Here is a 52,404-nt window from a genome sequence, read left to right on the forward strand (position 1 = left end):
CGCTTCGATGATGAACACCCGTTCTTCTCCAGTTTCGGTGCGCTGAACCGCGAACTGAAGATTGATCAGGCCCTGAACCTGCAGTCGCAGAGCCAGGTCTCGAGCCCAGGAGCGAATGGTGGCGAGAGCCTCATCACCCAGCGAGATGGACGGCAGACAGCAAGCGGAGTCTCCGGAATGGATTCCCGCTGGTTCGATGTGCTCCATCAAGCCGCCGATCACCACCACTCCATCGCGATCGCAGAGTGCATCCACATCCACCTCGATGGCGTTCTGCAGGTACTGGTCAATCAGCACAGGGTGATCGGGTTCCACTTGCACGGCTTCACGCATGTAGCGATGGAGTTCCGATTCGTCGTACACCACTTCCATGGCACGACCGCCGAGCACATAGGACGGCCGCACGACAACGGGATAGCCGACGGATTCGGCCACAGCGAGGGCTTCCTCTTCGCTGCGGGCCAGGCCGTTGCGGGGCTGACGAATCTCCAGTTCGCGCAGGATCGCTTCGAACTGTTCCCGATCTTCCGCACGATCGATCGATTCCGGTGATGTTCCCCAGATGCGCGTTCCTGTGGCCTGCCCCTCCGCAGATTGCAGCCAACGCAGCAGCGGCATGGCCAGCTTGAGCGGCGTCTGGCCACCGAACTGAACGATCACACCATCGGGACGTTCAGCCTCAATCACATTCAGCACATCCTCAAACGTGAGGGGCTCGAAATACAGCCGGTCGCTGCTGTCGTAATCCGTGGACACGGTCTCCGGATTGCTGTTGACCATCACGGTGGCGAAACCGAGGTCTTGTGCCGAGAAGGAGGCATGACAGCAGCAATAGTCGAATTCAATGCCCTGTCCGATTCGATTCGGACCACCGCCGAGAATCATCAACTTGCGCCTTGATTCCTGCGACACCTCGGTGGCCGTCGGCAGAGACACCAAGGCACCGGATGCATCAAGGCGTGCCACCGGACGCTCGTAGGTGGAGTAGTGGTAAGGCGTCGTCGATGCGAATTCAGCCGCACAGGTGTCGACGGTTTTGAAGACGGGCCGGACGTCCAGCGATTGGCGTGCCGCGCGTACCGCAAGTTCATCAGCCTTTGTGAACCAGGCGATCTGACGATCGGAGTAGCCCAGCTGTTTGAGACGCAGGAAGTCATCGCCACTGAGGTCCGACAGTGCACGCCCCTTGAGCAGCTCAGCCTCTGCCTCAATCAGCAGCCGCAGCTTCGCCAAGAACCAGGGATCAATCCGGCTGAGCGCGTGGATCTGCTCATCCGTGCGTCCAGCGACCATCGCCGCACGCACGGTGATGATGCGATCCGGCGAAGGCGTCCGCAACGAACGCTCCAGTTCGGCATCCGAGAAGACAGGCTCATCACGGTCACCACCCCATCCGTACAGGCCCGTTTCCAGGGAACGAAGCGCTTTCTGAAACGACTCCTCAAAACATCGGCCGATGGCCATCGCTTCACCGACCGACTTCATCGCCGTTGTGAGCACCGCAGGAGATCCGCGGAATTTCTCAAAAGCGAAACGGGGAATCTTGGTGACGACGTAGTCGATCGTGGGCTCGAAACATGCCGGAGTTTTGCCGGTGATGTCGTTAAGGATTTCGTCGAGGGTGTACCCCACCGCCAGACGGGCGGCGATTTTGGCAATGGGGAAACCGGTCGCCTTGCTGGCCAGGGCCGACGAGCGACTCACTCGGGGGTTCATCTCAATGACCACCACCTCACCATCAGCAGGGTTGATGGCGAACTGAATGTTGCTGCCGCCGGTGGCCACACCGATCTCGCGAATGATGGCGATCGACTGATCTCTCAGGCGCTGGTACTCACGGTCGGTGAGGGTCTGGGCCGGCGCCACCGTGATCGAATCGCCGGTGTGAACCCCCATGGGATCCAGGTTTTCAATGCTGCAGACAATCACCACGTTGTCTGCCAGATCACGCATCACCTCCAGCTCGAATTCCTTCCACCCCAGCAGGGACTTTTCAATCAGGATCTGGGAGACAGGGCTGGCATCGAGACCGCTTTTGCAGATGGCGGCGTACTCCTCAGGGTTGTAAGCGATGCCACCGCCGCTACCACCCAGCGTGAACGCCGGTCGAATGATGCGCGGAAAGGCACCGATCGCAGCGCCCACCGCTTCGGCTTCCTCCATAGACGAAGCGATTCCTGAGGGACAGACCCTCACACCAATACGCTCCATGGCCTGCTTGAACAGCAGGCGATCCTCGGCTTTGCGGATGGCCTGAAGATCCGCTCCGATCAGCTCGACTCCGAAACGCTCAAGGGTGCCGTTCTCGGCCAGAGCGACCGCCAGATTCAGTGCCGTCTGACCACCCATCGTCGGCAGGAGAGCATCGGGGCGCTCCGTCTCGATCACCCGAGCCACCACTTCGGGAGTGAGAGGCTCCACATAGGTGCGATCCGCCATGTCCGGGTCGGTAATGATCGACGCCGGATTGGAATTCACCAGGACCACTTCGTAGCCCTCGGCGCGCAGCGCTTTGCAAGCCTGCGTCCCCGAGTAATCGAACTCGCAGGCCTGTCCGATCACGATCGGCCCCGAACCCAGCAGAAGGATGCGACGAAGATCGTTCCGCCGGGGCATGAGCTTCTTTGCGGCCAAACATTTTCAGTCTCCCACGCAGCCTCCGCAACAGAAAGAACCGCTTGCACAGCGCGTGCCGGTCAGTCGCTAGCGTTGAGGGTCAGGAGCTTGATGACAACCATGAGCGAACTCCAGCGCCTGAAAGGGTTGCTGCCACCCGAAATGCAGAGCTGGGTGTTCGTCGAGGCGGCCGCAGCTGTGGATCCTTCGCTGATCACACTGGAGGAGATCGGGCGGGATGAGGTGGAGATCCAGGTGGATCTCGACTCTTGGGACAGCCTTGCACTGGACCATCGCAACCTTCTCTTCTGGCACGAGGTGGGTCGGATTCAGAACGACACCATTCCTCGGGATGGCTGGGAGATGGCCGCTCTGGCGATCGGCCTCGGCGGAGCAATCGGTGAACTCTGGGTTCAAGACGGCCTGTTGCTGATGATGGCTTTGGGGCTCTCAGGCTTCGCTGGCTACCGCCTTTACTTAAAAAACAATTCGGAGAAGCGTCTGCGTGATGCCATCGCAGCCGACGAACGCGCCATCGACCTGGCTTGCCGGTTCGGATACAGCGTCCCCAATGCCTACAAGAGCCTCGGAGGCGCTCTGAAAGACCTAGTTGAGAAAACGCGCAAGAAGAAAAAGCGTGGTTTCTACGAGGATCGTCTCGAGGCGTTGCGCAAGAGTGCTGGGAAGGCCCGGGCTGAAATGGCTCAGCAGCAGGGTTCCCGACAGTCCGTCACCAGCGAAAACGTTTATGGATAGTGAGCAGCTTGCGGAGCTCGCAGCCGATGCCTGCGATGACCGCAAGGCCGTCGACATTCAGCTCATCCGCGTTGATGAAGTGTCAAGCCTGGCCGACTGGATGGTGATTGCCGGCGGGCAGAGTGATGTGCAGGTGAAGGCCATTGCCCGATCTGTCGAAGACCGCATCGAGCAGGCATTGCATCGCCTCCCCCTGCGCAAAGAGGGCCTCAACGAAGGTCGTTGGGCGTTGCTCGACTACGGCGAACTGATCGTTCACGTGCTGATGCCCGAGGAACGTCGGTTCTATGACCTTGAAGCGTTCTGGAGTCACGGCGAACGGCGTCCCTACCTAGCCTCGAGCACAACTGACGCTTGAGCGTGAACCCCGGCATGGAAGCGAGCATCGCCTGCCCGGTTCCTCCTGATCAGCGTCCTCAGGAGGAATACGCCCAACTCTGCAGTTCCTGGTTTTTCGCGTGGCCCTGCACGGCTCAGGTGTCCCTCGACCGCGCTCTGCTGATCAGTTGGCTTCTGATTTCACCCATCACCGTTCTGGTGGCCAGTGGCAGCTGGACCTTGCGCCATGACCCGGTTCGCCTGCTGATTGCCGGCGGCGTTGCCGCCCTTGTGTTGCCCATGTTGCTGCTGACACGCCAGTGGCTGGGTTGGACTTATGTGCACAAGCGCCTGCTCTCCGAGAAGGTGGAATACGAAGAATCGGGGTGGTACGACGGTCAGGTCTGGGAAAAACCCCTGGCGTGGCGTGAGCGAGACCTCTTGCTTGCTCAGCATGAGGTTCGTCCGATTCTTGGCCGACTCGGACGTGCCATGGCACTGGTGACGGGGCTGATGCTGGGCGGGGCGAGCATCTGTCAGGCTCTCTGAATCTGAACAGCAGGCGGGCATGTCGATCCCATCCGGATACCGCGGTACGGGCCGGGCGGTGAGTTCACCACCTCTCGAGGTGCATCTCAGACGTGGTTCGTCGATCGAATCAACCCATCGCGTGCACGCCGTGGTATGCGACAGCCGCGGCCGCGTGCTGATGCGAGCCGGACAGCCCGACTTTGAGACCTTCATTCGCTCCGCACTGAAACCCTTTCAGGCACTGCCGCTGATCAGCAGTGGAGCCTCGGAAGCCTTCAATTGCGGAGAGCGCGGCATCGCTATCAGCTGCGCCTCCCATGCGGGTACCCCCAGCCACGCACGCGAAGCCTTTCGAATGCTCTGGAATGCGGAGCTTGAAACCGAAATGCTGCAGTGTCCGGTGCCAGCCGGTCGCACTAGTCCGCTGGAACACAACTGCTCTGGGAAGCATGCCGGCTTTCTGGTGACCGCCCGCAAGATGGGCTGGCCTCTCGACAGTTACCTGCAGGGGGATCACCCCGTGCAGCAGGAAGTGACTCGCCGTGTGGCAGAACTTCTGGGGCTTCCTCAGGAGGAACTGGTCGCAGAGCGGGATGACTGCGGCGCTCCAACCCTGCGCCTTGAGCTGGCGCAGATGGCACTGCTCTTTGCACACTTGGGATCCTCAACCCATGCCGAGCTCGAACAGATCAGTCGAGCGATGCTGACCCACCCCGAACTGGTGGCAGGTGAGGGTCGCTTCGACACGGAGTTGATGCGTCGTTCGCATCGACAAGTGATCAGCAAGGGAGGCGCAGAAGGCATCCAGTGTCTGAGCCGCACAGGTGAAGGCCTGGGGGTCGCCATCAAAGTGGAAGACGGTGCGCGTCGCGCCAAGCAAGCCGTGGCCTTGCACCTGCTTCGCCAGCTCGACTGGATGACCCCCGGCGGCTTGGAAGAGCTGGAAGAAGACTTGCTGGTTCTCAATCCGGGCGTTCATCTCTCCGTGGAGGGCGAGCTGCGCTCCTGAGGCAGAGCCGGTGGTCGAGTCGCCCACGGAGTTGTATGATTTAAGGGTCGACGCGGGGTAGAGCAGTCTGGTAGCTCGTCGGGCTCATAACCCGAAGGTCGGGAGTTCAAATCTCCCCCCCGCCACCAAATCAAAAAGCCTCACTTCGGTGGGGCTTTTTTGTTGCCAAATTGCCTGATCGCGATCAAGAACACAACAGGGAGTTCACTGTTGGCACAGCCACGCTGACGACAGCGTCCCGTCCGATTGATCAGTGCATTCGGCGTTGTGTCTGTGGGGACAACAAGCGATCTCTCGTCCTCTGATCAGCCTCAAAAACCCACAATCTGCGATCAAGGGATGTTGAAGACTTCGTGTCGAGCGATGGCAACAGAGGCTATGGATTGATTGCACGACTGGGAGCATATTCACGGCCAACTGCAACATCGTGGGCACGCTGATCCGGTCACATCGGAAACTATCGGGAGGTTGTTGCTGCTGCTGTGCCCCTGCATCCCTTCGAAGCGATCGTGATCGGCTCGGGAGCAACCGGTGGGGTTGCCGCGATGACCTTGGCCGAAGCCGGCGTGAGGGTGCTGGTAGTTGAAGCCGGACCCGACCTGTCTGCAAGGGAGGCCCTGGGAGGTGAACCTGCCAACAGCCTTCGCCGAGCGGAGGGGTTGCTCAGTGGACGCCATCGACTGCAAGCTCAGCATCCGGGCTACTGGAAACAGAACCCCGCGCTCTACGCCGATGAACGGGCTTTCCCCTACCAGACACCGGAGGATCAGCCCTTTCTCTGGACACAGGGCCGGCAGGTGGGGGGACGCAGCCTCACCTGGGGTGGCATCACGCTGCGGCTGTCGGACTACGAATTCAAGGCTGCTGATCACGATGGGTATGGCCAGAACTGGCCGATCAGTCACAACGATCTAGATCCTCACTACACCGCCCTCGAACAGCTTCTCAAGGTGCGTGGAGCGCGCGATGGCCTCAGCCATCTCCCCGATGGACAGCTGGAGCCGGCGCTGCCCTTGATGCCCGAAGAGTCACAGTTCCGCGACGCCCTGCACCGGGAACGTGATCTGACCTTGATCCACTCCCGCGGCTTTGAAGCCCACCAGCCATCAACCACTGCACCCTGGCCGCGATCGAGCAGCAATGGCTCCAGCCTGCAGCGCGCCCTGGACACCGGAAATGTCGAAGTCCTGAGCAATTGCGTTGCCGAGACGCTCGAACTGCATCCAGACCAGCAGCGGGCGCGATCGGTCGTGGTGGTGAACCGAACGACAGGTGAGCGACAACGCCTCGACTGCGAACTGGTGGTGGTCTGCGCCTCCACCATCGCCAGCCTTCGGCTGTTGCTGCAGTCGGAACAACAGAACAACACGCAGGGATTCATCGACCCCTCAGGCCAACTGGGGAAAGGCCTGATGGACCACGTGTCCTGCTGCCGCTTCTTCTCCATCGCCAGTAAGACAGGACGCCAGGCGATGCAGCAATGCGACCCCTCCAGCACCCTTTCAGGTGCGGGCAGTTTTTTCCTGCCCTTCGGGAACGCCCCCGGGCGACGCACCGACGGATCCTTCCTGCGGGGCTATGGACTGTGGGGCGCGATCAACCGCTTTGATCCCCCCTGGTGGCTCAAACGCCATCCGGATCGTCGGCTGGGGTTCCTGATTGGCCACGGGGAAGTGCTGGCGGATGCGCGCAACCATGTGCGTCTCTCAGAGCAGTGCGATCCTTTCGGAATCCCCATGCCCCACATCAGCTGCCGCTGGGGCAAGAACGAGAAGGCCATGGTGCGCGACATGCAGCGCACGATTCAGGACTGCATCGCTGTGGCAGAAGGAACAGCTGCGTCCCTCGCCGACCTTGTGCATCTTCCCCTGGTCGAACCGATCGTGCGAGGTGCCGCGGCCGTTCAGGATGATGCGCCTCCACCTGGCTACTACATCCACGAAGTGGGAGGAGCGGCAATGGGACATGACGAAGACACCAGTGTGGTGGACCGCTGGAATCGCCTCTGGCGCTGTCCGAATGTTCTGGTGGTGGATGGAGCCTGCTGGCCCAGCTCCGGATGGCAAAGCCCAACGCTGACAATGATGGCGATCACACGCCGGGCCTGCCTGCAGGCCGTCAGGCCTGGGAACGGCTGAACAGGTCGTCGAGATAACGCTCGGTCACAGCGCGCTCTGAGCAGCCGTTTTGGAAGAGGAACTGCGCCAGCGCTGAGCTCATCACCTGGTATTGATCCCAGTTGGGGTTAGAACCGACGAAGTCCTTCAAGCCCCGATAGAGCACCTCAGGAATTTCGGCCTCAAGACTGACAAAGGGCGCATCAACCTCCGTGGAAGGGACCGCTTGGGAGTCCATGCATCGTTCCAGGTGATTGCGATCCATCCAGTCCGTCGTGCCTCGTGTTCACCAACAGGGAGCCACAAAACCATGGCGCTCGTCAAAGGGCGGGTCCAGATGCGACCAAATGCACATCTCATTTGAGACTCACGTCAGCACAAGGAGCCTGAGAGATGACAGGCGCTGGTGGCGTTCAACTTGAAAGCGACCGTCCCACTGTCAAGTCGCCGATGTCACAAGATCGGGAACCCACAAACGCATACAGGAGAGCAGGGATTCAGGCGATCAACCGTGGAAAACCCCAGAAAAACTGTGGAAAAGACCACTTGTTCTCCACAAAACACATCATTGATCAGCCACGCTTATCTTGCAAAGTCTCATTCGACTCATGCAAGACAGAGACGACTGAGCACGTCAACATCACCCAATTGCTTCAGGTTTGAGGCTGAGATGTGTTGTCTTGTGACTTTGCCGCGCGCAGGGTGGTCGGACCGAGGGGGTGCTCAGCGTGCGGGTATGGGTAATGACCGTGGCTGTGATCGTGGGCATGGCTGTGGTCAGACCCATGGCTGTGGTCATGCGCATGGTGATGGCCGCCACCGAGCGGAATCGGCACTCCATCCGGTGAACAGGCTCCGGTGCATTCACGCTCGCAGAGATCACAGGCCTCGGTGAGGCCCTCCACGTGGTGATGGTGACTGGACTGATCCAGTCCGACTTCCTGCTCAAACCCCAGCACCTGAGCTCGGTACTTGCAAAGGGAGCAATTCATTGCAGCTTCCCCGCCCAGCACCTCTTGCACCCGCTCAACAAAAGTGTCGAGGACGTGATCGTGATCCCCCAGGTATGACGCATGAAGGAATTCCACTTCGGGATGATCCTCAGCGACGCGCTCGGTGTGCTGACGAATGCGGCTCACGAGTACCCCAGAAAAGAGGAAATAAGGGAACACCACAATCCGCTTGAACCCCAGCTTCACCACATGGCGCAGCCCAGGTTCCACCAGGGGGAAGGTGACACCGGAATAGACCGTTTCACCCCAGCCGAATCCGAACCCCTCCACCAACATCCGCATCACTTTGGACACGTTGGAGTTGGCATCAGGATCTGAAGAGCCGCGACCGACCACCACCAGCAAGGTGTCGGACATCGGCACCTCCGGGGCCTGAGCCAGGACCTCACGGATGCGTGCTCCTGCCGCAGCGATCATCAACCGGTCAACACCCAGTTCCCGGCCGTAGTCAATTTGCAGTCCCGTTTCAGCGCTGTAGGTGTTGAGCACCGAAGGAATGTCGTTCTTTGCATGCCCAGCCGCAAAAAGCATGGCGGGAATTGCCAGCACTTTCTGCACGCCCTGGGCTCGCAGATTCTCGAGTCCATCACGCAGGATGGGCTGGGCGAATTCAAGGAATCCGTATTCCACCGGAAACCCTTTCAGCCGCTTTTTGAGGCCGATCGCCAGGCCCTCGAACTCCTCGACCGCCAGACGATTGCGACTGCCGTGACCACAGATCAGGACACCGTGCTTCGGTGCATCAGGAACATCGATCTGCAGCGTCACACCAGAAATGCCTCTTCATTGAAGTTATTCGGTGCTGGAGAGGGAAAGCGGAGATGAATACCCAGGCCCGCGATGCCAAGTCCCTCGGATCTCTGTGCCCAGGGCCAGAACTACTGCCAGAACTGATGCGTCAACCGCTGGGTGGAACGCCACTGCAGGTTCGATCCGGTGGCACCTCAAGCCGTTGCGCCGCTGACCAGCATTGGACGCTGGATCTACGTCGCCATCAGCAGTTCCGCTACCTCAGCGCAACGCAGGAAGTGGAATTCGGCACGGGCCTGTCCATGGCCGACCTGCTCAGGCAGCTGCAGGCTTTCAATCGGGCCATCCCGATCGGCCTGTCCGGCCTCCCAGGCAGCGGCTTTGTGCTGACCGGCGGCATGGGTCCCCTCAGCCGAACGCAAGGGTTGGCCATCGATCACATCACACAGATCGAAGGGGTTTGGGGGTCGGGTGCGCCGTTCACACTCGATGTTGAACAAGCGAGGCACGATCCCACCCTCGCCGCAGAGTGTCGCGGCCTGCTGGGCGCAGCGCCCTTTCTCGCAGTGGTCACCAAACTGCGGCTGCGCACCCATCCCATCGTCAAGCTGCGGCTACGGAGGGGTTGGATCAACCCATCGGAGTTACCAGCCGTCATTGCCTTGGCAGAACAGTGGCCTGAGAGCTGCAGCCTGCAATGGACCTGGGGCGAGAGGTTGGAGATCTACGCCGTGGACTGCAGTCCCCTGTCAGCCCCCAGCGCAGGCCTGCACGCACTGGATCCCTTTCTGAACGCTGGCTCAGGGGGCCAGGTGGAGCAGGTGCACGACCAGTTGGATCTGCCTGCCTTCGGCCAATTCGGGATGGAGACACCACGCACTGCGTCTGCCCCCTCCAACAACCTTCTCCATAGCGAGGTGCTAGGTCGTCTTGGGCCCGCTTTTGCGGACCAAGCCGCGTCTGTGATTGAACAACTGCAGCGGCAGATGCGCCAACGCCCACACCCGGCTTGCCGAATCAGTGCACAGCAACTCGGTGGAGCAACTGCACGGATCGATCCGAGCTTCACAGCCTTCGTGCATCGGGATGCCCAGTGGAAGCCATGGATCACAGCAGCCTGGACGCCAGGCGACCTTGAGGGTCGCTTGCGCAGCCTTGCCTGGATGGAAGGCGTCAGTGACGATCTACGCACGTGCTGCCCTGGGGTGCACCTCGCGCAGCTGCATGACCACCTTCCAAATCATCAACAGGAGCTCCGCGACGCCTTCGGCAGCTGGTTGCCGGAGCTGCAGCATTTGAAAGCGAACGTGGACCCAGACGCAAAGCTGCCGCCGCTCTGACGTACGGTCCCAGCAATTCATCCACCGCTGATGGCCACAGGATCCGTGCCACGACAGTTGAACATTGGTTTCGGCAATCCCTTCAAGGACCTGCTGTCAGGTCTGGTGGTGGCCTTCGCAATGATTCCCGAGGCGATCGCCTTCTCCGGCATCGCCGGAGTCGACCCGCAGGTGGGTCTGTTTGGCGCCTTTCTGCTGTCGATCACCATCGCTTTTGTTGGCGGTCGATCGGCAATGATCACTTCCGCCACGGGCTCCACAGCTCTTCTGATGACAGGCCTGGTGGCCACCGGCGAAGCCCGCGGTCCGGGTCTTGGACTGACTTATCTCCTGGTGGCTGGCGTGGTCACCGGCATCCTGCAAATCCTTTGGGGGTGGATGCGACTGGCGTATCAGATGCGCTTCGTGCCGCTGGGTGTATTGAGCGGTTTCGTCAACGCGCTGGCCCTGCTCATCTTCCAAGCGCAATTGCCGGAATTAGGCATCAATCTGCATTTCGGAGAAACGCAAGCAGCTGGACATGGCCATGCAGTGATCCTCAGTGGTGTGCAACTGCCGATCATCTGGGGGCTGGTTCTGCTGGGTCTGGTGATCATTTATGGCCTGCCCCGTCTGACGCGGTTGGTGCCGTCTCAGCTGGTAGCCATCGTGGTGCTAACAGCAATTTCCATGGTCTTCAACTTGGCGGAAAACTTCGGTATTCCGACAGTGAGCGGCCTCGGTGATCTGCCGACAGGACTGCCAGTACCGAGCTGGCCCTTCGGTTCACCTGAAGACATGAAGGTGCCCTTCAGCCTGGAAACCCTGGGCATTGTGCTTCCCACAGCCCTGGCCATTTCACTGGTGGGGCTGATGGAAACCTTCCTCACCCAGGACATCCTGGATGACCGCACCGACAGCAACTCCAACAAGAACGTGGAGGCACGGGGTCAAGGGATCGCCAACATCGTGTCGTCACTATTCGGTGGCATGGCTGGCTGTGCCTTGGTGGGTCAGTCGGTGATGAACATCGACAACGGTGGACGCACGCGCCTGTCGACCCTGTTTTCCGGCATCAGCCTGCTGACCATGATCCTGGTCGCCAGACCCTGGCTTCAGCAGATTCCAATGGCCGCCCTGGTGGCCGTGATGATCAGTATCGCTGTGAGCACGGCAGATGTGGCCGGTCTGAAGCGGATCCGCTCAATCCCCAAAAGCGACACGGCCGTGATGCTGATGACCTTCGCGGTCACCATGCTGACCACACCCCACAATCTGGCCCTAGGCGTGATCGCCGGTGTGGCCCTTGCCGGCATCCTGTTCAGCCGCAAGGTGGCCAAGGTGATCCGTGTGGAAGCGGTGGATGTCACGCCCAACCTGCGCCGTTACGTGGTGACTGGGCAGCTGTTCTTCGTCAGCAAGATCTATTTCATGCAGGGATTTGACGTGCATGACCACCCCAGTCAGATCACGATTGACATGTCTGCTGCTCACATCTGGGATCAGAGCGGCGTCGGTGCCCTCAATCAACTGATCCGCAAACTGCAGAAGGGTGGATCGCAGGTGGAGGTTGTTGGTCTCAACAAAGAGAGCCTGGATCTCTTTGAAAGGATCGGTAGCCAGCCCGCAGGAGAGCACGGCTGAGCCTCTCCAGCGGGTTTAAAGGCTGTTACCGAGCAGACCGATGCAAGCGGAGAAGTCGTCGCGCATTCCATTGAGGCGCTGGCGGATCTGCTGATCGCTGGTCTGCTCTTGCAGATACAACTCGGTGACATCGTTGCCGATGCTCATCACCAGGCACAGGGTTTCCAGATCGTCAGCCTCCACGGCTCTCTGCTTGGCCCCTTCAAGGATCACAGTGAGCAGCGCCATCTTGTTGTTGTAAGCCTGGCGATCACTCACCTGCCAAGCCGAAACAGGCGCACAGAAACCGGCCATCGCCATCACCAATGCAGGGATAGAACCCAGCAGGCAACGGAACATTTCAGCGCGACTGATTAACGTTGGGTAAAAACTAGAGAGTTTCGAGAACGTCGGCAGAAAGTGACATCAACCCGTCAAAAGCTCTGACAGGATTGCTTCTCGATGTTCACTGTGATGACAGCGCGACGACAGGTGATTTCTCTGCTGAGCGCCCTACTCGCCCTCGGTGGTTGCGCAACGCTCGGGGAAGGCGGCGCTTCAAGGCTCGATCAGATCCGCAACCGAGGCGAACTGCGCTGCGGCGTCAGCGGCAAGATTCCTGGATTCAGCTTTCTGCAGCGCGATGGCCGCTACGCCGGGCTCGATGTGGATCTATGCAAGGCCTTCGCAGCCGCGTTTGTCGGTGATGGCGGCAAGGTTCAATATCGCCCCCTGACGGCACCGGAGCGGTTCACGGCCCTGCGGACGGGCGAAATCGATCTGTTGTCACGCAACACAACCTTCAACCTCAGCCGTGATGCGGCCGGTGGCAATGGCGTGAGCTTTGCTCCGGTGGTGTTTCATGACGGCCAAGGCCTGCTGGTTCGTCGCGAAAGCGGCATCCGCAGCCTTGAGGATCTTGGTGGACAGACCATCTGTGTGGGATCTGGCACCACCACAGAGCAGAACCTCAACGATGCCTTTCAAGCGCGGGGATTGCCTTACACCCCGATCAAATATCAAGACCTGAATCAGGTGGTGGCGGGCTACCTGCAAAGTCGATGCAGCGCCTTCACCTCAGACCGATCCCAGCTGGCTTCGGCCCGCTCCGGCTTCGAACGTCCCGACGATCACGTGATCCTTCCCGACGTGCTGAGCAAAGAACCCCTGGCACCCCTTTCCTCCGGGGGGGATCAACGCCTTGCCGATGCCATGCGCTGGGTGGTGTTTGGCCTGATCACGGCTGAAGAGATGGGAATCACTCAGGCCAATGTGAACGCGACACTGGAGAAAGCCACCGACAATCCTGATCTCACCCGGATCAGGCGTTTCCTCGGTGTGGAGGGTGATCTGGGCAGCAAGCTCGGCCTCCCTGACGACTTCATGGTGCAGGTGATCCGCACCACAGGGAATTACGGGGAGATCTACAACCGCCATCTCGGGCCCGACAGTGTGGTGCCGATTCCCCGCGGTCTCAACAATCTGTCCAGCCAGGGCGGCGTCTTGACAGCCCCTCCCTTCCAATGAAGCTGCGTCGCTCCACCTGGTTCCAGCTGCTGCTGACGGTCGCGGTGCTCACCGTGGTGGGAATCCTGGTGAACAACCTGTCGGTGAATCTGATCCGCACAGGGCTCGGCCTCAGTTTTCGCTGGCTCTGGCGCCCAGCAGGGTTCGCTCTGGGCGAACATCCGCTGCCTTATGACCCCGGCGACAGCACCGCCTGGGCTCTGGTGATGGGGTGGCTGAACAGCCTGCGTGTGATCGGCTGCAGCATGGTGGTGGCCACTGCCCTGGGGGTCAGCGCAGGCGCGGCGCGGCGCAGTCTCAATCCACTGTTGTGCAGGCTCGCGGCGCTCTACGTCGGTGTGATCCGCCAGATCCCACTGTTGCTGCAGCTGCTGTTCTGGTATTTCGTGGCCTTCCTTGGCCTTCCCTCAGAACCTCTGGCGCCTCTGGGGGCTCTGATCCGTCTCTCCAATCAGGGCATCGGCATCCTCGGACTCAATCTGAGCGTGGAATTTGCAGCCGTGCTCGTTGGTTTGAGCGTGTTCACGGGGGCGTCGATCGCCGAAATCGTGCGTGGTGGCCTGGACGCGGTCCCGACTGGTCAATGGGAAGCCTTCCGCAGCCTTGGATTGAGCGAAACCATGGGCATGCGAAAGGTGGTGCTGCCACAGGCGTTGCCGGCCATTCTTCCGGCCCTGAGCAGTCAGTATCTGAATCTCGCCAAGAACAGCACCCTGGCCATCGCCGTGGGATACGCCGATCTCTATGCCGTCAGCGACACGGCCATCACCCAGACGGGCAGAGCGATCGAAGGCTTTCTGATCCTGCTGGTCAGTTTTCTGGTGCTCAATCTGCTGATCAATGCAGGCATGCAGATCCTCAACCGAATCGTGCTGGTTCCCGGCCGACGGACGTAACATCCGCCCACCCACCAGCTCTCCATGAACTCTCGACGCATCGCAGCTGTGCTGCTGCTCGTCGCCGCAGTGGCCGCACTCCTTCTGCCCTTTGCTTCAGCCACGCTGCTGACGATCGGCATCGGCGGCATCGCTTTTGCAGCAGGCATGGGACAGCTGCTGAGACTTGGCGCCGAGAACGGTGTTCAGGCCAAGCTGTTCCGCGTCCTATCTGCGCTGCTGTACATCGGTGGTTCGATCTTCATCTTGATCGACCCGATCGACAGCGAAATCAGCCTCACGCTGTTTGCAGGTGTGCTGCTGCTGGTGGAAGGCGTGATGGAACTGGCCTCCGGCGCGACGGCATCCGGTCCTGCATCCGGGCTGATCGTGGTGGATGGAATCCTGACGGCATTGTTCGGAGTGCTGCTGGTGGTGGAATGGCCTTCCGACAGTCTGTGGGCACTGGGCACCCTGTTTGGGGCAGCCCTGTTCCTGTCTGCGCTAAACCTGTTCCGGGCTCCGGCTGAACAAGCCGGCAGCTGATGGCGCCAAGCCGCAACGTCAGAAGCAGAAGCCTGTGGCAACCCCGGCGTCATCCGCTTGAAACAGCGATGAGCCTGGTGGTCCTTGTCCTGATCGCCTGGGTGGTCTGGTCGACAGGAGCCTGGCTGTTCACCGCTGCCGACTGGTCAGTCGTCAGCGAGAACCTGCCCCTTTTTGCCGTTGGCAGCTATCCGGCCGAAGAGCGCTGGCGCCCCATGGTCTGGCTTCTACTGCTCGTTGTGATCACTTTGGCCACACTGCTGCAGCCGGTTGCGGGTTCCCGTTTGCGCTTCAGCGGCAGGGCCTTGTCGTTGGGATGGCTGGCCATGCTGCCGATCGGCTGGCTGCTCCTCTCAGGTGGACTAGGCCTTCCGCCGGTGAGCACCCGGGACTGGGGAGGACTGACACTCACCCTGGTGCTCACCGGAGCCAGCGGACTGATGGCTCTTCCTCTGGGCATTCTTCTGGCCTTAGGCCGCCGCAGTCGTCTGGCACTGCCGCGCATGCTCAGTCGCCTCTACATCGATGGCCTGCGGGCGGTGCCATTGATCGCCGTGCTGTTCTTCGGTCAGCTGCTGCTGCCGCTCTTCTTGCCAGTGGAGATCGAAATCAACCGGGTGCTGCGCGCGGTGACCGCTTTCGCCCTGTTCGCAGCCGCCTACGTCGCGGAGGACGTGCGGGGTGGCTTGCAGGCCATTCCTCACACCCAGACGGAAGCCGCACAGGCCTTGGGCCTCAGTCCTTGGCAAACCCAACGCTTGGTGGTGCTGCCCCAGGCTCTGCGCATCGCTGTGCCAGCCCTGACCAATCAGGCCATCGGTCTGCTGCAAAACACCAGTTTGATGGCAATTTTGGGCCTCGTTGAGTTGCTGGGCATCAGCCGCAGCCTGTTGGCCAACCCCGAGTACATCGGGCGATATCTGGAGACTTACGTCTGGCTGGGAGGTCTCTATTGGGTGATCTGCACCGTGATGGCTTTGCTGGCCAGACAACTTGAAGTCAAGACCGCCACACCGTCCACATCCGCCGAGCGTTTATGACCGTTGCCGTCCGCGCCGATTCGATCAGCAAAAGCTTCCAGCAGGGGCAACGCGCCCTGGATGCCGTGACCCTCGAGGTGCAACACGGCGAAGTGCTGGTGGTGATGGGTCCATCGGGGTCCGGCAAAAGCACCTTGATCCGCACCTTCAACGGCCTGGAGGCGATCGATGGCGGACAGCTCGAAGTGGTGGGGCTCAGCCTGGATGCAGACCAAGATGAACGCCAGATCCGGCGCATCCGCCGGCGTGTGGGCATGGTGTTTCAGCAGTTCAATCTCTTCCCGCATCTGACGATCCTCGACAACATCACCCTGGCGCCTAGACGGGTGAACCAAGTGCCCCGGATCGATGCCGAAGAGCGTGCTCACGGCCTTCTAGCCCAGATGGGAATCGCCGATCAGGCGACTAAATTCCCCGCCCAACTCAGCGGTGGCCAACAACAACGGGTGGCGATCGCCAGAGCCCTGGCGATGGACCCAGAGCTGATGCTGTTCGATGAGCCCACCAGCGCCCTCGACCCGGAACGGGTCAAGGAAGTGCTCGATGCGATGCGTCAGCTGGCATCCGACGGCATGACGATGGTGGTCGTGACCCATGAACTGGGATTCGCCCGTGAGGTGGCCGACCGGGTGTTGTTTATGGATGCCGGCCGTGTGGTCGAGCTCAGCGATGCCAACAGCTTCTTCACGCAAGCCAAGGAAGAACGCAGCCGGCGCTTCCTCAACCAGATGGACCATTGAACAACCTGCGTCTTCAATCCTCAACAATCGACCGCGACGATGTCGTGACGGGCTCTACTACTGCCCCTAAGGCTCGAAACACGCAAACAGTCCCTGAAGAAGTCATGGACTGGACCGCCGTCCAATGAGATCGACCCAATGGTGTCCACCTGGTGGAGAGACCGTGTGTCGTTTCTGATCAAGGAAGGTCGTCAAAGAGATGCTGCAGCACTTTTGCTGGAGTTCTGCTTTCCTAGAAGTCGAGCGATTGAGCTCTCAGCCCATCCACACCCGGACTAGGCCATGGACCAAAGACAACAGGTCCAGCAGCTCTGCGAAGACCACGCTGAAGCGCTACAGCAACTCGCTCGCGACGTGGCCAAGCGACAGCAATGGGACCTGAATCTGCCCGTCGCCGTGATCGATGCCCGCACCGAGCGGCGATCGTTCCACGTCACTGGGGTCGGCAGCGTCGGCAATGTGGTGCGGGTCTCCACGACCATTGATCACCCTTTGATGCAGCAGCTTTTCGCGTTGGTGCAATCGAGCAGCGATGACGCTGCCGTGGACACCATGCGCAACAATCCGGACATAGGCGAGGAGTTCGCGACCATCTTTGAGATGTATCGCGACGAACGCCGCGGTGGTGCCCCACTCTGGAGCGCTACGGACGCAGCCTCATTCGTGGTGAAGTCCAAGGAGGCTTATGACGACCGCGAGCTGGCCATCGTTGCTCTACTCCCCGGTGATCCCCATGCTGTGGTGACCTTCGGCGTTCCGCTGAGCTACTACGGCGCCGAAAACGCCTGATTGATCCGCAGACGGTCTAAGGCCTGTTCCGCGGCAATCAATTCCCGTTCGGTCTGCAGCCAGCATTCATTGCCGAGCGGCAGGGTGGCCACCTGATCCGCCAATTCGAACTGAAGCAACTGGCAACGCTCCGAAAGGGCATCACTGAGTTGAAGCAAATGCTGCTGAATCAGGCAGCAGGGAGCGGCGACACCCAAACCAGCTCCTCCAACAAGGACGATTACAACTTTGGCACATTCCCTAGGTTTTTCTAAACTGATCGTCCCGGAAGGTCTGCAGTGCTGAACCTCCTCTGGGAGATGGGTCCCTGCCTGATCGTGGGCGCCTTGATCGGTCGCTGGCGACCGCAGTGGATTGCGCCTCTGGCGACACCACTCGTGCGTTTCGGGGTGCCGGTGAGCCTGATGGGCCTATTGCTGCATGGCGGCCTGAACGGCTCGCTGCTGGGCATGGCGATGCTGGCCGTCACCGTGATTGCGGTCATGCTCACCCTGCTGCGCTTGGCGACACCCTTCGCGGCGGCCCTCTCCCATCCCGATCTGCAGCTAGGCAGCTGCATCGGAAACACGGCGTACTTCGGCGTCCCCGCTGCCCTGGCACTGCTACCGGCTGAGGCCTTGCCGGTCAGCATCGGCTACGACTTCGGCGCCACCCTTTTGGCCTGGGGGCTTGGCCCTCTCTGGCTCACCCGCAAGCAAGCATCCAATGAACAAGACCGCAGGTGGCAAAGGCTGATCGGTCACCTGAGTGCCAGCCCAGCCACCCGCGGCCTGCTCGGCGCGTTGATCGTGATGGCCACCCCTTGGCACCAGGCGATCAGCGAGGCACTGTGGCTGCCCTCAAGGGCTGTGATCGTGCTGGCCTTGGCCGTGGTGGGCATGCGCCTGGGAAGCATTGCCTCACGAAATGCTCCGCGCCTCGACGTGAGCCTCACCACGCCGCTGATCTGCAAACTGCTGCTATTTCCGGCGCTGATGCTGATGGTCAGCCTGGCGCTTCCACTGCCAGGCGTTGCGCGCCAGGCGCTTGTGCTTCAGGCCGCCGCTCCAACGGCAATTTCGGTGTTGCTCATGGCGGAGTCCGAGCAGCTGAACGCGGCAGCATCGGCGCAACTGATCTTGCGCAGCACCCTGCTGGCGTTAATCAGCGTGCCGCTCTGGAGCCTGCTGCTTCGTCCGCTTGGCGGAACACCCGGAATGTGAGATTCAAACGCGGTTCACGCACCCGCTTACGAACCGGCAACCCATGCATCCACTGCTGCTGGCAGCGGCAATCCATCAGCAGCAGATCGCCATCGGCCAGAGGAAGATCGTGGCGACGGCCACTGATGCGATGTCGAAACTGCAGATCACGGGTTGCGCCGAGCGATAAGGACGCAATCGGAAAGGCGTCATCAATTTCAGGCTCATCATCCGCATGCCAGCCCATGCGGTCTTCACCGTCGCGATAGAGATTGAACAGACAACCGTTGAAGGGAGCGGAACAGCGCTGACTCACTTGCTCCAGCAGGGGCTGAAACCATGCTGGCCAGCCTTCACCACGATGAACCGCTCCGCTGTAGCGATAGGCCACATCGTGATCAGCCAGAAAAGCTGTTAGCCGGGGCACCCGATGCCAACGCCCGTACACCCGCACCTGCGGCTGATCCCACTGGATCTGCTGCACGCAACGATCCATCCATTCACGGCTGGTGGAGGGGCTCAGCCAGGTGCGCGCATGCGTCCAGTTGATGGATTCAGGAGCGTCGTCATCGAGCATGCCAGCCACCCCATCACGGCGAGCACTCTCGCGCCCAGCAAGCAGAAGCGTGAGTGAAGACGAATAACAGACCTGGATCAGCCTCAAAACCAGCTCATAGATTGCTCCTATGGGAGCTCGGATCACACAGCAGGTTTTTCTGGAACGCGCCAAGCAGCGCTTCGGAGATCAATTCGATTACTCAGGCATGCAGTGGCGCAGCTACAAGAGCCCCGTGAAAATTCGCTGCCGCAAACATCCTGTTCAGGAAATCACCATCACTCCTGAAAAACATCTGCAAACCACAGGCGGCTGCCGTCATTGCCTGCGTGAACGCCGCATTGAGGCCCTGGAACGGGAATTGAATCGTTCAGCGGCCAAACCAGCTGCAGAAATCACCACTCCAGCTGCGAAAGCGAAACCAACACCACAACCCGAGGTGGACGTGTCGGAATCAGTTGTTGTCTGATCCGGAGTGGTTCATCCGTTCAACTTGGCGTACCAGCCCACGGCAAGCTGCCAACTCGACCAGAGAAAGATGGCGAGGAACACCCAATTGAGCCAGGCAGGTCGATTCTTGTTTTCGAACATCGCCTCTTGATCAGCAAAGTCATTCTCTGACAACCCGCCGGGCTTTCGACACAACCGTCACGCACGATGACGGAGCCTGTTCAAGGCGTCGTGATCGGCATGGTGCGCTTGAGATCGTGCATGCCTTCGAGCTGTTGATGCACGGATTTCAACTGACGCTGGATATGGTCGCTTTGAGGAAGCGTGTTGAGGGACACCAATGCCGATTCGACGTGCTTTTTGGCGTCGATCAACAAACGGCATTCAAGACTTCCGGGTTCGTAACTCATCGCGATGGATCTTCTTCTCCAATTAAGGAACAGCGCAACGCACTTGGTTGTGCCCGTCACAACCATTGTGAGGATCCGTCAGGGCGTCAGCATGCCGCCCGAGGCTTCAATCAGGTCCCAAGGGCGCTCCAAACCTCCCTTCACACGCCAGATTCCACGGGAGGCATTCTTTGCCTGCGCTTCCAGATCGACATAAGGAAGGTCATCACAACGACCGAGATAGCCGTCGTAAGCGAAGACGGCTCCCTGCCTGAGCAGTGGCTGAGCGACATCGTTGTCCTCAATGAGCAAACGGGCCACCAGACGTCCGTACACATCCCTGGCGCGCAATTCCAGGATGACCTCGCTGTTCACAGGAAGTTCACGCTGCAACTGCTCTGACGCCAAGCGAGCCCACGGCTGCTGCTGGGCCAAAGGCGCCTGGACACAGGCCAAGCGCACCGCACGCGCCTGATCACCCAGATCGACGAGCACCTCCTGGCCATTGTTGACCGCCAGAACCGTGACGGATTGACGCGGGTGCGGCTCTGCTTTTGCTTCGGGAGTGAGGCTTGCACCGAGGATCGCCGCACTAAGCAGCAGCCGGGGAATCAGGCGAGCCGCGAAAGCGTCAAAACGGAACCGTGGCATTGGCGGTGGCAGTGACCGTGGAAGTGACATCAGGCTTGAACCACCTGCACATCCACCAGTTCCACGCTGTCCATGGCCTGATCTGTGAGATAGCGAAGCGTCCGGTTGCGGATCAACTGAACTTCAACGGCATTCCAGGTGCCTCCGATCACGCATCCCACCAGAGGGATGGTTTTGGTGAGCAGCGCTCTCTGGGTGACCCGCCGACCAAACACCCGAGTCATCACCGCATTGATCAGCTGAAGTCCACCCTGATCGATCAACTGTCGAACCACCTGACGCGTGGCATTTTGAGCCATCCGTAACCCGACTTCCACACCCAGCTGACTGAGCACACTGGTGCCGAACACGGGCACCAGCAACTCGAGCCGAGCCGAGTCCCGATCGAGGAAGCCGGGAAGGATCAACTCCGCCGCGCAGGCGGCAGCAAACACTTGCGTTCGGGTGGTCACAGACAGATCAGCAAGTGCACCGGCAACACTCAGCACAGGGTTGGCCGCCAGACCCATCACCGCACCGGCAGCAATCACCTGAAGACGTGCATCGCTGAACGCCTGCTCCGCCAGTTCATGGCTGCTGGCGGCTGGAAAACGCGCACGCAACTGATCGACTTCACAGCGAACCCGCATCGCGTCAAAACTGACCACCCAATTGAGAGCATCAGCCGCGGAGCCAACCATGACTCAAGATCCAGACCGAACCGACACGTCAACGTTGGCGCATGGCCGAGCAGCTCACAAGGCTTCCAGGGCAAGTTGATAACGGTGCTGCGTCAAGAACCAGACACATCAGGTTGCTGTCGCTCGATTCGAGACGATGGGCTGAATCCTCGGCAGCTTCAGACAGGTCAATGCCGACAGCAAGACCAACAGTGAAGACGTCCAGAGACAGGCCTGCATTCCGGCGGCCGCCGACCGTCCCAGCATGAACGCCGCTCCCGACAGCAGGGTTCCAACGAGACGCCCAGCCGCATTGGCCATGTAATAGAAACCCACATTGAGGCTCACGCTCTCGGTATCGGTGTAGGCGAGCACCAGGTAGGAGTGAATGGACGAATTCATGGCGAACACCACCCCAAAAGCGGCGAGGCCTGCGGTGATTGCAATCGACACCTCCACCTGACGCCAGAGCGCCACCGCAATCAAAGCCGGAATCGCCGTGAGCAACGCACTCCAGAACTGCAAGGCTGAAGCACCAGGGGAGCTGGTCTGCCCCCAGAGCCGTCGCAGTGCCGGCGCCGATCCCTGGACGATGCCGTAGCCAATCACCCAGAGACCGAGGAAGCCGCCGATCTCTCCGAAACCCCACCCCAGAGACGCTTCCAAAAACACCGGTAACGCCACCACAAACCAGACATCCCGGGCACCGAACAGGAAGAAGCGGGCCAGCGACAGCACGTTGATGCCCTGGGACTTGGAGAACAGCGAAGAGAAGGCGGCCTTGGACTTCATCTTTCCGATCTCCCCGGGCAGCACCAGCGTGAGCAGGAAGGCGAGGGCCAGGCCTGCAGCCATCGAACCCACAGCTGCATTGAAGCCAAAGGCGGTGAGCAGCACCCCACCGAGAAAGAAACCCACACCCTTGAGGGCGTTCTTGGATCCCGTCAGGATCGCCACCCACTTGAACAGCTGCTGCTGCCCCTGCTGCTGATCAGCCGGGGTTTCCGGCACGACGGTCTTGATGGCGCTCTTGGCGCTCATCTTGTTGAGGTCTTTAGCGATGCCGCTGATCGCCTGGGCGGCCATCACGTAGATCACGCTCAATAGTTTCGGCCAGCTGGCAGCGACGGGCACCAGCATCAGCAACGCCAGGATCTGCAGCAGCGTGCCCACCCAGAGAGTGAGCCGTAGCCCATAGCGGGCACCAATCCAGCCCCCATAGAGGTTGGTGATCACCCCGAACAATTCATAGAAGAGAAACAGGAAGGCAATCTCGAGGGTGGAGTAGCCGAGCTGGTGGAAGTGGAACACCACCAGCATGCGCAGAGCGCCATCAGTGAGCGTGAACGCCCAGTAATTGGCGGTGACGATGCCGTACTGCTGCAGAGGGGAGAGTTTCATACCTCAAGCCCCACCACATGGGCCACCAGATCGGCCATGCGGCTGCTGTAGCCCCATTCATTGTCGTACCAGGCGTAGACCTTCAGCTGCGTGCCATCCACCACCATCGTCGAGAGGGCATCGACGATCGCGCTGCGGTTGTCGTTGGTGTAGTCACACGACACCAGTGGGCGCTCCTCATAACCCAGGATTCCCTTGAGCGGACCGTCTGCCGCGGTCTTGAATGCCGCATTCACCTGCTCTGCCGTGACGCTCTGCTTGAGCTCGAACACCGCATCGGTGAGCGATCCATTCAGCAGGGGAACACGCACAGCGTGACCGTTGAGCTTGCCCTTCAGCTCGGGAAAGATCATCGCGATCGCCTTGGCCGAACCGGTGGTGGTGGGGATCAGTGAGGTGAGCCCGGAGCGCGCCCGACGCAGATCGCTTTTGAAAGAATCGATCGGCACCTGGGTGTTGGTGATGTCGTGAATGGTGGTGATCAGACCGTGTTCGATGCCGAAGCTCTCGTGCACCACCTTCACCACCGGTGCCAGGCAGTTGGTGGTGCAGGAGGCGGCCGTCACCAACTTGTGCCGCGCCGGTTCATAGAAGTGGTGATTGATCCCATAAACGATGTTGAGCGCCTCTTCACCGGCGACCACACCCTTCACCGGACAGGCCACCACCACACGCTTCAAACCCACCTGCTCGAAATAGGGGTTGAGGGTCTCCGGCGTTTTGATCGCGCCGCTGGCCTCGAGCACCATCTCCACACCGCGTTCAGCCCAGGGCACGGCGGTGGGGTCTTGTTCGCTGGACCAGGTGAGTGGGGATCCCTCCACGCTGAAGCCAGTAGCGCTGCTGGTGATGCCTCGGTCCCAGCGCCCATGCACGGAATCGAACTCCAGCAGGTGGGCCGCTGCTGACGCATCGCCGGCGGGATCATTGACGTGCACCAGCTCGATGCCAGGCCGGCCCCAGAGGGCACGGAACACCAGGCGACCAATCCGTCCAAAGCCATTGATGCCGATGCGCATGGTGACCAATAGGGCCGATCGCCCCATAGATCAACCAATCTTGATTGATCAACCAGACTTGATGCAAGCCTCTTGCAAGCAGCGACACGGCGCTGCAGAATTTTTTCCAATTGCAGTGAATCGCCGATGAACCTGGGTCATCTCCTCTGGACGGTCTTCGGCGGCGCAGCCATCACCCTGGCGCTGTCTTACCTGCTGCGGCGAGTACTTCCCCGACTGACGCAGAAAACCAACAGCGATTTCGACGACTTCGTGCTCGCAGCCCTGGCGGATGCCGTGATTCCGATCGGGCTGGTCACTGTGCTGGTGCTCACGGAAATTGATCTCAACTTTCCCGCCAACATCAAGACGGCCTACGACATCGCCCTGCGCGGCCTGGTCACGATCGTGCTGGTGCGCTTCACCAATCGGGTGGGTGCTCGCTTCCTCACAAGTGCCGCGCGACGCACCGGCGGCGAAGACCTTCAGCAGCTGCTCAAAAGCCTGCTGCCTCTCCTAAGGGCTGTGGTGTGGACCGTGGGCATCCTGGTGCTTCTTCAGAGCCTGGGCGTGCAAATGACGGTGGTCTGGGGTCTGCTCAGCGCCGGCGGCATCGGTATCGGCTTGGCCCTCAAAGAACCGGCGCAGGAGCTGTTCGCTTACCTGATGATCCTGCTCGACAAACCGTTCACCGTCGGCCAGTTCATCAGCACGGGATCCACGTCGGCCACGGTGGAGAAAATCGGCGTGCGCTCCACCCATCTGCGCAGCACCCGCGGCGAACTTGTGGTGGTCAGCAACAGCTCGCTGACGGGAAAAACCATTCAAAACTTCGCCGAAATGAAACAAAGGCGCATGCTCTATTCCATCGGCGTCACCTACGACACCACCGTGGAACAGATGAAAGCCATTCCCTCCATGATCCAGGCGATCATCGACCAGCAGGAGCACAGCAGCTTCGGCCGTTGTCACTTCACTGAATTCGCCGACTCAAGCCTGAATTTCGAGCTGGCCTATTACATCGACACCCGTGATTACACCGTCGCCCTGAACGATCAGCAGGCGATCAACCTGGCCATCATGGAAGCCTTTGCACAGGAAGGCATCGAGTTTGCCTTCCCGAGCCAGACCGTCTATCTGGAAAGCGATTCAGGAGCGAGCCAGGCCAGATGAGCACTGCTAAAGCCTGGCACTCCTAGGCTGAAACCTGACCGGACGCAGTCCATGACACCCCCGGTGGAAACAGCCTTGCAGGACAAAACAGCCTTGCAGGACAAAACAGTCTTGAAGGGGAACCAAGGCTCGGCAGTGGACACAGCTGACCCCCTGGACACCCACAAGGCCCAGGCCATGCTCAAAGGGCTGTCCGACCCGATCCGACTGAGGGTGATAGAGCAGCTGGGTGCCGGCGAGCGCTGCGTCTGCGATCTCACCACGGATCTGCAGCTCTCCCAGTCACGACTCTCCTTTCACCTCAAGGTGCTCCGCGAGGCAGGCCTAATTAGCGATCGCCAGAGCGGTCGCTGGGTCTACTACCGGCTGCGGCCCGAAGCCCTGGGAGCACTGCAACAGTGGCTGCAAGGGCTCTCCATCAGCTGCGAAGCACGCAGCAGCTGCTGCGACGGCTGAACGATGACAGGCGAAGCCGAGGACGAACGCCTGCTGTTTCCCGCCACACAGCGCAATCGCATTCCCATTGGAGACGCGCTGGAGCGCCATCTGCCCAGCCAGGGTTTGGTGCTCGAACTCGCCAGCGGCTCGGGGGAGCACGGCGTGACTTTTCAACAACGCTTTCCCGGGCTGACCTGGCAATGCAGTGACCCCGATCCGGACCACTGCCGCAGCATCAACAGCTGGATCCGTCATGAGGGACTCAGCGGAACCATGCCCACTGCACTGGCACTCGACGTGCGTGAACGTCACTGGCGCCAGCACCTGAGCGCTGCACCGCAGGCCATCGTCAGCATCAACCTGCTGCACATCGCTCCCTGGGAGTGCACGCTTGCACTGCTGGACAACGCCGCGGAGCTGCTGCAAGCGGGCAGCACACTCAGCGTGTATGGGCCGTTCCGCGTCGATGGCGTCCACGTCAGCGAGAGCAACCGCCAGTTCGATCTGACCTTGCGACAGCGCGACCCCAGCTGGGGTGTGCGCGACCAGACGACCGTGATCGATCGGGCCGCGGCCGTGGGCCTGACGCTGCGCGAAATCGCGATGCTGCCGGCCAACAACCGCATGATCACCTGGAGCCGCTGAGCGTTCAGACAAGCTCCAAGACTGCGCAGACGCCAGCCTTTGAGGGCCTTGGCTTTGCGGGGACGCATGAGCACGCTGGTCATCAGCTGTCAGCCAAGCAAGCCCAAAGACAGACAAAGCACTCCAAAGGAACTCGAGAGATACTCCACAGTGACTTTGCAGACACTACAGGCTAGATTCTGGCCAACAGCGCACACGCTGAATGGCTCCTGCCCGGGAAAACCAGGTGAAGCTGACGGTTTCGGTTCCCCCGAGCCTGCACGTCTTGCTGCGCAGCTGGGCTCAGTGCGAGGGGCGCGAACTCACCAGCGTCGTCCTGCAATGCGTTGAGCTGTCCGTCCGGCAGCTGAAGAGCAACGGATCAATCCCCGCCAGCGCCGTGACCAGTTACGAACGAGCCTGCGAAGAACGCCTGGCCGCCGCCAACGCCGCGCCATGACCCTCAACACCACCAAGCTGGATCCAGCCCAAATCGAACAGGCCTTGCTGGCGCCGTGCATGGATGCCGTGATCGCCGTCACCGAGCGCTATCAATTTCTGGAACACCACCGCGGCGCCAGAGTCTTCACCGCCTACAGGGAAATCGACCACGTGCTGCACCTGGGCTTCCACGACGACCTCACGCACCAGGCCCGAAAGGAACTGCAGGAGCGGGGTTTCCAGCTTATGGAAGCCCGCGAAGGCACCAAACGAGAGCATCGGCTGCTGTTGCTCACGCTCAAAGAAATCGGCTTTTCCCATCACTACGGAGAAGGCTTTTACCAGGCGTCACGCAGCCTGGTGCGTCACCTGCGCAACCTGGGCTGGCCCCTGGGAACGCTGACCAGCACCCTCAACAACTCCCGCAGCAACCCGGAAGGATCCACCAACTGAGCTGAGCTCAGAATTCGATGCCGGCCTCAGGGCCGATCTCGCCATCAGGCCAATCATCACCAATGTCCTCCACCACGGGTTGGTCCTTGGGAATCGGACCGGAACTGGGTTGCGATCCATCGATGCAGCCATCCGGCGTGGTGAAGCCACTGGAGAAGGCCTCGCAATTCACGAGGTCCTGTTCTGCCCGGGCGGGCAGCAGCCCGGCTAACAGGACAACAGCCAGCACAAACCTGAAGGGATGATGCATCGTTCACCAGCAAACCCCCCGAGTCTGGCGGCCGTCACCAGGGTGTGAGCTGCGTGCGTGTTTCCAAACCAGCCCAGCGTTGCAAGGCATCCCAGCCACGCACACGCTGGTCGATCCAGACATGGCCGCAACCGTTGAGATGGATGCCATCGGGTTCCATCCACTGCAGCCAATCGGGATCCGCCTGCATCGCAGCATGCAGCGCCAGGAAGGGCACATCCACTTCGAGGCAGGCTTCCTCGATCTGGGCTTCGTGCACCGCCACATCCCCATTGCCATACCAAAGGCAGTCCGCAAAGGGCATGGCCTGTTCATCCACAGGCGTCAGTCCCAGCACAAACACCGAAGCCCGCGGCTGGATCGCCCGCAGCAGCTGCTCAAATCCGAAGCGAAACGCCTCGGCATCCAGAGGTTGGCGGCCATCGGGGCGACCAACCCGCGCGGTGTCGTTGAGACCGACCGCCAGCAGGATCGCTTCCGGTTGTTTGCGCCGCAGCTCACCACGACAGGCCCATTCACGCTCCCAGCGCGCTGACACCGCTTCAAGACCATCACCGCGCACACCGAGGCCATAGATCAGCGGAGCATCAGGGAGCTCCATCCAGTGCCGACGCAACCGTTCACACCAACCGCCGCCTTCGCGATCCCCCCAGCCGACAACGCCGCTATCGCCGATCACCACCAGTTGCCGGGGAGCCCGCATCGATATGCCGTTGCTTCAGAAAGACCGAATCAGCTTTGCAGCCAGTGCTGCCGGGAGCCATCACTGAGCACTTCGCCGCAAAGCGTGATTAAGGCGTAGCTAGCCAGCAGCAGCAACACCGCAGCCCAGTGGAAGGAGCTGAGCGACTCAAGCAGCTGCCAACCCAGCCCACTGCCACCGATCAGACCCACCACGACCGTCTCACGCAGGATCACGTCACTGCGATAGGCGCCATAAGCGAGGTGGGACGGGCTGCGCGGGCTGAGCAAGCCATACAGCCAACTCACCCGTTGCGATGCACCACTACTGCGCAGGGCGGTGCGGGAGCCATCGTCCTGCTGATCCAACCCCTCCTGCAGCAATCGCCCCATTACACCAGCATTGTGGAGTCCTAGGGCCAAAGCACCGATGGCCAGGGTCGGGCGGTTGCTCAGCAACAGCAGCAGCACGGTGAGCGGCGGTGGAATCAAGCGCAAAAGGGTCCAGAGCGCCCCAAGGCAAGACCGCCATAGCCGACAGGAGGACAGCAGCAGCACCAGTGGCGGCAGACCGATGGCGATGCCGGCCGCCAACACCGTGAGCATCAGCGTTTCCCAGATCATCGGCAGCCAGGGAAGCTCCTGCGCCGCCAGCAGCAGCGCGCGGCCATCCGGCCAGATCAGCGGCATCCAGCTGAGAGGGCCGGCATCCGGGAACAGACGCGCCAGCCAGAGACCACCGACCACCACAGCCATCACCACCACAGCAACAAAGCCAAGCACCTGCCGTTGTGCCAGCCGCGCCTGACCGCTGTGCTGGCGCCACTGCCGCAATCCCTGCTCGAGGGCGATGCTCACCAGAGCCAGCAGCCAGAGGCCCGTCCAGAGCTCCTGAAAACGCAGCGATTTGAGACTGAGTTCAAGATCGGTTCCGAGGCCACCAAGCCCGAACACTCCCAGCAGGGTGGCACTGCGCAGAGCGCACTCCAACCGATAGCCGCCGTAGCTCATCAACACCCCCCCCATGGCCGGCGCAAAGGCGGTGAAGCAGGCCGACAGTGGCGACGCACCGGCCTGAAGCAGGGCCTCCAGCCGGGAAGGGTCGAGGCTCTGCAACTGATCGCGCCAGACACGCGCCACCAGGGCGGCATAGGGAATGGTGATCGCGGCAACAGCGACCCAGGGATGCAGTCCAAACACCTGCAGCAGCAGCAAGCCCCAGATCAGTTCATGCACCGAACGCGGCAAGGCCAGCAGCCGGCGCAGAAGCATCGCTGGCAAGCCGGGCCAGCGGAACGTGAGCCAGAGACGCTCTGAACTCAGGCAACCCAGTACGACGCCGATCAGCAGGCTGCAGCCCCAGCCCGTGAGCGCCGTGGCCACGGTCACCTCAAGTGCCCTGAGCAGAGACCCGATCAGAACAGGATCCAAGGAGGGGCGGACAGCACCGAGCAGGAATGCGGCCCAGATCTCGCTGCCACCGCCATGGACGGCCTGAAGCACCACGATCAGAACCGGCACCAGAGCCAGGGCTGGCAGCAGGGCCAGGGCCGGGGCCGTCGGCCGAAGCGCCCTGATCATGAGGCGTACAAGCCGTTGAGATCATCGGCCGACACACTCGCGGCCTGTGCATCGATCACCAGGGCGCCATCGCGCAGTCCGAGCACACGATCAAAACGGTCGATCAGCTCAGGGCGATGCAACGACACCACGACGGCCTCCGCGCCGCTGCACAGCGCCCCATCCTGATCACAGGCAAGCAACCGGTCCAGCACCTCGGCGGCAATGGCCGGATCCAGGCTGGCCAACGGCTCATCGGCGAGCATTAAAGCCGGCTGCTGGCGGAACAGGCGTGCCAGCGCCACCCGTTGGCGTTGACCACCCGACAGCTGCCGCACAGGACGATCCAGGGCTGCATCCGCCAGCAGCGCCTCTTCCAGTCCGGCCTGCCTCAAGCAGTGACGGCTGGGTTCGCTGCCGATCCGAAACAGCAAATTGGCAAGAGCCCAGCCCAGGCGATGACGGGCCAAGGCACCGGCATTGACGTTCTGACCAATGCTGAGCTCATCAATCAGCCGCAGGTCCTGCCAAAGCGTGCCGATCTCAGCCCGTTGGCGCCGGGTCAGGCGCGTCAGCGGCACTCCCTTGAAGCGCACCTGACCGGACTCGGGCCTCAGGCTGCCGTTGATCACCGCCAGCAGGGAACTCTTGCCAGCGCCACTGCGACCAAGCAGGGCGACCCGGTCACCGGCCTGGAGCTGGAGCGACAAGGCTTTGAGCCGATCCCCATGGGGTCCGGCCAGCTGAACCTGCTCCAGCTCCAAAAGCGACGTCACCGGATCTTGCCCAGTTCGCGGCCCACCCGTTCGATCGGTTCGTACTGGCTGGCCTCAGCTGGGATGAAACGCTTGGCAGCGAAGAGCTCCAGGATCATGGCCTGACGGGGCGTGGTGGGTTGAATCGCCAGGATCGCCTTGCGCAAGCGGCCGGTGAAGCCTGCCCCGAAGCGCTGATCCAGGTTGGGACGCACCACCCAGTGGTAATCGACGTATTCAGGGGTGCGCCAGATCACCGTCACCTTCTCAGTGTTAACCCGCCCGTCCTTCACCGCCGAGGTCCACACCTGCTCATTGAGAGCGCCAGCTTCGTAGGCACCGCTTTGCACCACAGCGATCGTGGCGTCGTGGCTGCCGCTGAATCCAGGCCGGCCACCACTGAATTGGCTGGGGGTCACCCCCGCTTTGGCCAGGAAATGCTGCGGCATCAGCCGACCTGAGGTGGAACTCTCCGAACCAAAGGAGAAACGCTTGCCGCGCAGGCTGGTCAGACCATTGATGGAGGTGATGGGCTGCAGACCGGAATTGGTGTTCGCGATGAAGACACTGCGGAAACGGGCGTCGATGTCGCGCTGGGCCAGCACCTGGGCACCGGGTGTCTGCAGACGCGCCTGCACACCGGTGAGACCTCCGAACCAGGCCAGGTCCAAACCACCACTGCGGAAGGCACTCACGGCCGCCGGGTAATTGCTGACGGGCACGTAACGCACCTTGACGTCGAGGCGTTCACTCAGCTCGTCAGACAGCTGACCATAGAGACGATTGAGTCGCTCAGGATTCTGATCAGGAATGGCTCCCACCTTGAGGGTGGGCTGAGCAACCACGGGAAGAACCGTTGCCCCTTGGCAAAGAAGGACGGCCAGCAGGGCAACGGCCCGACGTTCGCGTGTCGGCATTCAGAAGCAAATCATTTGGATCGAAACCGGAAGGCCCGCTCAGCCGGCGGGCAACAGGCGAGAGAGGCGAGCGAGTCCATCTGTGATCGTCTCATGCGAGACAGCACAGGACAGCCGAACGCAGCGGTCATCGCCGAAGGCGCCACCGGGAACAATGGCCAGCCCCTCGTGCTCCAGTGCGGTCTGGCAGAACGTCATCGAATCGGCGCAGCCTTCGGGCAGCTGCGGGAACGCATAAAACGCCCCAGTGGGCGGGATCAGCGTGATCCCAGGCAGAGCCTGCAGGCCCTCGGTGAGCAGACGCCGGCGTGCGCTGTAACTCGCCGCCATCTCCCGCACGCAGGCCCGCGAGCCCTCGATCGCCGCGAGGGCGCCGCGCTGGGCGAAGCTGCACACATTGCTGGTGCTCTGACTCTGCAGGGCTGACGCTGCCTTGATCACCGCGGCGTGGCCGCTGAGGTAGCCGAGCCGCCAGCCGGTCATGGCCCAACCCTTGGCAAAGCCATTGACCAGGAAGCAGCGTTCCTTCAGGTCAGGCGCTACCGCAGCAAAACTGTGGTGGGTCACCCCATCCTCCAGCAGATATTCATAGATCTCATCGGTCATCACCATCAGACGCGGATGACGACGCACCAGCTCCGCCAGACCGTTCAGTTCCTCAAGGCTGAGCACCCTGCCGGTGGGGTTGCCTGGTGAATTGATCACCAGCAGCCGGCTGGCCGGCGTGATTGCCGCTTCCAGGGCCGCCAGATCCAAGGCGAAACCGCTTGCAGCCGAGGAGGGCACCGGCACGGGTCGGGCCTGCGCCAGTCTGGCCATCTCGGGATAACTCAGCCAATAGGGCGCAGGGATGAGCACCTCATCGCCAGGGTTGAGCAAAACCTGGAACAGGTTGTAGATGGCCTGCTTGCCACCGTTGGTCACCATCACCTCAGCGGCCGTGGTGGGAATGCCGTTCTCAGCGCTGAGCTTGCGGGCAATGGCCTCACGCAGTTCGGGGTCTCCGCCGGCGGGGCCATAGCGGGTCAGACCGTCGCGGAGGGCCTGAATGGAGGCCTCAATAATGAAGTCAGGCGTGCCGAAATCAGGCTCGCCGGCACTGAGGCTGCAGATGTCCCGGCCTTCCAGTTTCAGAGCCTTGGCCCGGGCACTGATGGCCAGCGTGAGCGAAGGCTGCAGGGCTTCGGCACGACTGGACAGGGATGGCGAGCGTGACATCGGCGCGGCAACCCTCCGGTGGGTGCGCAGGTACGAGCGTTCACATCCTGCCTGATGTGGTGTCCCAGACAACCAAGTACGCGGTCAGACCTGGGGCTTCGAGACAATGCGGATCCAACGCATGAGGTGTGATGTCCGCTGAGGCGACGTCGCTGAGCTGGATCCTGGCGTCCCGACAGCCACGCCAACTGGCGGGGTTTTATGCCGAGCTGCTGAACACCAGCGTCCGCACGGGACTGGCCGACCATCACTGGATCGTGCCGCTCGGAACCAGCGGCACTCTGCAGATCTACACACCGTCCCGCAATCGCCCCTGGCCGAGCTCAGGCTCCGTGCTGGCGCCATGCCTGCAGCGACAGGTGGAGGCCGATCCACTGGAAGCCTTGACCGCCTGGCAGGAGAAGGTGATGGCCCTGGGAGGGCGGAGCACAGAACCACCGAGGCTGGAGCCCTTCGGTGCCGAGTGCTGGATGGAGGATCCAGAAGGTCAGCGATTTCTGCTGCTGGTGCTTCCCGCTAGACCCACCACAGAAGCGAAAGCATGACGTCACCGATCTCCCGTGCGCTGCAGACCCTGGAGCAGAGCTGCGCCGCGTGCAGCAACTGCGGGCTGGCGGAGGAGCGCCAGCGGGCGGTGGTGGGTCGCGGCAATCCCGAGGCACGCCTGATGCTGATCGGTGAAGCACCGGGAGCTGAAGAGGACGCCAGTGGCCTGCCCTTTGTAGGGCGGTCAGGCCAGCTGCTCAGCGGCCTCATCGCCGAAGCAGGACTGGATGAAGACGACGACCTCTACATCTGCAATGTGATCAAGTGCCGTCCACCGGGAAACCGCAAACCGACGGCGCAGGAAATGGACCAGTGCCGACCTTGGCTGGAGCAGCAGCTGACCCTGATCAACCCGCCGCTGGTGCTTCTCGCCGGTGCCACGGCACTGCAGTCGCTGCTGGGGATCCGTAGCGGCATCAGCAAACGCCGCGGGCAATGGCATGACCAGGACCAGCGCGCCTTCATGCCGGTGTTTCATCCCTCTTATCTGCTGCGTTTCCGCTCCCGCGAACCGGGCAGTCCTCAGGACCTCACCCTGCAGGACCTGAAGGAGGCCCGGCGGCGTTTATACAGCGAACGTCAGTCACTGCGGTGACGGCTATGCCAAGGTTTGGCTGAGATTCCACGCGATCCATGACCGGCACCCTGGCCAGCACGACCGAGACCGGCAGTGACGTTGCCAGCAACTCCCGCTACGACACGGTGATTCACCGGCGTCAGACGCGCACGGTGATGGTGGGTGATGTGGCGATTGGCAGCGAGCACCCGGTGGTGGTGCAATCGATGATCAATGAGGACACCCTCGACATCGAAGGGTCGGTTGCCGGCATTCGCAGGCTTGTGGATGCCGGCTGCGAAATCGTGCGGGTGACCACGCCATCAATGGCCCATGCCAAGGCCATGGGCAAGATCCGATCCAGCTTGCGCGAGCAGGGATGCACCGTGCCGCTGGTGGCGGACGTGCATCACAACGGCATCAAGATCGCCCTTGAGGTGGTCAAGCATGTCGACAAGGTGCGGATCAATCCCGGCCTGTTCGTCTTTGAAACCGCTGATCCCAATCGCCAGGACTTCAGCAAGGAGGAGTTCGACGCCATCGGCGAACGCATCAAGGAGACATTCGCCCCGCTGGTGGAAGCCCTGAAGCGGGAGAACAAGGCCCTGCGCATCGGCGTGAATCACGGTTCGCTGGCCGAACGGATGCTGTTCACCTACGGCGACACGCCTGAAGGGATGGTTGAGTCGGCGATGGAATTCGTGCGCATCTGCGATGAACTCGACTTCCACAACATCGTGATCTCGATGAAAGCCTCCCGGGCGCCCGTGATGCTGGCGGCCTATCGCCTTATGGCCGACACTCTCGACAAAGAGGGGTTCAACTATCCATTGCACCTCGGCGTGACGGAAGCTGGCGACGGTGACTACGGCCGGATCAAGAGCACCGCTGGCATCGCCACCCTGCTCGCCGAAGGACTTGGGGACACCATCCGCGTATCGCTGACAGAAGCCCCGGAAAAGGAAATTCCTGTTTGCTATTCGATCCTTCAGGCCATCGGACTGCGCAAGACGATGGTCGAATACGTGGCCTGTCCGAGCTGCGGTCGCACTTTGTTTAATCTTGAGGAGGTGCTGAATCAGGTGCGCGACGCCACCTCACATCTCTCCGGTTTGGACATCGCCGTGATGGGTTGCATCGTGAACGGCCCCGGCGAAATGGCAGACGCTGACTACGGTTATGTGGGCAAGGGCCCGGGGACGATCGCCCTCTACAGAGGTCGGGAAGAGATTCGCAAGGTCCCTGAAGCCGAAGGGGTCGACGCCCTGGTTCAGCTGATCAAGGACGACGGACGCTGGGTGGATCCTGCCTGATCTCGTTAATCTGAGATCTCGGTCCTGAAGGCCATCCATGCCCACCGTCACCCCCCGCTCTGGACATTCCCGTCACCGGGGGCTGCTGATGATCCTTGGGGCAGGAGGACTGACAGCGGCCGTGGCCGTAGCCGCCCCTGGTCTGGGGTTGCCCAGCACCTCGAATTCATCGATCACCAACAGCCCCAAGGAGGTGATTGACCAGGTCTGGCAGATCGTCTACCGCGATTTCCTGGATTCCACCGGCAAGTACTCCGCCGACAGCTGGACCCGTCTGCGCAAGGACCTGCTCTCCAAGAGCTATGCCGGTCCGGATGAGTCGTATGAGGCGATCCGAGGCATGCTCGCCAGCCTCGATGATCCCTACACCCGTTTCCTTGACCCGAAAGAGTTCAAGGAGATGCAGATCGACACCTCCGGAGAACTGACCGGTGTCGGCATCCAGATCTCCCTCGACAAAGACACCAAGGAGATCTTGGTGGTGTCGCCGATCGAAGGCACACCGGCGTCCAGGGCTGGCGTTCTGCCCAAGGATGTGATCGTCTCGATCGATGGGAAGTCCACCAAGGGGATGACCACCGAAGATGCGGTGAAGCTGATCCGAGGCCAGGAAGGCACCCAAGTCATCCTCGGTTTGCGGAGGAAAGGTGAGGTGGTGACCGTGCCCCTGGAGCGGGCGCGCATTGAGATTCAAGCTGTCGACAGTCGACTCAACACCACCAAAAATGGCAAAAAGGTCGGATACATCCGACTGAAGCAGTTCAATGCCAATGCCTCCCGAGAAATGCGGGCGGCGATCCGCGAGCTCGAAGCCGAAGGTGCTGAGGGCTATGTGCTCGACCTGCGCAGCAACCCAGGCGGACTGCTGGAAGCCAGCATCGACATTGCGCGTCAATGGCTCGACGAAGGCACGATCGTCAGCACCAAAACACGGGATGGCATCCAGGACGTGCGCCGGGCCACCGGCAGTGCACTGACCGATCGCCCCGTGGTGGTGCTGGTGAATGAAGGCTCGGCCAGTGCCAGCGAAATTCTTTCCGGGGCCTTGCAGGACAATGATCGCGCCGTGCTGGTGGGTCAGAAGACCTTCGGCAAGGGACTGGTGCAATCGGTGCGTGGGCTCTCCGACGGCTCCGGCCTGACGGTGACGATTGCCCAGTACCTGACTCCCAAGGGCACCGACATCCACAAGAACGGCATCCTCCCGGATGTTCCCGTGGAACTGAGCGAAAAGGAAATCCGCACGCTCACCATGGAGCAGCTCGGCACCAGCAAAGACAGCCAGTACCGAGCTGCGGAGACAACCTTGCTGAAAGCCCTGCGCTCCCCCGAACGTGGCCAGGCGTATCAGCCCGGCTCGGCCAACCTGCAATCAGCACTTCAGCGATAGGGGTACAACCCAAATCCTTCCCGTTCGCTGCGCGTACGGGGAGAACGCACCGATGGCCCCACAGGCTGCGATGCCACAGGCGGATGACTGAGGTGACTGTCCTGAATCCTGCGCACCATGGCCCTGCAACCTCCCGCGGAACGGATTGTCTGATCCACCCGCGCCAGAGGTATGCGCTGCCCCCACTGAGGCGACCATCCCCACATCTGGCCCTGTCGTTGCAGCAGATCGAGGGCTTGACTGCGGTTGATTTGCCCCTCGCGCATCAAACAGGTGGCGGTTGCCAGCGACGCGAGCTGCAGTGAGGCTGTCCGTTCGCCACTAGGTGCCATCGGAGCCTGAGGCATCGGCCTCGACACGGGCACCAACGGAAAACCATTGCCCGTCGGCATTCCGCCCATGGGCCCCATGGGCATCGGTCCAGCGGGCATACCACCACCAGCGCCAAACTGACCAAGGGCAGCCATGGCGAGCTGCATCAGCAAACGTTCCATATAGACAAGAGGCGAGATGTGAGCAATTTCAGCGCTGAACCACCAGCCAGATCCCAACGATTCAACGGACAGTGCTTGCACACAACTGAGTCAGCCAATCGCAAGGGAATGGAGGACAGATGAAACCTGCTTCCTTCCTAAAGGGTGCATGCGCCCTAAAACATCACCCAAATGGGGGAGAAGCCTTCAAGATGTGACTCGGACGCATTCCTAGCCACACACCAAAGGGCCTCTAAAAGATCGCGCAGAGACGATTGAACGTGATCGGATCATCCACACGCAAGCGCAATCACAATTCCATGAACAAAAGAGATCTCACAGAAAAGCAACACTGATCGACACCACGCCCAGGCAGCAACAAACAAGCAATTGATTAAATCAAGACAAACGGACGCATCACTGCTAGCAATGCAGAAAGTGATCGCCATGCACCATGCCTGACGAGCAATTTCAAGCCTTTCTCAAAACAGCACAATCCGACCCAAGCCTCCAAAGGGCACTGCGAGAAGCAACCAGCAGCGACGAGGTGATCACACTGGCCCAGGAAGCTGGCTTCACGATTCAAGCTGATTTCACGACAACGCCATCACCTTTGTCCGACGAAGAGCTTGAAGGCATTGATGGTGGCAACTGCGTGACAGCATCATGGTTCAAGATATAGAAACACGAAAGACCGCTGCAAACAACCAAAAATTCAAATCAAAGGAATCAAAAAGCCCAGGAAACAATCCTAATAGGGCCAATAAAACAGACGAGACTAAAAAGTACGAACAACATCAATCATTACCACCCCCATCATTCAATTGAAAAAATGTGGCAGTTCGTATGAGATCCCTATTTCGAACATGGCGACAAGGTCGCACGCAAACCATTGCCTTCGAGGATTATCAATGGAGTGATGGACTCCTCAGCACCAAGGTTGGAATCAAACGCGTCGAGACCCAATATCTGGTCCGCTTTGAACGACTTTCCTTTCAGGAAACAGACAACGGATTTCGTTATTACAGAACATCAGACTGGTTCATCAACGTCCCCTTCTGCCAGACCGACACCCAGCTCTGGCTCACCAATGCGGCCATGCTGCTGCTGGTGGGCACGCTCCTGGGCAACCTGATGATCGCCATTTTGAAAGCTGCGTTCCAACACTTCCGCTGATCAAGAAGCCCCGTTTCTTGCTCAAGCGCAATAACGATCGAACAAGCGGAACACCTCCTTGGGTGGAAGCTTGGCGGTGTAGCGAGCTTCCAGTTCCGCCAACTGCTGCTGGCGGGGATAGCCGCGCATGGAGCGCACCTCATCAGGATGCGAGCGGGACAGAGCCGCATACATGGCGCGATGGTGGCGTCGATCTGTGATCGAACCGCCGGCGCATCGCTGCATGCGGTGGGTGGCCTCATGGGCAAGGGTGTCCCACACCTGTGCCGGCGTTCGGTGGGAACGACACACCACGACGCTGTCACTGCGGGGGTGATAGAGACCCTGCAAACCGCGGCGTGAACAGTCCTGCTGGACCACGCGAACACCAGCCTGCGTCAACCGGTCGCGCAAGGCATCGATGGCATCCCAGGAACGCGCTGATGCCGGGCCGGCACTCAACAAGCCCAGAACGCAGGGAGCCAGCAGCCAACCAGATCGCAGCACAGACCGTTTCAAGAGCAGCATCATCGAGGACCACGTCCAACCTCGGATGCAGACATAAAAAAACCATCACTCAACTGGGTGATGGTTGCTATCAGATGTGACCAAAAAAATGTCTTTAGAGCTCAACTAGCCAAAGGTTTGGGTCAAGCTACGGGCTGCATCAAGCCGCCACCCGGGGTGGAATCGTCATCGTCGTTGTTCTGAGAATCACCATCCCAGAGGGCGTAGATGCCGATGGCTGCAGCACCGATGAGGCTGGAGAACAAGCCGAGGGAACCGCTGCTGATCGGATCGATGAATTCGCCCACAAGCCTCACGAAGCTGAGAACACGGTAACGAAAAATTGCGCAATGTGTCGCTGGCTTCTCATTTTCAGCATTTGCGCATGATCGCGGTCGTCCGCTCAAACGCTGAGAACGGCCTCGTTGCGGTCCTTCTGCTGCTGTTCGCGCTGCTCGGCCGTCAGGCCATCGGCGTCGGGAATCTGAGAAGCCATCTGCTCCAGCCAGTTCTTGAGCTCGTCCAGCTGCTTCTCCATCGGCAGCACTCCCAGGCCGCGCGCCATCACCTTGGCGATGGCGCCGGTGCCGGCCTGATACACAAGGCGGCCATGCAAATGCTGGGGCAAGCCCTGGCGCAGCAAGCGGAATGCAGGCTCCTCCATCGGCGTTTCCAGCGCGATGTTTGGCTTCTCCGGACGAATTCGGGAGAACCCGCAACGCTTGGCCAGCAGCTTCAGATCCATCAACTGCAGCAGTGACTGCACGGGGCCCGGCAGGGCACCGTAACGATCGGCCCAGATCGCCGCCAGTTCCACCAGCGACTCACTGCTGACGCATTCAGCGGCCGCGCGATAAGCCGCCATCTTCTCGTCGGCATCGGTGATCCAGTCCGCCGGAATGAATGCCGTGACCTGCAGATCCACCTGGGTGTCATCCACAGCGGGGATGTCCTGCCCCTGAATCTCAGCAAGGGATTCCTGGAGCATCTCCATATAAAGGTCAAAACCGATGGCCTCCATCTGACCGCTCTGCTCCACACCGAGCAGGTTGCCGACGCCCCGGATTTCCATGTCGCGCATCGCCAGCTGATAACCACTGCCCAACTGGGCGAATTCCTGAATCGCGCGCAGCCGCTGGCGTGCCGCTTCGCTCAACGAAGCATTGCCTGGATAGAACAACCACGCATGAGCCTGAATGCCGCTGCGTCCCACCCGACCACGCAACTGATAAAGCTGCGCGAGGCCAAAGCGATGCGCATCTTCGATCAGGATGGTGTTGACGCGGGGGATGTCGAGACCGCTTTCCACGATTGTGGTGCAGAGCATCACATCCGCTTCCCCGCCGTTGAACGCCACCATGGCGCTCTCCAGTTCGCCCTCGGCCATCTGGCCATGGGCCACCAGCAGACGCAGACCGGGAAGCATCTGGCGCAACTGACCGGCAACATCTTCAATGCCCTCCACGCGAGGCACCACGTAAAACACCTGGCCGCCGCGGTCGAGCTCCTGACGGATGGCACTGCGAACGGCCTCCTCATCGAGTGCCGCGAGGTGGGTTTTGATCGGCCGACGCAAGGGCGGCGGCGTGGTGATCAGGCTCATCTCCCTCACCCCAGACAGGCTCATGTAGAGCGTGCGGGGGATCGGCGTGGCCGAGAGGGTCAGAACATCCACGTCCTTGCGCAGTGCCTTGATCTTCTCCTTCTGATTCACGCCAAAGCGCTGTTCTTCATCCACCACCAGCAGTCCGAGCTTGTCGAAGACGGTGTTCTTGCTCAGCAGCTGGTGAGTCCCCACCACCGCATCGATCGTGCCGTTTTTCAGACCCTCAAGAATTGCCTTGCGCTCACTGGCGGTGCGGAACCGGTTCAACAGCGCCACCTTGATCGGATAGGGAGCAAAACGCTCGGACAGCGTGCGCCAGTGCTGCTGCGCCAGCACCGTGGTGGGAGCCAGCATGGCCACCTGCTTGCCAGCGGTGATCGCCTTGAAAATCGCCCGGATCGCCACTTCGGTTTTGCCGAAGCCCACATCGCCGCACACCAAGCGATCCATCGGTTGCGACTTCTCCATGTCGCGCTTCACATCGGCCGTCGCCTTCAACTGATCCGGCGTGGGTTCGTAAGGGAATGAGTCCTCCAGTTCGTTTTGCCAGGGACCATCCACCGGGAAAGCAAAGCCTGGCGCCTGATGACGCTCGGCATAGAGCTTCACCAGATCCAGCGCCACCTTGCGCACGGCCTTGCTGGCACGCTCCTTGGCCTTCACCCAGGCCGAGCCACCCATCTTGCTGAGCTGCGGCGGGGCATCACTGTTGGCGCGGTAACGGCCGAGGCTGCCCAACTGATCCGCGGCAACCCGCAGGATGCCGTCGGCGTACTGAACCACCAGGTAGTCGCGCACCTCACCGCTGATGGCGAGCTTTTCAAGCTTTTGGAAGCGACCGATGCCGTGGTTGCGATGCACCACGAAATCACCGGGCTGCATCTTGTTGGGGTCAACGGTGCGGCTAGCGGCCTTGCGCCGGCGACGCACGTATCCCGTGCTGGTGAGGGTCTGCTGCCCGAAGAACTCACGATCCGTGATCAGCACCACACGCCAGGCGGGCAGCTGCAGACCTTCCAGATCAGCCGTGCCGCGGATCTTCAAGGCCACGGGCGTGGCTTGCTCAATCAGCCGCTCAATCGCCGGGGCATCGGCGGCATTAGGCACAAAACGGCTGATGCAGTCGTGCTCTTCCAACAACGCCACGGCACGACTGGGCTGGGCGGATAACAGCCACACCGCCTGCTTGTCCTGGCGATACCCCTTGATCAGTTCGCCGAGCTTGCCGAACTGGTTGGGATAGGCCGGCACGGGGCGGCTGTTGAGATCGAAGGCATTGGGGTGAGCGTCACTCTCCTGAAGTTCAGCCAGATCAAAACCGGTGAAGGCTTCGGCGAGAGCCATGGCCTCATCGACATCGCGATGCAGCAGCGGAATCGGCAACGCCAGTTCCTCATGGTGTTCGCGGGCATGATCCAGCCATTGCTCGCCGTGGGAGCGGCCATGGCGGCGCTCATCAATGGCAACGCAGCACTCGGCCGGCAGGTAATCGAGCAAAGAGGCGGGCTGCTGCCAGGCCAAGCCCATCAAACGACGCATGCCCTCCGGGGTTCCCCCCTCCAGAAGCTCCGTGATTGCCTCCTCACTGAGCAGCTGCTCCAGGCCATCCGGCATGGCGTCACGCAGACTCTCCGCAATCAACGGACTGAAGCCCGTTGGGGTTAGTCGCAGGCTGTCGATCGGATCCAGTGAGCGTTGGCTGGCCGGATCGAATTCCCGCAGCTTGTCGAGCTCATCCCCGAAGAACTCCAGCCGCACCGGAAGCTCACTGCTGACTGGAAACACATCCACGATGTCGCCGCGACGACTCCAGCTGCCTTCCTGATCAATGGTCGAGACGCGCTCGTAGCCAAGCTGGGTGAGGCTGGTGGCGAGCTCTTCGAGGTCCACGGTGTCGCCCTTGCGCAGGGTGCGACAGCGATCCGCCAGAGCCTGCGGCGGCGGCAGATGCGGCTGCAAACAACGCTCGGTGGCAACGATCGCCAGATCACTGCTCTGGCCTTCAATCTGCAGCTCGCTGAGCACCTGTAGCTGCCCCCAGGTGATCTCACTGGTGGGGTCGAAAGGTTCATAGGGCGACCCTTCGCTGGTGGGGTACAGCTGGGCGCTGCGCCAACCCATCAATTCCAGTAGCGCCGTCCAGCGACCGGCCTCCTCCAGGGTCGGCACCACCACCAACAGCGGTCGGTCCTGGTGACGCGCCAGCGCACTGGCCACCAGGGCACGAGCACCACGGCCTCCCCCGCGCAACAGCAAGCGATCCGAACGGTCCTGCCGCTCACACAATTCACCGCTCAGTGCGGAGGTCTGCAGCAGACGCACCAAAGAACTGAGAGGCATGGCGTGACCACTGGCGGCAACGCATGATTGTCGCAATCAACTGATCTGCCCTGCGGGCCTCTCGCCTCTCCCCCATGCCACGGTTTCGCTGTCGAGAGTGCTGCTGCGGGCCAGCAGTGGTGCTGCATCCCCCCAAAGGCGCCCTACCGGTCTGTTCCAGCTGCGGCGCGGTGATGGAGCGGCAACCCCTGGTAAAGCCCGTGCCGTTTCTGGTGTTGCTGGCGGTGGGGTCCGCCTTGATCACCATGTCGCTACCGGGACTGTTGCGTCCACCTGCCACACCGAAGCCGCCGACATCTGAAACCCTGGCATGACGATGAGTAGACCGACTTCTCGGGCCAGTCGTATTGAGCGACGGTTCGAATCACTGATCTGGAAATTCCGGCTGGTCACCTTGATCCCGGTGGTGATGAGCCTGATCGGAAGCATCAGCTGTTTCGTACTGGGCACCTACGCCGAATTGAGCGTTCTCTACAAGGTGGCTCAAGGCGAATTCAACAACGACAACAGCAACTTCCTGATTGGAAAAGTGGTGGGAGGAATCGACTACTACCTGATCGGAATCGCGCTGCTGATTTTTGGCTATGGCATCTACGAGCTGGTGATCTCCGACATCGATCCGCGCCAGGCACATCAATCACCAGACCGCCGCAATCTGCTGAACATCGATTCCCTCGACACGCTCAAGCAGAAGCTCACCAAGGTGATCATCGTGGCCCTGATCGTGACCGCCTTCAAGGTGATGGTGAGCTTCGAAGTGGGCACCATCACAGAGTTGCTGCAGTACTGCGCCGGCGTGCTGATGCTGGCGTTCAGCGCCTACCTGATCGGACGCACCGGAACACACTGATGCCCCGATAGCTTGCAGCAACCAGGCCCAGCAGGACCGATGACCGCCGCAACGTTGCCGAGCACAGGAGCCGTGACGGGGTTGAAGGAAACCCTCGACTTCTTCAACGATCCGGGGTTCGCCCAACGCCGCTTTGACGCCCACGGCGATGTGTTCGAAACCAAGCTGCTGGCTCAGCGCATCGTGTTCATCCGCGGCGAACGGGCGATCACCGATCTGCTCAAGCAAAGCGACGCCCTGGAGGGATGGTGGCCCGAAAGCGTGCGTCAGCTGCTGGGCAGCCGCTCTCTGGCCAACCGCAGCGGCGAAGGCCATAAGGCACGACGGCGCGTGGTGGGGCAGCTGTTTTCCAGTGCAGCCCTCAGCCGTTACACCCCATCCATCCAAACGCTGGTGGAACAGTTGCGGGAGGACCTGCTCACCGCCACAGCTCCAGTTCCCTTGGCAGCACGGATGCGCCGCTTTGCGTTTGGAGTGATCGCCACGACCGTGCTGGGTCTTGAGGCTGACCGCCGTGACGCCCTGTTCGCGGATTTTGAAATCTGGACACGGGCCCTGTTCTCGATTCCCATGGCGATCCCCGGCACACCCTTTGCCAAGGCGATGGCGGCACGTCAGAGACTGCTCGAACAACTGACCGAGGTTCTGCAATCCAACCAGCAGCGATGCGGTGGACTGGATCTGCTCAGTGGGGGCCTGGATGAAGCCGGCATCCCCCTCGACGACGAGGATCTGGCTGAACAACTGCTGCTGCTGCTGTTTGCCGGCTACGAGACGACGGCGTCATCATTGAGCTGTCTGTTCCGGGCCCTGCTGCTCAATCCTGACGTGGAGGCCTGGCTGCTGGAGGAACTGCAAACCTCGCCATGGCCCTACGAGACCAGTCACCGCTCGCCTCGGCTGGATGCCACGGTGTTGGAAGTGATGCGACAGACCCCACCGGTGGGTGGTTTCTTTCGGCGCAACCGGCAAGCCGTGCTGCTGGGTGGCATACGGGTTCCGGAAGACCGCGTGATCCAGGTGGTGCTGGGCGGCTCCAGCAACGCCGATGACGATGATCTTGCCCAGTTCCGTCCGCAACGCCACCTGGATGGCTCATTCGATCAGACCCTGTTGCCATTCGGAGGTGGAGAGCGTGTCTGTCTGGGAAAGGCGCTCGCGGAACTTGAAATCCGACTGATGGCGGTGGGCTTGCTGCAGTCACTCCAGCTCAACCTGGAACCGGATCAGGATCTCTCCCTACAGCTGATCCCAAGCCCCACACCCCGCGATGGATTGCTGGTGCGCGCAACAGCGCGTTGAGCCCACAGGCTGGAATTAATCGCTGGGAAGTGCGCAAAATTCCGTCGCGACCCAATCCGCTTGACCCTGGTCGAGGTTGCCGCGACTTTCCCAGTCCACGACATAACGTCCGTCGCAAACGATGGTCAGTTTTTCGGATTCATCGCCGTTGCGGTAATCGATTTTGAACACATCGCCGTAGTCCGTGGTCATCACGTGATAGCCGCACCATTCACCGTGGGGGGGCAACTCACCGCAACTCACGGAGCCTGCTCTGGCGGATGGCCAAAACAGCAAAGGGCTGACCAGAGCTGCTGCCAGGGCGATGGATCGAAAACCAGCCGTCATCGCGATTCTCAACAATCGATACGGCGCAATCTATCGGTGATTAACGACGTGCAGAGTTTCTGACTGTGCCGAATCGTCAGAGTGGTCGTCTTGCAAAAGACAGAGGCGTTCATGATGAACATCTCAGCTGATCATCCAGGCAACAAACAGATAGACGGCTGCAATCACCACAAGCTCCGCCCATGTCCCGAACAATTAAATCGACAGTCCAGCCACGTAAGGGACAGCGAACACAAGAAACCCCACCATGATCCAGAAGAGCAAGGGTTTTACCCACTGCGGATAATCGACCAGAACCTCCTGAAGAACGTCCCGCAAAAATCTCTTCATTGACAGCCAAGCATTTTCCGAAGAGCCGATTGATCAACCGAAAAAGAAGACCAGATGCAGCTTGCGACGAAGGCAGTCAAACCATAGATTAGTCAGAGCAAAAACTTAAGGAGACATCCCTTGAAAACCTTGATTTTGATGGGCAGCTTGTTGATCTCAACGACTGCCGTTCAAGCCGAAGAGAAGGACAAAGGATTTTATTACTACGGAAGCATCTACGGAGCTGGCAGCACCCTATGCGCCCTGGTCAATGACGGCAAAATCGAGAAGGACTATGCCTCCAAATTCCTCTCTGATGTGGTGAAAATGTTCTCCGATGATCAGGAGCTCGATGATGTTTTTCCCTACATCGAAAATGCGTATGAGGGGATCACCAAGGAGACGCAATGTGAAGGTATTTATGACTAACTATGCCAATCCTCATTGGGCTTGGCACGCAACAAAGTCAAAACCATTGACAACAGCGGGTAGAGCTTGATGCGCTCCAGCTAGCGTAAAATTCGCTGGATTAAACCAGGGTCATGCGCTCATTACTGCTGCTGCTTTCTGTGTCCGTCGCCTCTTCCGGTCTGCTGGCACCCGCGGCACGGGCTTGGCGCAATGATTTCGGCATGGGTGCCGCATCCGTGGCCTGCGCCATGCTCGACAGCGGCTACAGCCGACGCCAGGTAGAGCAAGTGCTGAATCGACTGGAGCGGGACATCATCCGCAGTGGCATCAGCTCACGCGAACAACGCCAAATGGCTAACGGGTTCAATGACCAGGCGCGTCGCAATGACTGCAGCCTGCGATATCGCGACTGACACCTGACCGCCTTCATCCACCAGGCCGCATCAGTCACTCGGTCGGATGAACAGTTTTTCAACAATCGCGATCGCGATCACGAGTGCAAGGGCGGTCATCGAACCACCAGGTGTGATCACAACGGTAATGATCAACAGGAAGGCGCCGACATTCCAGAGACGCCTCTGCTTTTGCGTGAGTGTCCACGTAGGGCGGCGACGCATCGACAGAGTGAGCTCTGGGTGCGCAACGTCCTAACAGACCCACAGGGCGCAATCGTTGCTAAAACCGCAGGCTTGAACTCTCGACAAAAAGGCAGTGAGCATCAAGCTTTACGGCGGTCAACAAACGCGTGCCTCCATGCCGCGCTGGTACATGGAGGAGAAGGGGATTGCCTATGAGCTGGTGGACGTGTCGATCGGCAGCGGCCAGAACCTGCAACCGGACTTTCTGGCAATCAACCCCTTTGGCAAGCTCCCCGCCATGCGCGATGAGAGCGTGCTCGACGCCAGCGGACAACCAGTCACCATCTGCGAATCCGGCGCGATTCTGCTGCATCTGGCGGAGCACCACGGCGGGGAAATCGCCGCACCTGGCGATCGGTCCTTGATCAGTCAGTGGACCCACTTCGCCAATTCCACCCTGGCCTTCGCCATTTTTGTTCCCGATCAGAAAGCAAAGGTGCTGCCGCGGCTGCTCAAGCAACTCGACAAGCAGCTGAGCGAGGGGTTCCTCGTGGGCAACAACTGGGGCGCAGCCGACTGCGCCGTGACGGCTTATCTCGCTTACATCAAGCTGTTCTTCCCCAGCGAAGACCTGAGCGCCTACCCAAGAATCGAAACCTTGATCACAGCCACCCAGCAACGACCGGCTTACCGCAAGGTGATGGGCATGGGCTGAAGGCACAAAAAAGGAGGCTTGTTCAAGGCCTCCTCGTGCGCCGTGATGACACAAGCCAATCTTGACAACCCTTTCAGAGAAAATCACGCACGATTGGGATCACCGGACAAAACGGGAAGCATCCAACAAGTCACAGACTGAGACTAAGCGCGTTACAGTTTGTAAAGCGCCCGGGGACGGGATGCTTTGGGGACCTGGATCAAAGAGGCTGCGACTGGACGTCGTCTCTTTGAGATGGCGACCTCATCGAAGAGCGGTGGTGGGACACCGCTCTTTTTTGATGCGCAGAACCTCCGCTCACTGCCGGGGATCCGTGGAGTAGGTCTTGATGATCAAGCTGATGGCCTGCTCAATCGTCTGCGCCTGGGACAAATCCGTCGCTTCAATGGCCCTGAGAACCTTCTCCCGTGCTTCCACGGAGGTTTCGAGCAGCTTGATCTCCTCGCGAATCACGAGAACGTGATCAACGAGCGTTGGACGACCCTGAAAGGATTGACTCATTCCGCGATGGAATCCGCAGGCTTGCCCGCAGATTGGCCAACCCCATCGACGCGTGCAATCACCCTTGTCTGAATCCGTATCGGTTTCGCTGAATCCAGAGGCATTGGGTAGTGCCTGAGATCAGCGGCGCACACCACATGCAGTGTTGACCCGGCCCATCTCGCACGGCAAACTGTGCATTCCCCCATCACCCGGCCACCGCAGGACCTGTCTGTCGCGGTGGTTTTTTTATTGTCAATTCCCAGAGAGCCATTGGTGCTGGAACGGCTCCATTGACACGGTCATCCCATCGGGTCGATCAAGCCGTAGAGCAAGGCGAGCACCGCCAGCTGGGTGCGATCCCGGGCTCCGAGCTTGCCCATGGCATTCACCACATGGGTCTTCACCGTTTCCACCGAGAGCCCAAGGCTGGCGGCGATGGTCTTGTTGGTGAGGCCGCGAGCCACAGCAGAGGTGACCTCCAACTCACGCTCACTGAGCTGTTCGATCAACGGCGGCAGATCCGGACGCGGTGCCTCTGAACCAAGTTTGCGGATCTGCTCCGGCAGATACACACCACCCTCAGCAAGAGTTGCCAAGGCCTGCACGAAATCCCCCTGTCCAGTCCCCAGGCTTGATTTGAAGATCACCGCATCCGCAAAAGCCCCCAGCGCTTCCTGAACCACGGCCTGGGTTTCACGCACCAGAAGGATCATCAGCTTGCAACTGGGCCATTCCCGCTTCACCCGCCGGAGCAGTTCGATGCCGTAACCGCTCTCGAGATCAGAGCTGCAGATCAACAGCGATGGCCGATGCCGTTGCACCAGCTCGAAACCTTCATCTTCCGTGGTGGCAGCACCCACGATCGAGCGACGAATCGGCTCGGTCATGCACAGGCAACTCAGAGCGAAGCGATCGCCCATGCAGGCCACCACCTGCTCCCTCTCAAAGAACTCACTGACGGCATCAAGGGCTTGATGCATCGTGCGCGACTCAAGCCGCAGCTCCATGACAGGGCATCTGCTTTAGACCTGTTTTAGCGATGGCCGGACGGTTCAGCTGCAGCTGTGTCCTGACAAACCACCGCCCGAATGCTCTCGGGATAACGCTCCCGGGCCAGACGCCAAGCTTCAGCCGCATCCGCCACATGAATGGTACGCGTGATCAGGCCACCCGATTTCTTGAGAATGAGGTCGTAGGCGGGAGGCATGCCGACATGAAGTGCATGTCCACCCATTGAGACAGCCCATTGATGCATCCGCATCCCTCATTCGAGGGAGAGCTCTTGTTAGTCAGGGATGTATTCGAGAGGGTTATCGCCATTGCCGTTGCTACACGGCGTTTGCGCACGCCCGCCAGGAAGAAGCGTGTCGTCGATCAAACCGCTCGCATAGATCTCGCAGAGCTCAGCTGGATTGCGGCTGTCGACCCACTGCTCGAAGCCCGCATCCTGGGCCAGTAACTGAGCAATGAGAACAAGAGAATGCATGGCGTCGATGCCGACCTTTCTGTTGTAGTCATATCGATCTTGATCATCGAAGCCACCAGCAATCCCCTCGATCTCGCGGTTGGGACTTAAACGCGACAAGATTTCCTCAACCATTCAGCACGCCATGCAACTGATCAAGCAACTGAGCGGCCCCGGTGCAGCAGGCGTGGGCGTGCTGGGGCTGGCCATCTCCGGCACGGTGTGGAACTTCTACGGCGTGCAATTCGGCTTGAGCGGCACCGTGGCCTCACTGCTGGCACTCTCGGTGGGTCTGTTTCTGCTGAGACCGCTGCCACTGGTGCCAGAGGCAGCTACCGATGCCATCACCCAATCTGACGAGGCCACGACATCGGAGATCGCGGCTGTTGCCGACGCCACCAACGCGATATCCGAGCCAACCAGCGTGCTCACCACCGCCGAAGCAATCGCTCTTGAGCTGGCCACAGAAGCCGAAAATCAGCCTGCAGCGCTGATGGTGAACTACGCACCCGAGCACCTGCTGGCAGGCAAAAATCTGCCCAGCCGCAAGCGCCAGCCCGGACCCTCACTGCAGCGCTATCGCACCATGACCAGCGAGCTGTTCAAAAGTTGACGAATTTCTAGAGAGATTCCTTTCAGGGATAAAAAGCAACGTGTGATTTGAGGCGATTGATGCAACAAACGTGTGACAAATTCGTTGACGCCGATCCTTGATACAATCGAAATCCTTGGGGGGTAAAGTTGCCGTCTTCCAGCGAGTGGAAGTAGGCGACTGGTGATTGCGCTACTGAATCCCAGCCGAAAGCGCCCGGATCGTCCAAAGCCTGTAGACAAAAAATCGCGGCCCAGAAATCCAGCTCGCCACAGAGCGCACGCCCGATGGCGTGAGCAAAGATCACTTGGGCACGAAGGTCGTCAGCAACACGCTTCGAGACGCCATCAATGCTTTCAAGACAAAGCAGATCTCGCGCCTGGTGAGAGGTGAGATCAAGTGCCTCATTCGCAATCACGGCCTGCAACTCGGGACTCCGCTGATTCCTGACTTCAACCACCTGGTGGTGCCCAAAGATCAGCGATCGCGACGCGAGAAAACGATCACAGAGGAGCAGTTCGAGGAGCTGGTCAAAGCGCTGATCGTATTCATGGGCTTTGAAGACAAGGAGAACCGCAAGTCCGTCAGGACGTTGCGACTGGCTCACCACATCCCACAGACGACAACGGCACGAGGCATGGACCAGAAGCTCGAACGACACCTACGGAGCATGCATCAACACCGAGAGTTTTCTTAGGGGAAAGACTGGCCTCGTAGCTCAAATAGGACAACGAAAGACCTTGAGCAACTGTCCCTCATCCGTTTCGACCTCCCCTGACTGAAAACATCCCGCTTCGGAGGGAGGGGTCCGTGAACCGATGTGGGTCGTGTAGCTGTCGGATCCCTTCACACCAGTCATCAAGACGACCACCAAAGCTGTGAGGGAGAGCAGAACAGTGAAAAGGACTCGCATCAAGTTTTGCTGAGCGGCCAATCAATTTTAACTAGAAACCCAATGCCTTATTCGGTAGCGGACAACCAGCAAAAAACTTACCATCAAATTCATTTACATCATCCTCTTGAAAATAGTCTGCCATCGCCTGAGGACCGTCCGCTAGAAGCTTCATAAGCTTAGAAAAGGTTTTATTTGCTTCAGCAGTGGGGTTTTCAATCGCATAACTTTTGTAGAGAATGCGATAAGCCTCTGGCAATTCTGACTCAGCAAAAAATCCCTTTTTATAGAGGTCACATGCACCCTCTAACCGTGGCAGCCAAACCAACATTGCGAAAGCCACCGCAACTTGTTCGACATCCTCTTGTTCAAGAACTTCTTCTTCCAACGCATCTTGGACAGAAGTTGTTTCAGCTAAAACACCTGGTGGTGAAGCAATGGAAGCAAAGCTAGAAAGAGCTAATGCTGCCGTGATGCTGAGGCAAATACGATTGAGAGTGACCATGGTTCCACTCCTAACATCAAAGGGGCTTGCCAATGATGTTAGCGACTTCAGAATCAGGGAACGATGCGGGTCGCCAGATCAGCGGTGAGCCGGGTGATCTCGCAAGTATTGACATCATCCACTGGAACAATCTTGGAACCTTGGGCTTCTCTCAGAGCAACCCACTGCGAGTCAATCGGTGCAGAGTTGGGTTTGAACTGCACCAACGGCTGCTGTTGAGCATTCACTAACTAGCCCTCTCCGCCTGGCTGGGTCGAAACGATCAACGAGAGGCCGACCTTGTTGGGCATGCCGCTGGTGGCCAACGACAGCCTCTGATTAAGTCAGCGCGTGATCGAACTTCAGGCATGACCACCAGCATCCAACTACTGGTCATCAATCAGTCGCTTCAGGACAACGAGGACCTCTGTCGAAGGCTTGGCAACCGCGAGATCCCGATGCCATCTGCTGACAAGGATGGCTACATCGATGAAATGAAGTCCGACGTCTAGCTCTAGTTACTGACTTCTTCAACTTTGCATTTTCCAGTCACATTGATCAACCGTCTCCTTTTGTTTGGGTCATTGAAAAGAGGCAGAGAGTCGTTCCATTCAAAGTAGCCATCGGCCAGGCCGATGTATAGATCGAAGTCCCTCGTCACACCATAATCTTCCTCGTAGTCCACTCTTACATCTCCATTTCCAATCACGGCTTCATACGCATTCCCATCAATCAAAACCGAGCCTGTGCTTTTCTCGACAGTGATGCGCTTATCAGCTATTTCGCTTTGAGTCGTTTCTCTCATGCCGTTATTGAAGACATCTGTCTGCGTTCCAAATCCTGAGCAGCTGAAAACAATAAGTGCGGCTATGAGCTCCATGACTGAGAAAAAGCGGTTCACATCATAATCCTGACATCAATAGCGGAGGCCAAACCTCCTCGGAGAGACAGATAAGGAATGGTTGATGCTTGACATTCATAAGCAGCTTGCGTAGTAGATCGCAGAGATGCGATTCGAGAATTGGAAAAGGCAGAGGTGGATATGTACAGAGCTGGTCGAGCTGCAACCGGCGTATAAGAACTGCTGCCATGACACACGGTGTTCGAGGACCTCGGCTCTCGTGCACTGACACAGACGCTCCGGAATGGACAGGCAACATTTGATGAGATGTGGCAAATCATCGACTCAGCCGACATGTCGATGGACGAGCTGACGGGCTTCGTCGTTCAGATTGAGACAAATGCTGACCTGAACCTCCACACCGACACATGGAAAGACGTCGCAGTGGAGCGCAGGGACGGCTCTGTCCGCTGTGATCCTTGCCGAACCACTGGCACAGCTGGGGTCTTTAATCACCACCGAACCCTTCAAGCGCTCAGTGGACTTGCAATAGCCCCGTTGCAGCAACGGACAAGAGAGCTACCGTCAGTAGATCATCTGTTCTACTACTCTTGTCCATCGATCACGGCATCCACGAGTCTTTGATCCCCAGTCCTCAGTTCTTGGACGTGAGAGCAGGCATGACCGTCATCGTCAGATGTGACGTCCTGCCTGGTGAAAGCCAGGACAGGGACTGGTGGATGGGCCAAGTGATCCACTGCGGTGGCGGTGCTCGAAAACCAGAAGACTTCAACCTCTGCCAGATAGCCGATGTGGATACAGGGGAAATCCGTTGGGTGAATGCCGACCTGGTGACTCACATCCTTCCTCAGTGCTGATGACAAAGTGGAAAGCACATCAAGCCC

General features: G+C 60.0%; 65 protein-coding genes and 1 tRNA gene (1 of these 66 running past the window's edge). 36 read left to right on the forward strand and 30 right to left on the reverse strand.

The genetic code is table 11. The annotated features are described in order from the left end of the window. Positions 1-2,616: the 5' portion of a carbamoyl-phosphate synthase large subunit gene (gene carB, locus SynNOUM97013_RS07565; protein ID WP_186479193.1), read on the reverse strand. It extends 708 nt beyond the left edge of the window; 2,616 of the gene's 3,324 nt are visible here — the first part of the coding sequence; it begins with the start codon at positions 2,614-2,616; its stop codon lies beyond the left edge, outside the window. Positions 2,617-2,736: 120 nt separating this feature from the next. Here carB and SynNOUM97013_RS07570 point away from each other — a divergent pair, with 120 nt between their 5' ends. The 6 genes from SynNOUM97013_RS07570 to SynNOUM97013_RS07595 all read left to right on the forward strand — a co-directional run bounded on the left by SynNOUM97013_RS07570 (position 2,737) and on the right by SynNOUM97013_RS07595 (position 7,368). Next, positions 2,737-3,372: a DUF3318 domain-containing protein gene (locus tag SynNOUM97013_RS07570; protein WP_186479194.1), complete on the forward strand. Its 636-nt coding sequence runs from the start codon at positions 2,737-2,739 to the stop codon at positions 3,370-3,372. Beyond that, positions 3,365-3,730 carry a ribosome silencing factor gene (gene rsfS, locus SynNOUM97013_RS07575; RefSeq protein WP_186479195.1) on the forward strand — a complete coding sequence of 122 codons (366 nt, stop codon included), beginning with the start codon at positions 3,365-3,367 and terminating at the stop codon, positions 3,728-3,730. Before SynNOUM97013_RS07570 ends, rsfS begins: the two co-directional genes overlap by 8 nt. Positions 3,731-3,744: 14 nt before the next feature. Continuing rightward, on the forward strand, positions 3,745-4,239 hold the full coding sequence (locus tag SynNOUM97013_RS07580; protein ID WP_186481512.1) for a CGLD27 family protein: 495 nt from the start codon (positions 3,745-3,747) through the stop codon (positions 4,237-4,239). Positions 4,240-4,258: 19 nt separating this feature from the next. Then, entirely contained in the window at positions 4,259-5,230 is a 972-nt protein-coding gene (locus tag SynNOUM97013_RS07585; protein WP_186479196.1) for an asparaginase, read from the forward strand. A 51-nt stretch (positions 5,231-5,281) separates the two neighbouring features. After that, positions 5,282-5,358 (forward strand) — tRNA-Met (locus SynNOUM97013_RS07590). Between the two features lie 354 nt (positions 5,359-5,712). Beyond that, positions 5,713-7,368, forward strand: a complete 1,656-nt coding sequence (locus SynNOUM97013_RS07595) for a GMC oxidoreductase (RefSeq protein ID WP_186479197.1) — start codon at positions 5,713-5,715, stop codon at positions 7,366-7,368. Here the strand turns inward: SynNOUM97013_RS07595 and SynNOUM97013_RS07600 are convergent. Together SynNOUM97013_RS07600 and SynNOUM97013_RS07605 are read right to left on the reverse strand one after the other, a co-directional pair. Then, positions 7,349-7,612 (reverse strand): DUF2811 domain-containing protein, encoded by a 264-nt coding sequence (locus SynNOUM97013_RS07600; protein ID WP_186479198.1) that lies wholly within the window; start codon positions 7,610-7,612, stop codon positions 7,349-7,351. The two genes, SynNOUM97013_RS07595 and SynNOUM97013_RS07600, sit on opposite strands and share 20 nt — an antisense overlap. Before the next feature lie 388 nt (positions 7,613-8,000). Continuing rightward, positions 8,001-9,128, reverse strand: coding sequence for a sirohydrochlorin chelatase (locus tag SynNOUM97013_RS07605; RefSeq protein ID WP_186479199.1), 1,128 nt, complete (start codon positions 9,126-9,128; stop codon positions 8,001-8,003). A 53-nt stretch (positions 9,129-9,181) separates the two neighbouring features. On the opposite strand from SynNOUM97013_RS07605, the gene SynNOUM97013_RS07610 reads away from it, so the two are divergent. Together SynNOUM97013_RS07610 and SynNOUM97013_RS07615 are read left to right on the forward strand one after the other, a co-directional pair. Further along, complete coding sequence (locus SynNOUM97013_RS07610; protein ID WP_186479200.1) at positions 9,182-10,450, forward strand: FAD-binding protein; 1,269 nt, start codon at positions 9,182-9,184, stop codon at positions 10,448-10,450. A 30-nt stretch (positions 10,451-10,480) separates the two neighbouring features. Then, positions 10,481-12,073: a SulP family inorganic anion transporter gene (locus SynNOUM97013_RS07615; protein WP_186479201.1), complete on the forward strand. Its 1,593-nt coding sequence runs from the start codon at positions 10,481-10,483 to the stop codon at positions 12,071-12,073. A gap of 15 nt (positions 12,074-12,088) precedes the next feature. Here the strand turns inward: SynNOUM97013_RS07615 and SynNOUM97013_RS07620 are convergent, their stop codons facing one another. After that, complete coding sequence (locus SynNOUM97013_RS07620) at positions 12,089-12,412, reverse strand: hypothetical protein (protein WP_186479202.1); 324 nt, start codon at positions 12,410-12,412, stop codon at positions 12,089-12,091. 114 nt (positions 12,413-12,526) lie between these two features. Between SynNOUM97013_RS07620 and SynNOUM97013_RS07625 the strand changes: the two genes are divergently transcribed. From SynNOUM97013_RS07625 to SynNOUM97013_RS07650, 6 genes are all read left to right on the forward strand, one after another. Continuing rightward, complete coding sequence (locus SynNOUM97013_RS07625) at positions 12,527-13,579, forward strand: amino acid ABC transporter substrate-binding protein (protein ID WP_255442646.1); 1,053 nt, start codon at positions 12,527-12,529, stop codon at positions 13,577-13,579. Then, complete coding sequence (locus SynNOUM97013_RS07630; protein WP_186479204.1) at positions 13,576-14,475, forward strand: ABC transporter permease subunit; 900 nt, start codon at positions 13,576-13,578, stop codon at positions 14,473-14,475. Before SynNOUM97013_RS07625 ends, SynNOUM97013_RS07630 begins: the two co-directional genes overlap by 4 nt. Positions 14,476-14,499: 24 nt before the next feature. Then, the gene (locus tag SynNOUM97013_RS07635; protein WP_186479205.1) at positions 14,500-15,000 is read left to right on the forward strand and encodes an HdeD family acid-resistance protein; all 501 of its coding nucleotides are present in this window, start codon (positions 14,500-14,502) and stop codon (positions 14,998-15,000) included. After that, on the forward strand, positions 15,000-16,040 hold the full coding sequence (locus tag SynNOUM97013_RS07640; RefSeq protein ID WP_186479206.1) for an amino acid ABC transporter permease: 1,041 nt from the start codon (positions 15,000-15,002) through the stop codon (positions 16,038-16,040). Before SynNOUM97013_RS07635 ends, SynNOUM97013_RS07640 begins: the two co-directional genes overlap by 1 nt. Then, complete coding sequence (locus tag SynNOUM97013_RS07645; protein WP_186479207.1) at positions 16,037-16,780, forward strand: amino acid ABC transporter ATP-binding protein; 744 nt, start codon at positions 16,037-16,039, stop codon at positions 16,778-16,780. Before SynNOUM97013_RS07640 ends, SynNOUM97013_RS07645 begins: the two co-directional genes overlap by 4 nt. A 282-nt stretch (positions 16,781-17,062) precedes the next feature. Next, on the forward strand, positions 17,063-17,569 hold the full coding sequence (locus SynNOUM97013_RS07650; protein ID WP_186479208.1) for a hypothetical protein: 507 nt from the start codon (positions 17,063-17,065) through the stop codon (positions 17,567-17,569). Here SynNOUM97013_RS07650 and SynNOUM97013_RS07655 read toward each other — a convergent pair. After that, positions 17,548-17,766, reverse strand: a complete 219-nt coding sequence (locus SynNOUM97013_RS07655) for a hypothetical protein (RefSeq protein WP_186479209.1) — start codon at positions 17,764-17,766, stop codon at positions 17,548-17,550. The two genes, SynNOUM97013_RS07650 and SynNOUM97013_RS07655, sit on opposite strands and share 22 nt — an antisense overlap. Positions 17,767-17,847: 81 nt before the next feature. On the opposite strand from SynNOUM97013_RS07655, the gene SynNOUM97013_RS07660 reads away from it, so the two are divergent. Then, positions 17,848-18,771 (forward strand): AEC family transporter, encoded by a 924-nt coding sequence (locus SynNOUM97013_RS07660; protein ID WP_255442647.1) that lies wholly within the window; start codon positions 17,848-17,850, stop codon positions 18,769-18,771. Here SynNOUM97013_RS07660 and SynNOUM97013_RS07665 read toward each other — a convergent pair. Continuing rightward, a complete protein-coding gene (locus tag SynNOUM97013_RS07665; RefSeq protein ID WP_186481513.1) occupies positions 18,713-19,327 on the reverse strand; it encodes an alpha-ketoglutarate-dependent dioxygenase AlkB in 615 nt (204 codons plus the stop codon). The two genes, SynNOUM97013_RS07660 and SynNOUM97013_RS07665, sit on opposite strands and share 59 nt — an antisense overlap. A 109-nt stretch (positions 19,328-19,436) precedes the next feature. On the opposite strand from SynNOUM97013_RS07665, the gene SynNOUM97013_RS07670 reads away from it, so the two are divergent. Further along, a complete protein-coding gene (locus SynNOUM97013_RS07670) occupies positions 19,437-19,775 on the forward strand; it encodes a hypothetical protein (protein WP_186479210.1) in 339 nt (112 codons plus the stop codon). A gap of 202 nt (positions 19,776-19,977) precedes the next feature. On the opposite strand, the gene SynNOUM97013_RS07675 is transcribed toward SynNOUM97013_RS07670, so the two are convergent. The 5 genes from SynNOUM97013_RS07675 to SynNOUM97013_RS07695 all read right to left on the reverse strand — a co-directional run bounded on the left by SynNOUM97013_RS07675 (position 19,978) and on the right by SynNOUM97013_RS07695 (position 23,875). Further along, positions 19,978-20,166, reverse strand: coding sequence for a hypothetical protein (locus SynNOUM97013_RS07675; RefSeq protein ID WP_186479211.1), 189 nt, complete (start codon positions 20,164-20,166; stop codon positions 19,978-19,980). Positions 20,167-20,244: 78 nt separating this feature from the next. Continuing rightward, a complete protein-coding gene (locus SynNOUM97013_RS07680) occupies positions 20,245-20,796 on the reverse strand; it encodes a thermonuclease family protein (protein WP_186479212.1) in 552 nt (183 codons plus the stop codon). Positions 20,797-20,825: 29 nt separating this feature from the next. Then, on the reverse strand, positions 20,826-21,476 hold the full coding sequence (locus SynNOUM97013_RS07685; protein ID WP_186479213.1) for a hypothetical protein: 651 nt from the start codon (positions 21,474-21,476) through the stop codon (positions 20,826-20,828). 108 nt (positions 21,477-21,584) lie between these two features. Further along, positions 21,585-22,856 (reverse strand): organoarsenical effux MFS transporter ArsJ, encoded by a 1,272-nt coding sequence (gene arsJ / locus SynNOUM97013_RS07690; RefSeq protein WP_186479214.1) that lies wholly within the window; start codon positions 22,854-22,856, stop codon positions 21,585-21,587. Next, entirely contained in the window at positions 22,853-23,875 is a 1,023-nt protein-coding gene (locus SynNOUM97013_RS07695; RefSeq protein WP_186481515.1) for an ArsJ-associated glyceraldehyde-3-phosphate dehydrogenase, read from the reverse strand. The genes arsJ and SynNOUM97013_RS07695 overlap by 4 nt, the downstream gene beginning before the upstream one ends. A 126-nt stretch (positions 23,876-24,001) precedes the next feature. Here SynNOUM97013_RS07695 and SynNOUM97013_RS07700 point away from each other — a divergent pair, with 126 nt between their 5' ends. From SynNOUM97013_RS07700 to SynNOUM97013_RS07720, 5 genes are all read left to right on the forward strand, one after another. Continuing rightward, positions 24,002-25,027: a mechanosensitive ion channel family protein gene (locus SynNOUM97013_RS07700; RefSeq protein WP_186479215.1), complete on the forward strand. Its 1,026-nt coding sequence runs from the start codon at positions 24,002-24,004 to the stop codon at positions 25,025-25,027. Between the two features lie 177 nt (positions 25,028-25,204). Continuing rightward, positions 25,205-25,483, forward strand: a complete 279-nt coding sequence (locus tag SynNOUM97013_RS07705; protein WP_255443088.1) for a helix-turn-helix transcriptional regulator — start codon at positions 25,205-25,207, stop codon at positions 25,481-25,483. Between the two features lie 3 nt (positions 25,484-25,486). After that, a complete protein-coding gene (locus SynNOUM97013_RS07710) occupies positions 25,487-26,110 on the forward strand; it encodes a DUF938 domain-containing protein (RefSeq protein ID WP_186479217.1) in 624 nt (207 codons plus the stop codon). Between the two features lie 202 nt (positions 26,111-26,312). Continuing rightward, a complete protein-coding gene (locus SynNOUM97013_RS07715) occupies positions 26,313-26,549 on the forward strand; it encodes a hypothetical protein (protein ID WP_186479218.1) in 237 nt (78 codons plus the stop codon). Next, positions 26,546-26,983, forward strand: a complete 438-nt coding sequence (locus tag SynNOUM97013_RS07720; RefSeq protein ID WP_186479219.1) for a hypothetical protein — start codon at positions 26,546-26,548, stop codon at positions 26,981-26,983. The genes SynNOUM97013_RS07715 and SynNOUM97013_RS07720 overlap by 4 nt, the downstream gene beginning before the upstream one ends. Positions 26,984-26,990: 7 nt before the next feature. On the opposite strand, the gene SynNOUM97013_RS07725 is transcribed toward SynNOUM97013_RS07720, so the two are convergent. The 6 genes from SynNOUM97013_RS07725 to SynNOUM97013_RS07750 are packed head-to-tail and all read right to left on the reverse strand — an operon-like array spanning position 26,991 to position 32,364. Beyond that, the gene (locus SynNOUM97013_RS07725; RefSeq protein WP_255442648.1) at positions 26,991-27,233 is read right to left on the reverse strand and encodes a hypothetical protein; all 243 of its coding nucleotides are present in this window, start codon (positions 27,231-27,233) and stop codon (positions 26,991-26,993) included. A 34-nt stretch (positions 27,234-27,267) separates the two neighbouring features. Then, a complete protein-coding gene (locus SynNOUM97013_RS07730) occupies positions 27,268-27,936 on the reverse strand; it encodes a GDSL-type esterase/lipase family protein (RefSeq protein WP_186479220.1) in 669 nt (222 codons plus the stop codon). Between the two features lie 29 nt (positions 27,937-27,965). Then, positions 27,966-29,495: a PhnE/PtxC family ABC transporter permease gene (locus SynNOUM97013_RS07735; RefSeq protein ID WP_370586413.1), complete on the reverse strand. Its 1,530-nt coding sequence runs from the start codon at positions 29,493-29,495 to the stop codon at positions 27,966-27,968. Then, positions 29,492-30,250, reverse strand: a complete 759-nt coding sequence (locus SynNOUM97013_RS07740; RefSeq protein WP_186479221.1) for a phosphonate ABC transporter ATP-binding protein — start codon at positions 30,248-30,250, stop codon at positions 29,492-29,494. Before SynNOUM97013_RS07740 ends, SynNOUM97013_RS07735 begins: the two co-directional genes overlap by 4 nt. Next, complete coding sequence (locus SynNOUM97013_RS07745; RefSeq protein WP_186479222.1) at positions 30,247-31,146, reverse strand: putative selenate ABC transporter substrate-binding protein; 900 nt, start codon at positions 31,144-31,146, stop codon at positions 30,247-30,249. The genes SynNOUM97013_RS07740 and SynNOUM97013_RS07745 overlap by 4 nt, the downstream gene beginning before the upstream one ends. Before the next feature lie 39 nt (positions 31,147-31,185). Continuing rightward, entirely contained in the window at positions 31,186-32,364 is a 1,179-nt protein-coding gene (locus SynNOUM97013_RS07750; protein ID WP_186479223.1) for a pyridoxal phosphate-dependent aminotransferase, read from the reverse strand. A 131-nt stretch (positions 32,365-32,495) separates the two neighbouring features. Between SynNOUM97013_RS07750 and SynNOUM97013_RS07755 the strand changes: the two genes are divergently transcribed. The 4 genes from SynNOUM97013_RS07755 to SynNOUM97013_RS07770 are packed head-to-tail and all read left to right on the forward strand — an operon-like array spanning position 32,496 to position 36,169. Beyond that, positions 32,496-32,909, forward strand: a complete 414-nt coding sequence (locus tag SynNOUM97013_RS07755; RefSeq protein ID WP_186479224.1) for a VOC family protein — start codon at positions 32,496-32,498, stop codon at positions 32,907-32,909. Next, entirely contained in the window at positions 32,906-33,505 is a 600-nt protein-coding gene (locus SynNOUM97013_RS07760) for a uracil-DNA glycosylase (protein WP_186479225.1), read from the forward strand. The genes SynNOUM97013_RS07755 and SynNOUM97013_RS07760 overlap by 4 nt, the downstream gene beginning before the upstream one ends. Before the next feature lie 38 nt (positions 33,506-33,543). Then, entirely contained in the window at positions 33,544-34,779 is a 1,236-nt protein-coding gene (gene ispG, locus SynNOUM97013_RS07765) for a (E)-4-hydroxy-3-methylbut-2-enyl-diphosphate synthase (protein ID WP_186479226.1), read from the forward strand. Positions 34,780-34,816: 37 nt separating this feature from the next. Continuing rightward, positions 34,817-36,169, forward strand: a complete 1,353-nt coding sequence (locus SynNOUM97013_RS07770; RefSeq protein ID WP_186479227.1) for a S41 family peptidase — start codon at positions 34,817-34,819, stop codon at positions 36,167-36,169. On the opposite strand, the gene SynNOUM97013_RS07775 is transcribed toward SynNOUM97013_RS07770, so the two are convergent. Next, on the reverse strand, positions 36,160-36,663 hold the full coding sequence (locus tag SynNOUM97013_RS07775) for a hypothetical protein (RefSeq protein WP_186479228.1): 504 nt from the start codon (positions 36,661-36,663) through the stop codon (positions 36,160-36,162). The genes SynNOUM97013_RS07770 and SynNOUM97013_RS07775 overlap by 10 nt on opposite strands. Before the next feature lie 433 nt (positions 36,664-37,096). On the opposite strand from SynNOUM97013_RS07775, the gene SynNOUM97013_RS07780 reads away from it, so the two are divergent. Next, positions 37,097-37,324: a Nif11-like leader peptide family natural product precursor gene (locus SynNOUM97013_RS07780; protein ID WP_186479229.1), complete on the forward strand. Its 228-nt coding sequence runs from the start codon at positions 37,097-37,099 to the stop codon at positions 37,322-37,324. A gap of 164 nt (positions 37,325-37,488) precedes the next feature. Next, the gene (locus tag SynNOUM97013_RS07785; RefSeq protein WP_186479230.1) at positions 37,489-37,818 is read left to right on the forward strand and encodes a hypothetical protein; all 330 of its coding nucleotides are present in this window, start codon (positions 37,489-37,491) and stop codon (positions 37,816-37,818) included. A 21-nt stretch (positions 37,819-37,839) separates the two neighbouring features. On the opposite strand, the gene SynNOUM97013_RS07790 is transcribed toward SynNOUM97013_RS07785, so the two are convergent. The 3 genes from SynNOUM97013_RS07790 to mfd all read right to left on the reverse strand — a co-directional run bounded on the left by SynNOUM97013_RS07790 (position 37,840) and on the right by mfd (position 42,250). Beyond that, a complete protein-coding gene (locus SynNOUM97013_RS07790) occupies positions 37,840-38,304 on the reverse strand; it encodes a hypothetical protein (RefSeq protein ID WP_255442650.1) in 465 nt (154 codons plus the stop codon). 143 nt (positions 38,305-38,447) lie between these two features. Further along, positions 38,448-38,612: a hypothetical protein gene (locus SynNOUM97013_RS07795; protein WP_186479232.1), complete on the reverse strand. Its 165-nt coding sequence runs from the start codon at positions 38,610-38,612 to the stop codon at positions 38,448-38,450. A gap of 95 nt (positions 38,613-38,707) precedes the next feature. After that, complete coding sequence (gene mfd / locus SynNOUM97013_RS07800) at positions 38,708-42,250, reverse strand: transcription-repair coupling factor (protein ID WP_186479233.1); 3,543 nt, start codon at positions 42,248-42,250, stop codon at positions 38,708-38,710. A gap of 74 nt (positions 42,251-42,324) precedes the next feature. Between mfd and SynNOUM97013_RS07805 the strand changes: the two genes are divergently transcribed. Genes SynNOUM97013_RS07805 through SynNOUM97013_RS07815 form a run of 3 tightly spaced genes read left to right on the forward strand, consistent with a single transcriptional unit; the run spans position 42,325 to position 44,402 of the window. Beyond that, positions 42,325-42,564, forward strand: coding sequence for a hypothetical protein (locus SynNOUM97013_RS07805; protein ID WP_186479234.1), 240 nt, complete (start codon positions 42,325-42,327; stop codon positions 42,562-42,564). Continuing rightward, a complete protein-coding gene (locus tag SynNOUM97013_RS07810; RefSeq protein ID WP_370586414.1) occupies positions 42,561-43,100 on the forward strand; it encodes a YqhA family protein in 540 nt (179 codons plus the stop codon). The genes SynNOUM97013_RS07805 and SynNOUM97013_RS07810 overlap by 4 nt, the downstream gene beginning before the upstream one ends. 39 nt (positions 43,101-43,139) lie before the next feature. After that, a complete protein-coding gene (locus SynNOUM97013_RS07815) occupies positions 43,140-44,402 on the forward strand; it encodes a cytochrome P450 (RefSeq protein WP_186479236.1) in 1,263 nt (420 codons plus the stop codon). A gap of 15 nt (positions 44,403-44,417) precedes the next feature. Here SynNOUM97013_RS07815 and SynNOUM97013_RS07820 read toward each other — a convergent pair whose 3' ends face one another. Then, positions 44,418-44,729, reverse strand: coding sequence for a hypothetical protein (locus tag SynNOUM97013_RS07820; RefSeq protein ID WP_186479237.1), 312 nt, complete (start codon positions 44,727-44,729; stop codon positions 44,418-44,420). Positions 44,730-45,179: 450 nt separating this feature from the next. Here SynNOUM97013_RS07820 and SynNOUM97013_RS07825 point away from each other — a divergent pair, with 450 nt between their 5' ends. Together SynNOUM97013_RS07825 and SynNOUM97013_RS07830 are read left to right on the forward strand one after the other, a co-directional pair. Further along, a complete protein-coding gene (locus SynNOUM97013_RS07825) occupies positions 45,180-45,467 on the forward strand; it encodes a hypothetical protein (protein WP_222929815.1) in 288 nt (95 codons plus the stop codon). Positions 45,468-45,580: 113 nt separating this feature from the next. Beyond that, positions 45,581-45,862, forward strand: a complete 282-nt coding sequence (locus SynNOUM97013_RS07830) for a hypothetical protein (RefSeq protein ID WP_222929816.1) — start codon at positions 45,581-45,583, stop codon at positions 45,860-45,862. A 30-nt stretch (positions 45,863-45,892) separates the two neighbouring features. Here SynNOUM97013_RS07830 and SynNOUM97013_RS07835 read toward each other — a convergent pair whose 3' ends face one another. After that, the gene (locus SynNOUM97013_RS07835; RefSeq protein WP_186479240.1) at positions 45,893-46,066 is read right to left on the reverse strand and encodes a hypothetical protein; all 174 of its coding nucleotides are present in this window, start codon (positions 46,064-46,066) and stop codon (positions 45,893-45,895) included. Positions 46,067-46,160: 94 nt separating this feature from the next. Between SynNOUM97013_RS07835 and SynNOUM97013_RS07840 the strand changes: the two genes are divergently transcribed. Further along, positions 46,161-46,742, forward strand: coding sequence for a glutathione S-transferase family protein (locus SynNOUM97013_RS07840; protein ID WP_186479241.1), 582 nt, complete (start codon positions 46,161-46,163; stop codon positions 46,740-46,742). A 297-nt stretch (positions 46,743-47,039) separates the two neighbouring features. On the opposite strand, the gene SynNOUM97013_RS07845 is transcribed toward SynNOUM97013_RS07840, so the two are convergent. The 4 genes from SynNOUM97013_RS07845 to SynNOUM97013_RS07860 all read right to left on the reverse strand — a co-directional run bounded on the left by SynNOUM97013_RS07845 (position 47,040) and on the right by SynNOUM97013_RS07860 (position 48,825). Further along, positions 47,040-47,243, reverse strand: coding sequence for a hypothetical protein (locus SynNOUM97013_RS07845; RefSeq protein ID WP_186479242.1), 204 nt, complete (start codon positions 47,241-47,243; stop codon positions 47,040-47,042). Positions 47,244-47,524: 281 nt separating this feature from the next. Beyond that, positions 47,525-48,232, reverse strand: coding sequence for a response regulator transcription factor (locus tag SynNOUM97013_RS07850; protein WP_186479243.1), 708 nt, complete (start codon positions 48,230-48,232; stop codon positions 47,525-47,527). A 26-nt stretch (positions 48,233-48,258) separates the two neighbouring features. Next, on the reverse strand, positions 48,259-48,480 hold the full coding sequence (locus SynNOUM97013_RS07855) for a hypothetical protein (RefSeq protein ID WP_186481664.1): 222 nt from the start codon (positions 48,478-48,480) through the stop codon (positions 48,259-48,261). 30 nt (positions 48,481-48,510) lie between these two features. Beyond that, on the reverse strand, positions 48,511-48,825 hold the full coding sequence (locus tag SynNOUM97013_RS07860; RefSeq protein ID WP_186479244.1) for a hypothetical protein: 315 nt from the start codon (positions 48,823-48,825) through the stop codon (positions 48,511-48,513). Between the two features lie 10 nt (positions 48,826-48,835). On the opposite strand from SynNOUM97013_RS07860, the gene SynNOUM97013_RS07865 reads away from it, so the two are divergent. Then, positions 48,836-49,303 (forward strand): hypothetical protein, encoded by a 468-nt coding sequence (locus tag SynNOUM97013_RS07865; protein WP_186479245.1) that lies wholly within the window; start codon positions 48,836-48,838, stop codon positions 49,301-49,303. Between the two features lie 22 nt (positions 49,304-49,325). Here SynNOUM97013_RS07865 and SynNOUM97013_RS07870 read toward each other — a convergent pair whose 3' ends face one another. Further along, positions 49,326-49,943, reverse strand: coding sequence for a hypothetical protein (locus SynNOUM97013_RS07870; protein WP_186479246.1), 618 nt, complete (start codon positions 49,941-49,943; stop codon positions 49,326-49,328). Between the two features lie 283 nt (positions 49,944-50,226). Continuing rightward, complete coding sequence (locus SynNOUM97013_RS07875) at positions 50,227-50,679, reverse strand: hypothetical protein (RefSeq protein WP_186479247.1); 453 nt, start codon at positions 50,677-50,679, stop codon at positions 50,227-50,229. Positions 50,680-51,026: 347 nt separating this feature from the next. Between SynNOUM97013_RS07875 and SynNOUM97013_RS07880 the strand changes: the two genes are divergently transcribed. After that, complete coding sequence (locus tag SynNOUM97013_RS07880) at positions 51,027-51,170, forward strand: hypothetical protein (protein WP_186479248.1); 144 nt, start codon at positions 51,027-51,029, stop codon at positions 51,168-51,170. A 2-nt stretch (positions 51,171-51,172) separates the two neighbouring features. On the opposite strand, the gene SynNOUM97013_RS07885 is transcribed toward SynNOUM97013_RS07880, so the two are convergent. Continuing rightward, on the reverse strand, positions 51,173-51,538 hold the full coding sequence (locus SynNOUM97013_RS07885; protein WP_186479249.1) for a hypothetical protein: 366 nt from the start codon (positions 51,536-51,538) through the stop codon (positions 51,173-51,175). A 629-nt stretch (positions 51,539-52,167) separates the two neighbouring features. Between SynNOUM97013_RS07885 and SynNOUM97013_RS07890 the strand changes: the two genes are divergently transcribed. Further along, a complete protein-coding gene (locus SynNOUM97013_RS07890) occupies positions 52,168-52,377 on the forward strand; it encodes a DUF3104 domain-containing protein (protein WP_370586474.1) in 210 nt (69 codons plus the stop codon). The last annotated feature ends 27 nt before the right edge of the window (positions 52,378-52,404 follow it).

This window comes from Synechococcus sp. NOUM97013 (assembly GCF_014279815.1).
Classification (GTDB): domain Bacteria; phylum Cyanobacteriota; class Cyanobacteriia; order PCC-6307; family Cyanobiaceae; genus Synechococcus_C.

Excerpts from the sequence above, each read along its gene's own strand:
- SynNOUM97013_RS07570 (WP_186479194.1), top strand. The coding sequence starts at position 2,737 with ATGAGCGAACTCCAGCGCCTGAAAGGGTTGCTGCCACCCGAAATGCAG.
- rsfS (WP_186479195.1), top strand. The coding sequence starts at position 3,365 with ATGGATAGTGAGCAGCTTGCGGAGCTCGCAGCCGATGCCTGCGATGAC.
- SynNOUM97013_RS07580 (WP_186481512.1), top strand. The coding sequence starts at position 3,745 with ATGGAAGCGAGCATCGCCTGCCCGGTTCCTCCTGATCAGCGTCCTCAG.
- SynNOUM97013_RS07585 (WP_186479196.1), top strand. The coding sequence starts at position 4,259 with ATGTCGATCCCATCCGGATACCGCGGTACGGGCCGGGCGGTGAGTTCA.
- SynNOUM97013_RS07600 (WP_186479198.1), bottom strand. The coding sequence starts at position 7,612 with ATGGATCGCAATCACCTGGAACGATGCATGGACTCCCAAGCGGTCCCT.
- SynNOUM97013_RS07610 (WP_186479200.1), top strand. The coding sequence starts at position 9,182 with ATGAATACCCAGGCCCGCGATGCCAAGTCCCTCGGATCTCTGTGCCCA.
- SynNOUM97013_RS07615 (WP_186479201.1), top strand. The coding sequence starts at position 10,481 with ATGGCCACAGGATCCGTGCCACGACAGTTGAACATTGGTTTCGGCAAT.
- SynNOUM97013_RS07620 (WP_186479202.1), bottom strand. The coding sequence starts at position 12,412 with ATGTTCCGTTGCCTGCTGGGTTCTATCCCTGCATTGGTGATGGCGATG.
- SynNOUM97013_RS07625 (WP_255442646.1), top strand. The coding sequence starts at position 12,527 with ATGACAGCGCGACGACAGGTGATTTCTCTGCTGAGCGCCCTACTCGCC.
- SynNOUM97013_RS07630 (WP_186479204.1), top strand. The coding sequence starts at position 13,576 with ATGAAGCTGCGTCGCTCCACCTGGTTCCAGCTGCTGCTGACGGTCGCG.
- SynNOUM97013_RS07635 (WP_186479205.1), top strand. The coding sequence starts at position 14,500 with ATGAACTCTCGACGCATCGCAGCTGTGCTGCTGCTCGTCGCCGCAGTG.
- SynNOUM97013_RS07640 (WP_186479206.1), top strand. The coding sequence starts at position 15,000 with ATGGCGCCAAGCCGCAACGTCAGAAGCAGAAGCCTGTGGCAACCCCGG.
- SynNOUM97013_RS07645 (WP_186479207.1), top strand. The coding sequence starts at position 16,037 with ATGACCGTTGCCGTCCGCGCCGATTCGATCAGCAAAAGCTTCCAGCAG.
- SynNOUM97013_RS07650 (WP_186479208.1), top strand. The coding sequence starts at position 17,063 with ATGGACCAAAGACAACAGGTCCAGCAGCTCTGCGAAGACCACGCTGAA.
- SynNOUM97013_RS07665 (WP_186481513.1), bottom strand. The coding sequence starts at position 19,327 with ATGCTCGATGACGACGCTCCTGAATCCATCAACTGGACGCATGCGCGC.
- SynNOUM97013_RS07670 (WP_186479210.1), top strand. The coding sequence starts at position 19,437 with ATGGGAGCTCGGATCACACAGCAGGTTTTTCTGGAACGCGCCAAGCAG.
- SynNOUM97013_RS07675 (WP_186479211.1), bottom strand. The coding sequence starts at position 20,166 with ATGAGTTACGAACCCGGAAGTCTTGAATGCCGTTTGTTGATCGACGCC.
- SynNOUM97013_RS07680 (WP_186479212.1), bottom strand. The coding sequence starts at position 20,796 with ATGCCACGGTTCCGTTTTGACGCTTTCGCGGCTCGCCTGATTCCCCGG.
- SynNOUM97013_RS07685 (WP_186479213.1), bottom strand. The coding sequence starts at position 21,476 with ATGGTTGGCTCCGCGGCTGATGCTCTCAATTGGGTGGTCAGTTTTGAC.
- arsJ (WP_186479214.1), bottom strand. The coding sequence starts at position 22,856 with ATGAAACTCTCCCCTCTGCAGCAGTACGGCATCGTCACCGCCAATTAC.
- SynNOUM97013_RS07695 (WP_186481515.1), bottom strand. The coding sequence starts at position 23,875 with ATGCGCATCGGCATCAATGGCTTTGGACGGATTGGTCGCCTGGTGTTC.
- SynNOUM97013_RS07700 (WP_186479215.1), top strand. The coding sequence starts at position 24,002 with ATGAACCTGGGTCATCTCCTCTGGACGGTCTTCGGCGGCGCAGCCATC.
- SynNOUM97013_RS07705 (WP_255443088.1), top strand. The coding sequence starts at position 25,205 with ATGCTCAAAGGGCTGTCCGACCCGATCCGACTGAGGGTGATAGAGCAG.
- SynNOUM97013_RS07710 (WP_186479217.1), top strand. The coding sequence starts at position 25,487 with ATGACAGGCGAAGCCGAGGACGAACGCCTGCTGTTTCCCGCCACACAG.
- SynNOUM97013_RS07715 (WP_186479218.1), top strand. The coding sequence starts at position 26,313 with ATGGCTCCTGCCCGGGAAAACCAGGTGAAGCTGACGGTTTCGGTTCCC.
- SynNOUM97013_RS07720 (WP_186479219.1), top strand. The coding sequence starts at position 26,546 with ATGACCCTCAACACCACCAAGCTGGATCCAGCCCAAATCGAACAGGCC.
- SynNOUM97013_RS07725 (WP_255442648.1), bottom strand. The coding sequence starts at position 27,233 with ATGCATCATCCCTTCAGGTTTGTGCTGGCTGTTGTCCTGTTAGCCGGG.
- SynNOUM97013_RS07730 (WP_186479220.1), bottom strand. The coding sequence starts at position 27,936 with ATGCGGGCTCCCCGGCAACTGGTGGTGATCGGCGATAGCGGCGTTGTC.
- SynNOUM97013_RS07735 (WP_370586413.1), bottom strand. The coding sequence starts at position 29,495 with ATGATCAGGGCGCTTCGGCCGACGGCCCCGGCCCTGGCCCTGCTGCCA.
- SynNOUM97013_RS07745 (WP_186479222.1), bottom strand. The coding sequence starts at position 31,146 with ATGCCGACACGCGAACGTCGGGCCGTTGCCCTGCTGGCCGTCCTTCTT.
- SynNOUM97013_RS07750 (WP_186479223.1), bottom strand. The coding sequence starts at position 32,364 with ATGTCACGCTCGCCATCCCTGTCCAGTCGTGCCGAAGCCCTGCAGCCT.
- SynNOUM97013_RS07755 (WP_186479224.1), top strand. The coding sequence starts at position 32,496 with ATGTCCGCTGAGGCGACGTCGCTGAGCTGGATCCTGGCGTCCCGACAG.
- SynNOUM97013_RS07760 (WP_186479225.1), top strand. The coding sequence starts at position 32,906 with ATGACGTCACCGATCTCCCGTGCGCTGCAGACCCTGGAGCAGAGCTGC.
- ispG (WP_186479226.1), top strand. The coding sequence starts at position 33,544 with ATGACCGGCACCCTGGCCAGCACGACCGAGACCGGCAGTGACGTTGCC.
- SynNOUM97013_RS07770 (WP_186479227.1), top strand. The coding sequence starts at position 34,817 with ATGCCCACCGTCACCCCCCGCTCTGGACATTCCCGTCACCGGGGGCTG.
- SynNOUM97013_RS07775 (WP_186479228.1), bottom strand. The coding sequence starts at position 36,663 with ATGGAACGTTTGCTGATGCAGCTCGCCATGGCTGCCCTTGGTCAGTTT.
- SynNOUM97013_RS07780 (WP_186479229.1), top strand. The coding sequence starts at position 37,097 with ATGCCTGACGAGCAATTTCAAGCCTTTCTCAAAACAGCACAATCCGAC.
- SynNOUM97013_RS07785 (WP_186479230.1), top strand. The coding sequence starts at position 37,489 with ATGAGATCCCTATTTCGAACATGGCGACAAGGTCGCACGCAAACCATT.
- mfd (WP_186479233.1), bottom strand. The coding sequence starts at position 42,250 with ATGCCTCTCAGTTCTTTGGTGCGTCTGCTGCAGACCTCCGCACTGAGC.
- SynNOUM97013_RS07805 (WP_186479234.1), top strand. The coding sequence starts at position 42,325 with ATGCCACGGTTTCGCTGTCGAGAGTGCTGCTGCGGGCCAGCAGTGGTG.
- SynNOUM97013_RS07810 (WP_370586414.1), top strand. The coding sequence starts at position 42,561 with ATGACGATGAGTAGACCGACTTCTCGGGCCAGTCGTATTGAGCGACGG.
- SynNOUM97013_RS07815 (WP_186479236.1), top strand. The coding sequence starts at position 43,140 with ATGACCGCCGCAACGTTGCCGAGCACAGGAGCCGTGACGGGGTTGAAG.
- SynNOUM97013_RS07820 (WP_186479237.1), bottom strand. The coding sequence starts at position 44,729 with ATGACGGCTGGTTTTCGATCCATCGCCCTGGCAGCAGCTCTGGTCAGC.
- SynNOUM97013_RS07830 (WP_222929816.1), top strand. The coding sequence starts at position 45,581 with ATGCGCTCATTACTGCTGCTGCTTTCTGTGTCCGTCGCCTCTTCCGGT.
- SynNOUM97013_RS07835 (WP_186479240.1), bottom strand. The coding sequence starts at position 46,066 with ATGCGTCGCCGCCCTACGTGGACACTCACGCAAAAGCAGAGGCGTCTC.
- SynNOUM97013_RS07845 (WP_186479242.1), bottom strand. The coding sequence starts at position 47,243 with ATGAGTCAATCCTTTCAGGGTCGTCCAACGCTCGTTGATCACGTTCTC.
- SynNOUM97013_RS07850 (WP_186479243.1), bottom strand. The coding sequence starts at position 48,232 with ATGGAGCTGCGGCTTGAGTCGCGCACGATGCATCAAGCCCTTGATGCC.
- SynNOUM97013_RS07855 (WP_186481664.1), bottom strand. The coding sequence starts at position 48,480 with ATGCATCAATGGGCTGTCTCAATGGGTGGACATGCACTTCATGTCGGC.
- SynNOUM97013_RS07860 (WP_186479244.1), bottom strand. The coding sequence starts at position 48,825 with ATGGTTGAGGAAATCTTGTCGCGTTTAAGTCCCAACCGCGAGATCGAG.
- SynNOUM97013_RS07865 (WP_186479245.1), top strand. The coding sequence starts at position 48,836 with ATGCAACTGATCAAGCAACTGAGCGGCCCCGGTGCAGCAGGCGTGGGC.
- SynNOUM97013_RS07875 (WP_186479247.1), bottom strand. The coding sequence starts at position 50,679 with ATGGTCACTCTCAATCGTATTTGCCTCAGCATCACGGCAGCATTAGCT.
- SynNOUM97013_RS07880 (WP_186479248.1), top strand. The coding sequence starts at position 51,027 with ATGACCACCAGCATCCAACTACTGGTCATCAATCAGTCGCTTCAGGAC.
- SynNOUM97013_RS07885 (WP_186479249.1), bottom strand. The coding sequence starts at position 51,538 with ATGGAGCTCATAGCCGCACTTATTGTTTTCAGCTGCTCAGGATTTGGA.